The following is a 57671-nucleotide window of genomic DNA, read 5'->3' on the forward strand; positions in this document are numbered from 1 at the left end:
CATCCCCACCCTGTGGACAACTTTCACCACGTCGACCCCGGCACCCATCACCGCGCTCACCACATGTCCCTTCTGCATACTTTCCGTACGCCCGCGCCTTCGTTCCGCACTTCCGCACCTCGCGTGCCTGGCGTGCCTCCCGCGCCTTCCGTGCCTTGCGCGTCGCCCGCCCCTTCCGCGTCGTCCGTTCCTCGCGCGCCTCGCACGCCCTTCATGCCGCCCGTGCCTTCCGCTTCCGCGACGATCCGGGTCGTCCACACCACCCCGCCCCACTCCAGGAGCCCACCGAGCACCAGGCAGCCCCAGCCGGCCGGGGAGTGCAGCAGCACTCGCAGGGGGTCGGCGCCCAGTGCGGTGCCCATCAGGAGGCCGCCCACCGGGAGCAGCGCCAGCATCAGTGCGGTCGCCCGGGGCCCGGCCAACTGGGCCCGCAGGTCCTCGCGCAGTTCCCGGCGGACGCGGAGTCCGGCCGCGATCCGCTCCAGACCGGCGGCCAGGCCCGCACCGCCCTCGACCGCCACCTGCCAGCACGCCGCCACCGCGGTGAGCCCCTCGGCCCCGGGCTGCCGCGCCGCGGCCCGTAGCGCGCGGGGCACGTCCCCGCCGTAGCGCGCGGCCGCGGCCGCCGCCCGGCCCGCCGGGCCCAGCGCCGGTGGTCCCCCCGCGGCGTACAGCGCCTGGGCCGGCTGCCGGCCGGCCCGCAGCTCCCCCGCCACCGCCGCGCACAGCCCGATCACCTCGGCGGTGCGCCGCTCGCGCGCCCGTTCCGCCCGACGGCCGGCGAGCCACCGCCGAACGAGGTACCCCGCCACCGGTGCCGCGAGCACCGGCAGCACGGACCCGCCCAGTACGCCCAGCGCCAGCCCGGCCGGCAGGCACCACAGCTCCCGGCCGAGGTCGGCCCGGCGCCCGAGGCGCCAGCGCCGCTCCCCGTCGGTCACCCGTCCCGCGCACCACGCCCGTACCTCCTCCCCCAGCCGCGGGGCCCGCCCCCGGGCCGCCCGGTCGTCCGCATCGCCTCCGAGGACCGCCCGGGCCCGCCGCCGTACGTCCTCCCGTCTCCCGGCCGCCAGCCGGGCCGCGGCCCCCGCACACACCACCGCGCCCACCAGCGCCACCGCGGCGCCGTTCATGACCACTCGCCCCCGCCGCGCTCGCACAGGCGGCTCAACCGTCCCCACCCCTGGGCCGGTTGGAAGCCGTCCGGGCTCCAGACAGCCGCCGGGACGGTCACCACACAGCCGTCGGGATTGCGCTCAAGGACGTGCACCTCCGCGATCCGGCGGCGGCCGGTCCGGTCGCGTACGAGGTGGAGGACGACGGACAGCGCGGCCGCCAACTGGCTGTGCAGGGCGGCCCGGTCCAGGCCCGCGGTCGAGCCGAGGGCCTCCAGGCGCGCGGGGACGTCGCAGGCGGCGTTGGCATGGACCGTGCCGCAGCCGCCCTCATGGCCCGTATTGAGGGCGGCCAGCAGGTCCGTGACCTCCGGGCCCCGCACCTCGCCCACCACCAGCCGGTCCGGCCGCATCCGGAGCGCCTGGCGTACGAGGTCCCGCAGTGTCACCCGCCCGCCATTAGGAACAGTTCGCCTGTCTCAGCCGCCCAGCCGTCTCAGTGGGGCGGAGAACCAGCGTTCCGTCTGTTCGCCCTGTGAGCCGCGGATGTGTCTCAGAGACCTGGACGCACTGTTATGTGTTCGTGACCATTCGTCCACGCTCGCCGGCTGCTGACGACCGCCGCACGGCCGAAGGGCTGGCCGGAAGCCCGATCCGCAGATAACGGGCAGGGCAACTATGCAGCGTCGTCCTAAATGATTACGAGAGCACCAAGATGCTCAAACGAGGGCACGCAACTAAGCTCGAACTGCCGAGAGACGAGCCGACCGGGGAGGTCACGGTGACCACCCAACATTTAACAGTCGCGCCACTACACGGCGCAGGCCCATCCACTATAGAGCGGATTCTTCTGGATGAGGCGGTTACCTCTGCAATAGAAAGTAGCGACCTCCAGCCCGAGGCGAGTTCTTCGTCGGCGGACGAACTCCGAACGCAATACAGTACCTTGCTGGCCGCAACACAAATGCAGCGCACAGAATTTAATAATGCATTAATAGAGAAGAGTGAAAGCCGACGGTCCACCATCAGGACCTTGGGCGTCTACACATCTTCATTGTTCGCGATTACCGCCCTACTAGTCGCAGTTGCACTGTTCTTCCTCGGGGCCTCCTCGTACCTACCGTTCAAGTATGATCGCCTGACCGTGGCAATTACATGCCTACTTCTCGCAATTTTGCTCGCATCCCTAGCTTCTCTGCTGGAGATTCCCTCGAGAAGGAGAAGGGAGCAGGCAAACACACGTTTTCAAGTGGCATCTGACCTCTTCGCACAGAGCCTCAACACAGAAGCCAAAGGAGTGTTGTCATCAATAATAAATGAACGACATGAACGCGACAGAAGACGCGTACCAGTATTGGAGAATCCGCGGGCTCCGAGATTGGTTGAGCTGGAATCGCCGGACACTCTGGTGTCAGAATCTGTCGCCCGAATTACAAATTTCGTGCGAGACCACGATGCATCAGCCATCGGGCTTAGCGGACCACGAGGCGTCGGCAAGACTACAGTGATGCAGCATGTTTGCAACAACCCTCCAGAGAGATGTTTGGGAGTATACATTCCCACGCCGGTGGAATACACGGCGGCTGATTTCATTCGGTTGCTGCATGGCCAGGTGGCGCAAGCTATCCTCGACGACCGCAAAGCAGGACGCGGCCCCGAAATGAGCCGCTACTGGCAAAAGGCCCTCCTCCGCGCAATACTCGGCATGGCGATCGCCTTTCTTGGCGTCTTGATAGTTTTTCTGAACCACATACCTTCCACCAATCTCAATCAGAGGGTCACAACGTCGGACGTACTTGGCGTACTCATGGCGCTTTTTGGCCTAGTCCTCTACCTAGGTAGCGCTTTTGCAAGCATGAATAGTTTCGCGAGTCGCCTGCTAGCTTCCCTCGCCGGCCGTCCACCGCAGCGTGAAGGGAAAGAGGTGATGTTGGCACGTAGGGCGCTGAGGTCCCTTACCTACAGCACGAAGGAGCAGCATGGTTTGAAGAATACTCTGAAGTTCAGCGGCTTCTTCACAATGGAGGACCAAGACCAACTAGAACTGACCGAGAGGGAGCAAACACACCCAGAAAGGGTGCGAGATTTCAAGGCTTTTACGCTGAGCTATCATAAAGTGAGTGACCGGAGCATCATCGTCGCACTGGACGAACTGGATAAATTGGAGTCCACGGAAAGCGCCTTGGCTTTCATTAACGGAATAAAAGACTTGCTACACGGGCCGAACACCCACTTTATCGTTTCCGTGTCCGAAGATGCTCTTCACAGCTTCGCCTTGAGAGGCATCCCCCTCAGAGACGCATTTGATTCTTCCTTCGACCTCATAGTTCCGGTGCGCCGATTTAATGTAAGCGAATCCAGAGAACTGTTGAATCGCAGGATCATACATTTCCCCGACGAACTGATTCTCTACTGCCACGCTGTAAGCGGTGGCCTGCCGAGAGATCTTATTCGATCGGCGCGTCAATGCGTTGACGTAAGACGTTCAGAAGGAGTGGAAATCACCGTGCCGGAAGTCGTCTTCCGGGTTACCCAGCAGCAGAGTCTGTCCGTTGCCGAGGCATTGGTGGCCAAAGCAGATGAGACATGCATTGGGCTCGTCAGGCCGGGCCTGGCGGCAGTGTCAGCACTCAATTCGGCTAGTGACATGAGAAGCCTACTCGTAGCGCTAGAAGACGGGGCGCAACGATTCTCTTCATTTACCGATGAAACGCACACCCTGGGACAGAACGTTGCCCCATATTTCAATTGCTTGGCCACAGCGGGCTCATATTTTTCACAACAATGGACCGGAGAGAGATGGCAACGAGAAAAGGTGTACGGCAACTGTGAAGCGATCACGGAAGGGATTGCAAGCGCCATATCAGCCCTGAACGTCGAGCCCCGCGAATCGCTGATGCGACTTTCTGCAGCACGCAAACTTATCGGGTCCAAGACACTGCGGAGATCCCACAAAAGGACGTCGTCCCGGGTGGGCGGAGTGGGCCTTTTCCGCCTCCGCCATTGATTGCAGCGCCTTATCGCGCCGAGATATTTGGCCTGGACGTTGCTGACGCGAGTGGCCCATCAACGACAGAGAGTGGGCGCAACCGCGAAATCCTGACACGGAGCACGATCGAGCGAGACCAGACAGTGCTTAGATAAGCACTGTTGTTAGGGGCTCACCCAGGCCCGGCGACCCTGGCTGGCACAACTCTTGCGGATACACCGAATTGCCCGAAGTGCTCTCAGTGCTTCACAGCCACCTCACTCGCTCGACGCGCGCGTCAGCTGCAGGGTCCCATGATCAGGACGCCCTCGCGTGCCAAAAGAGGAGGATGCGGTCCTCTTGCGCTGATGGGTGCCCCGGCCTGCACTACATTCAGCCGAAGCTGTTCACCGCCTGCGCGATCACCGTCATCCCCCCTTCTCTCCCCTGTCCTCTAGGACCTGGACATCAGGGCGGAAGAGCAGTGCGGTCAACGCTCTCATGGCCCTCGGCCCCATCGCCCTGGCCGCGGAACTCGGGTCCTAGACGGACTGGCGGTCCTGGTCGCGTCGGCCGGCGGCCTGGTTCATCGCCTCGTCGACCAGGCTGGGCGTCGGCATGCTCATTGAGGGACGTGCACGAGACGTCCGCGGGGCGCGACCGCGGCCATCGTGATTGGCGCCCGGGTTTTGATCATCTGGTCCAGGATGCCCTCTCTGCCAAACTCGGGCTCACCAGCGACGAGATGAACCGGCTCCTGTTCGGTCTCACCCTCATGGCCTTCGAGGGCGAGGGTCGACACGTCGCCTCTGCTGCGACGCGCAGCCTGTCCATCGTTCCCTGAGGAAGCCCCCATGGCCGTGGGAGGGCCGTGCCACGGGATCGGCGCCCTCAGGGGCAAAGCCCCGTGGGGTTGTCGGGGTGCTGATCGATCCAGTCCAGTCCCGCAGGGTCAAGGTGGTGGCGGGCTCGGGTGACGGCCACGTAGGCCAGGCGGGCTTCCGATTCGTTGATGGGGCTGGATACGGGACGGCCGGTGGCGTCAACTTCGTCGGTGTCGGGGGGCGGCGTGAAGTCGGGCGCGATGCGGACATGGGCCCATTCCCGGCCTTTGGCTTTGTGGGCGGTGGATACGGTGACCTGCGCCTTGTCTTCCGGGACGAGGCGGTCGACGGCGTGGAGGATGGCGTCGGGGCCGTGTTCGTCTACGAGGTTGGCGAAGGGCTGCAGGTCTGCGCCGGCAGGGTCGAGTTCGGCGTAGTCGCGCAGTTCGTTCCAGGTGGTGAATAGCAGGAGTTCAGGATGGTGGGTGCGTCGTCCACCGATGAGGTCGCGGGCAGCCTGAGCCAGGGCACGTAGTGCTTCCCCTCCGCCGACCAGTGCCGTTGCAGTGCCGACGTTAAGGAGCGCGAGGATCTCAGTGACGGCTCCGATGTTGGTACGGCACAGGACCGCGTCTGGGCGCTCCGTGCGCGGACCGACGGTGGTGGGGATGTCGGGAGTTCCGGTGAGTTGGATAGGGGCCCCGCTGAGGGTGAGCCAGCGGTTGGCTTCGGCGGCGAGTTTGGGACCAAAGCGGAAGGAGCGGGTGAGGGTGAGGTGGTGGCCGGTGAAGCCGGTCATGACGTCGCGGGCTCCTCGCCAGCCGTAGATGGCCTGCGCGGAGTCGCCGACCATGACGATCTGGGTGTGGTCCCTTTGGGCCAGGACGATCTGTTCCAGGACGGGGTTGGTGTCCTGGGCCTCGTCCAACAGCAGGAAGTCGCCGTGCAGTACGGGTTCGGTCAGGGCCCACATCTTCAGGTAGTGGTCGTGCTCGAAGCGCACCGTGCCCGCGTTGGGGCCCTGCAGGTCGTCCCATGCCTTTGCGGCATACGGCAGCAGAAGATCGGCAAGCTCCGCCTGTGCATCTTCAGTGTCGATGCCGCGCAGGGGCGGGACGTGGTGCGGGGCGAGTTCGGTGTCGGCGGACTGGCAGTAGCGGGTGACCGTCCGCAGCACCGTATTGGACAGGGTGGCAGGCATGAGATCACGCCCGTTGATCCGGGCGGGGGTGTTCAGGCCCAGGTCCTGTCCGACCCTCCAGCCCGGTCTGCGGGGGCTATTGAGGCGATCGCGATACCGGTGGCCGAGGGCGGCGTACGCCAAGGAGTGAGCGGTCTTGCACTGCACCGATGCGGGGAAACGGGTGGCTGCGTCCAGAGCGATGGCGCGGTTGAAAGCGAGGTAGCGGCCGCGGCGGGCGGGCATCTGCTCGGCGAGAAAGGCAAGGGTGGACGTCTTGCCGGTGCCGGCACCGGCCTGAATGACGAGATGCTCGCTCTTACCGAACGCCTCAAGGGCGGCAACCTGTTCATCGGTGGGGGCGAAGGACATGTGAAGAGCTCTCCGGAAGCCTGACGGCCCACACCACGCTCTGGACGGGCGAAAGGGGGCCTGTTTCTTGGGGCAGATGCCGGAGTAGAAAGTGCCAGCAGACACGCCCACGGCTTATGTGCACGCCGTGGGGTCCCTTCGATCGGGTACCAAGAAGCACACAGATGTGCACCTTTCGGGCAAGAGTTCGCCAACGGCATCCCCTTCGAGGGATCAGGGGAAGGCTGGCTTAGCGTTCCGGGCGTGGGGGTTCGTGGCCGGCGCACAGCGGGTCGAGGAGCTCGCCCAGGGGGACGCTGAAGGCGTGAGCGAGGGCGTGCCAGGTGCCCAGCGTGCCGATGGTGCGACCCTGCTCGATCTCGATGAGGGTGCGGCGGGACAAGCCGCTATTGGCGGCGAGCTGGTCATAGCTCCAGCCACGCTCCGCGCGCAGGCGAGCGAGGGACTGCCGCAGCGCCGTCGGGTCGGGTTCCGGCGGCGGGAAGATCGTCACCCGACTATCCGACGGTGCACACCCCTGCCCTGGCAGTGCAGACTTCTGCCCTATTTACATGCCCGCTGAGACATCTCCACCAGGGCACAGGTCTGCACTACGGTGTCCGCGCCCGAAACCGGTCCATGAGGTGGACCGAGGTCTGCCCGATCGCACCCTGGAGGGACCGAATGCCCACTGCCCTGCCCTCACGTGCGTGGAGCGCCACGATCAGCAGTCAGGTGGGGCGACCCGTACTGACGTGCAGCGCTTGCCCCTCACCCACACACGTGACGGGCACCGCCGGGGGGTCCGAGATCCGTCGGCACCTTGCACGCCACTTGGCCGAGTGCCAACTGCCGGCACACCTTCGGGTGTGCCATTGTCGCGAGCAGTCCTGCGTATGGCACCGGCGGCAAGGGCCGTGCTCTGGCACCCTTCGGCTGCTACTTATCCGAGCGGACCACGGCCGGACCTGGCACCTCGCCGACACTTGCAACGCCTGCGCCGCCACAATCCCCCACGCCGCGACCGTTCCAGAACCCCCAACCCCCACCAGCACCACTGCCCCTGAGGGGCAGGCTCCCAGCGGCAGAGTCACAGCGAATGCCCCAAGCGAACACGGCGAGTGGGTCGAAGTGCCTTGAAGGGCCGCCAACGGGGCCGACCCGATACTCATCGGCATGCTGGAGAATTCCCTCGGCCAGCACTACTGGACGAAGTTCACCTGGAGCACCGACGGCACCCACCCGCCGATGATCCATGTGATGCCCGTCAAGCCCGGCCGCAGGGCTCAGGGGTGATGAGCAGGCGGTCCTCGTTCCACTTTGCGGCGGAGGCCGTGATGCCGCGCAGGCGATGCTCAAGGTCGCCAATGCTGAAGAGCTTGTTAGTGGGCTTCATCCCATGAGTGTGAGGTCGCCCACTGACAATGTCTCCGGAACGGGCAGAATGCGGGCGTCGAAGCCGCCCACCCGATCCAAACCGGATCGAAACACGCGTCCAGGGGCTGGTGAGCGAACTCCTGCCCAAATAGAACTGACCATCCCAGAAATCCGCTTTTGCGCGTCGGCCGGGCACTTGCCCGGCCGACGCGCTGTTGGGGGGCGTCAGCGAATCGCCTGGATGATCCGCTGGCGAAGGCGTTCGTCACCGATGTAGTCGATCTCGCGCCAAGCGGCGTCGGAGACCTCTTCGGTCTGCAGTTCGCCGATGTCGGCGGTGGTGCGGAAGAGGAAACGGAAGTCGAAGTGCTGGTGGGCGGGCTCTTTCTTGGCGGGGTTGGCGTCGATGGGGTGAACGTCAACGTGGAGCGGGGTCTCGCCATGCGGGGTGACTACGTGAGGCGGGATGCCGGTTTCCTCGGCGAGCTCGCGGCCGGCGGCCTGCAGAAGTGTGCTGTCGGAGGGCTCCAAGTGGCCTCCGGGCAGCAGCCATTTGCCGGTGGCGAGGTGGTGGATGTGCAGGACACGACCGTCGGCTCCGATGAGGATCGCGCCGGCGGTGACGTGTCCGGGCAGGGTCTTGCGGCTGGTGAGGTCGTCACCGTCGTCGAGGAGGCCGAGGACGACGGCGAGTTCGCCCTTGTTCTCGGGGTGCTGGTCGAGGTAGGCGGTGGTGGTGGTTCGGATGTGGTCTGCCGTGATGGCCATGGTGATCACCTGTTGAAGTAGGACAGCCAGGTCGCCGCAATAGCGGCTCGGTCGGCCGCGGGGGCCTCGTGCAGGCCGGGGGCCAGGTCCCCGCGGGTGAGCATCCTGATCGCGGCGAGGATCTCGGCCTGGACCAGGAAGATGAACGGCCCAACGCTGGCGCCATGCAGGAAGTTCACGGCATTGCCGCCGTTCGCCAGATAGAAGTAGTGGCCGGTGGTCTGGTAGCGGGTGACGTGGTCCCCGACGGTGGTGCGGGTGTAGACGTCCGGCAGGCTGTCCAGTTCCAGTTCGTCCTCGCTTGAGGTGACGGTGGCGACGTAGGCGCCGTTGCGCAGGTGGGGGAAGTCCTCGCCGTGCAGGGAGACCGCGCCGGTCGCGCAGAGCACCAGGCCGGCCCCCTTGAGTGCGTCCTCGCGGTCGCGGGCGACGGTGAAGCCCTGGGACAGGGCCTGTGTGCGGCGGACGGGGTCGATGTCGTGGACGGTGACCTGGACTCCTTTGGCGTGCAGAAGGCGGGCGATGGAGCTGCCGAGTTTGCCGAAGCCGATCACCAGCGCGGGGCGGCCGTGGAGGATGTCGCCGCGTCCGCGCATGACGGCCTCCGTGGAGAAGACCACGGACTGCCCGACCAGGAAGTCCTCGGGGTCCTTGAGCGGTGAGCGGGCGACCGAGATGACCGGGCAGGGCAGCTTGTCGAGGTCCTCGTAGCGGCGGTGGCCGTTCTCGGTGTCCTCGATCACTCCGAGGATCTGCCCTGAGAAGCGGCTGTGCAGCTCGGCGAGGGCGGGGGCGAAGTAGCCGCCGACGTCCAGCAGCATGACGGGCTCGCCGCCAGCGCGGGACTCGAAGTAGTCCATCGCGGCGTCGGGGTCGGCGAACAACTCACGGGAGAGCGTATCGACCGGGATGGTTTGCTCGACCTCGCGCTGGGCGGCGGGGGTGATGGACTTCGGCTTGGGCAGCACCGCCCGCAGGCGGCTCAGCGCGGCGACCGCGCGGACGAAGCCGGGCCGCTCGGGCAGTAGGTGGGTCACGAGGAACGAGGTGACCTGGTCGATGGGGGCGAACTGGGCGGCGATCTTGGCGAAGTAGGCGTCCAATCGGGCGCGTTCGAAGGTTTCCATGGCCGTTCCCTCTCGTCGATGAGTCAGGGCAGTGCATGGGTGGCTGGGGATGTTCAGGCAGGGCGGGCGAGGCCGAGCAGGAGGCGGCCGGAGGCGAGGCCGGCATCGAGGTAGGCGTCGACGCGGGCGAGGTCGGCGCTTCGCGGCAGAGGGTCCAGGCCGACCACGATGACGGCCTGCCCGTGGTCGCGGACGTGCTGGGTCCAGCCGGGGCGGACCGGCAGCCGGGTGCTGAAGCGGCTGCCGTGAAACCGCAGCAGCACCGTGGTGGTGCCCACGATCAGCAGACGTTCCCCGAGGTCAGGAACAAGGTCCTGCGGTTCGGCCAAGCCACCCAGGGATGCGGAGAGACGTCGCATGCGGGCCTCTATGGCATCGGCGGTGTCGTGTTTGGTGTGACCAGGTGGGTGGGTGAGGAGGACGTGCGCGATGTCGGTGTCGTCCGGGTCGACGCCGAGCCAGGTCCATGCGCCCAGGGTGGCCAGCAGGCCGGGGCCGGGGCCCGCGGCGGTCAGCGGGGTGCAGGCGGTCAGCATGGTGCCCCCTGGGTGGCCGGGGCGGTCTTGAAGCGTGACCAGACGACCTTGCCCGTCACTCCGCGGTCCTCGATGCCCCAGTCATCGGAGAGCATGGCGACGATGTGCAGCCCGCGGCCGGAGACGTCGTCGTTGGTGGGGCGACGGCGCCGGGGGCGGCGGGGGCTGGAGTCGTGGACCTCGACGCGGACGACGTCGTCCTCAGCGTTCATCGTGACGTGGAAGCCGTGGCCGCATCGTGTGCCATGTGCGAGGGCGTTGGTGGCCAGCTCGGAGACACAGATGCGGACGTCGTCGGCCCGTCCCTCCAGGTCCCAAGCGGCCAGGGTGCGCAGGACGAAGTCACGGGCCTGACCCACGGATTCGGGGACAGGGTCAAAGAATCTCTTGATGGCATCGGGCATGGCGAGCCTCATGTCTCGGCGTCCAGGGCAGGGGCAGAGCTGGGATTGCGGCGACGAGAGCGTTCGGGCGGCCGGCGAGTCGTCTTGCTGCCGCGGACGAGCATCAGCCGCCCTCCGGAACCGGTGATCTGCCGTCGCCGCTCGGCGGCTATCGACTTGGGTCCCAGGTGGGAGTCGGAGGGCAGGACCACTCCGTAGACATCCGGCATGTCGAGCACGTCCAGCAGCCCGGTGAACGCCGCACTGTGGGCGCACGTGGCGCTTCCTCGCTCGATGAAGACCGCACCCAGCACCAGCTCGTGGCTGCGGCAGTATTCCGCCAAGACCCCGGCCAGGGCCGTCTGCCGAGCGGCGGAGCTCTTGGCGAGCCGGAGAAAGCCATAGACGACCGGGCCGTTCACCGGGCGATGCTCCGTGAGGGGTTCCATATGCAGGTCCGTCCAAAGGATCAAAAGGGGCGGAAGACGTGGCCCGACAGGATCCGGGCCGACGCTTCGAGAGTGGCCCTGCTCCAACCCCCGGGAAATGACCCACTGTTGTACTTCCGTTGCACTTGCGTGCCCCCTCCCGCCTGCAGCGTGCTTCGATGCTGTGCGGAAGGGAGCGACGCGTGGCGACCGTGCACCACTGGACCGGCCTGGAGGCCCATGCCCTGCGGCTCGCGCTGCGGATGAGCGTCAGGGGCTTCGCCCAGCACCTCGGAGTCGCTCAGCGCACTGTTGCCAAGTGGGACCAGCTCCGTGAGTCCACCGAGCCGAGACCCGACACCCAGGCGATCTTGGACACCGCACTGGCCCGTGCGGACGCCGCGGTGCATCTGCGGTTCGAGACACTGCTGTCCGAGACCGGCCGCCCGGCGGCCGGGCCGGGACGGCGGGTGACGGCATCCGGCCCGAGGTCCTGGGAGTACGAGTCCTGGACCGATGACCTGGACCGGGTCGTGGTCGCGCTGTCCCGCCAGAGCTTCGCGTTCGCCGACAACCTGCTGGGCCGCTGGCTGGCCCGTTTCAAGCCAGCCGAGCTGGACGACAAGGGCCTGTATCTGTTCGCCCGCTCAACAGCCCTGCTCGGCGATCTCCAGCGCGACCAGGGCGCCGTGCTGGGACCGCTGTCAGCCCAGCACGCGTATGTCGGCGCCCGCTCAGCGTTCACCCAGCTCGACATCCCCCGCCGCATCGCCCAGCTCGACCTGTCACTAGCCGTGGTCGCCGAGATGTCCGGCAAGCTGGAAATCGCCGCCCGCCACTACGAAACCCTCGCCGTGGACGACCGGCTCTCCCGCCGAGACCGGGCCAGGGCCCGCCTGTGGGTGGGAACCGCGCTGAGCAAGGACGGCAACCACGACTATGCCGCCCGCGTCATGCTCGCCGCGACCCGCGACTTCGAGGACCTGTCCGAGCCCGAAGACTGGTCCGTCGCCCACCAGAAACTCGCCCTCGCCCACCGCGGCGCCGGCGACCTCACCAAAGCCCTCCACTTCATCGACATCGCCCGAACCACCGGCACGACCGACTCACCGATGCAACGCGTTCGCCTGGACACCGCCCACGGACACATCCTGCTCTCCGACCCGGCCACCCGGGATGATGGACTGCACGTCCTCGACCACGCCGCGAAGACGGCCGCGCAATACGGCATGAGCCACCAACTCCGCAGCATCGAGGGCATCCGGACCACGATCCAGGGGACACCGCGTCCCCGGCGACGGTGACCAGGGAGAGAAGCGAGTGACGGACAACCAACGGGCCATCACCGACGACCAGCGCCAGCGGGCCAAGCTGATCTGGGGCTACCACCAGATGAGCCACGAGGTGCGGCCGGTCGACGCCGCGATCGGCCTGGGCAGCCACGACCTCGGCGTCCCCGCCTTCTGCTCCGAGCTGTATCGAGCCGGGCTGTTCCCAACGCTGGTCTTCACCGGCGGTCCCAACCCCACCGCCCCGGAACGATTCCCCCGCGGAGAGGCCGTGCACTTCCGCGAGCACGCCATCGACCTCGGCGTCCCCGCCGAAGCAATCCTGCTGGAGCCCACGGCTCGCAACACAGGCCAGAACCTCACCTTCTCCCGCGACGTCCTGGCCGCCGCCGGGATCATCCCCCAGACCGTGCTGCTGGCCTCCATGCCCTATATGGAGCGACGCGCATTCGCCACCGCCCGCAAAGTGTGGCCCGAGGTCGAGGTCATCTGCGCCTCGGCGCCACTGGAGTTCGACGACTACCTCAAGACGATCGGCGACGACAAGCACGTCGTTGACCAGCTCGTCGGCGACCTCCAGAGGGTGATCGAGTATCCGAAGCTCGGATTCGCCATCGAGCAGGAGGTCCCGGAGGACGTGCATGGCGCGTACGAATCCCTCATCCGCGACGGCTTCACCAGCCGGCTCCTCGACTCCTGACCTGCCGGCCCCGGGCGGGCTGTGTGCCATCCACCAGCCCAACTTCCTGCCTCGGCTGACCACGCTGGCGAAGCTGTTCGCGGCGGACTACTGGATCGTCCTGGACGACGTGCAGTTCACCCGCCGCGACTACCAGCACCGGGCCCTCCTCCCGGCCCCTGGCGAGGCGGAGGGGCGCCGGTGGCTGACCATCCCCACCCATCTTCCCCACGGCCGCCAGACGGCCATCTGTGAAGCTCTGATCGTCGATGCCGACCTGGCCCGGCGAAAGACCGCGGGGATACTGCGGCAGACCTATCGCTCCAGCCCCCACTGGCCCGCGTTCGAGGAGGCCCTTCAGCAGGTGCTGGCCGCGTTCGACACCGGCCGGACCGCGGCCGTCGCCGAGACCTCCACCCGCGTCCTGCTGGACCTGCTCGGCTGGCAGGGGAAGATCCTCTCCAGCAGCCGACTGCCCGCCCGGCCCGGACGCTCGCAGCGGCTCGCCGACCTGGCCGCCGCGACCGGCGCCCGCGCGTATCTGTGCGGGACCGGCGGCATGAGATACCTCCAGCCGCAGCTGTTCACCACCCTCTCGATCACCGTCACCCCCTTCACCACGCCGCCACTGGGGATCTGGGCCGCGGGCCGCAGGGACAGCGCCATCACCCCCCTCATGGCGCTCGGCCCCGCTGCCCTGGCCGACGAGGTGAAGGCCGTCGCCTCCCGCGACGACCTCCACCCCGTCGCATAGACGCCGCGGCTGCTTTCCCCCCTCGAGGAAGTACAGACGGAACGTGCTCAACCGCGTACGACTTCGTGCCTGATGCCAGGCGGCATCATTCCTGTGCCGGGACCGAGGCCAGCCGTCGGCTGTTGCCGAGCTTCTTCTTCAGCGCGAGGTTCTCGTGGTAGAGGTTCGCGGTCACCGAAGCGAGGGCGTCGAGCTTGCCCTGGACCTCGGTGACCTGGGCCTTGGCCTCCCGCAACTGCTTGCGGAGCTCGGCTATGGTCTCGTCCCGCTGGACTTCGCCGGGGGTGCGGAGGACCGGGCGGGCGACCTTTGCGTCCCACTCGGCAAGTATGTCCTCGGCCCGGTGGACGGTCGCGTGGCTGACCTTGGCCTCGCGGGCGAGGTTTTCCTTGGTCAGGGACCCGTCGGTGTGCAGGGGCTCTCCGGCCAGCAGCCGGGCCATGGCCTCCCGCAGCTTGGTCTCGGTCGCAGCGGACACCGGCATCAGGCGGCTCCTCCTTCTTCTTGTTCTCTCAGTGCTCGGGTGATGCGCTGGACGTCGGCGAGCCGGATCAGCACGGCTTCGCGGCGCGGTGGTGCCAGGCTGCGGTCCTTGACCATGGCTGTCAGGTCTTCCTCCTCGGCAGTCCAGATGGGCGCATGCTTGCGGGTGACCACAGAGTTGCGGCAGCGTGCGGGCTGGCAGGCGCCGATCAGCGGGGCCTGGCCGCGCTGTGCTTCTGGGAGCTGGTTCTGGCACTCGGCCTGCGGGGCATCGAACATGCAATGGTTCAGGGTGCCCAGGTGCAGGTCGGGGAATTCCGCGGTCAGCAGCGAGGCTTGGAGGCGTTCGTCGGCGATCTGGGCCCGCAGTGACGGGTCGCTGTCCATCATGTCGATCACCTTGTCCAGGCCGGCATGGAGGCGAGCCGCCCCCGGCCCGACCGCCACTGCTTCGCCGTTTCGCCGGTCCTTGAGCAGTCCCACCAGCCGCCGTGCGGCGGCGGATTCCAGCTCCTGGTTGAATTCCTTGGCCCAGTTCGCGTCCATCTTTGCGTAGGCCGGGGTGAGCGAGTTTGCCAGCGCTCGCCGTGCGGCGTGCTTGAGCTGCATGCCAAGGGCGATCTCCGAGTCTGGCTGCTGCCCCGTGATGATCGACATGGTCTTGCGAAACATGTGAGGTCTCACGTGTGCCATCGGGATTTCCTGTAGACCGGTCCGGTCCCGATCGGCGTTGCTCTTCTCGATGAAGAAGTCGATGTCGCTGGCAGGGATGATGCCCCGCCGTCCGTAGGCGCGTTTTCCCTCCGCAGACTTCGGCGGGTCAAGGGAGGCGAACAGGTGCGTCGGGTGCCAGGACAGCCGCTCAAGCACCGTCAGCGCCTCGGCGACGGGTTCGATGATCCACCAGTGGCGAGACGGCTGTGCTGGATCCTTCTTGATCTTCCGTGAAACCACTGCGGGCGAGCCATAATGGCTGCCCAAAGCGCCCCGTTCGATCTCCTGAATCTCACTGTCACGCATCAGGCTTAGCCCAGCCGAGAATATGTAGCAGGCGGCTCTGACCATCCGCAGCTCATCGTCGAGGCTGTTCAGGGTGATCTCCGAACGCCATGGCCTGTGGTGCCCGTCCGGCCTTCTCACCACTGCAAATTCCGGGCAAGCTATCGGCACGTCGCGATACGTGGCCTCCCCGCCCAGTTCCACCGCCTGGCCAGAGGCCACTGCCTGCTCAATCCGTTGTCGACGACGTCGGCGATGGGCAGAGGTGCCCAGGAACACATTGCCCGACGCCGCATTCTCGAAGATCAGACGGTGCAGAACCTTGAAGCTCGGGGTTCCCACGCCGCCGCCGCGACCGCTCTTCGCCCGCACCGGCACTCGATGACTGGGGTCCGCCAACCACGCCTCGATGGCAGCATCTATGTCGGCCTGTTTGCGAATCGTCCGCCTCGGGGCGTAAGCCGTGGCGCCAACAGCAGCAGCACCCCGCGTGCTGTTGACCAGCTGGGTTCTTCCCTCAGCAACTGCGCGGAGCGCGCTCGCCCGCCGAGCCCGGTGGCGCTCACCCCGGTTCGCACCCTTCTCGGTGAACAGGTTCTTGCTCCTGCCGCCGGTTATCTGCAGGCTCAGTGTCGTCCAGACCGGAGTGCCGGCCTTCGCGCCGCCGAAGTCACGGTCGTGGACCGGAACCAGATGCGCCGAGTCTGCGAGCCATTCGTGCACCAGTCGGTCCGCATCCTCACTACTCATCGGCCCGGGCAAATCCGGCAGTGCCTCACCCTCACCCCGCTCGTCGGACAGCTTGTCTCGGAGATCGAGAATGTCGGGTGCAAAGGTGTGGATGTAGGTCCAGGCAGCCCGCAGGAGAGGCCACCAGGTCGAAGGCGGGATCGACGGTGTGGCAATACCGTCGTCGGAGGCCGTAACGGAACCTCCCAGCACGCTGTCGCTGACTTCCTTACCGGTTTGCCCCGGCCACGGGTCGTCAAAGAAGGCTGTGCCGGTAAGGATGCGGGATACGGACTGCATGCGGCGGACGGCGTGAACGTGTTTACCAAGGCCCGTTGCGCCCTCCTCGCCGGCCTGTTCGTGCAAGAAGCCCAACCATGCGTCGGATGGCCAGCTGCTGAGGTCGTCGGGCATATGGTGTTTGCGAGCCCATCTGCCCAGCTCACCGAGCAGATAAGCATCTGTCGCGGCCGTTCCCAGCGCCGTCGGACGGGGGCGGAAGATGTTGGCCTCGCGCAGGACACGGTGGGCCGGGTTGAGTACGGCGAAGGAAACCTCCCTCACCCGCAGATTCCACAAAGCATCTTCCTCGCAGAACCGGACCGACCAGCTGGCCCGAGACCGGTTGCTGGGGCGGCGAATGCACTCCCCTGACCAGGCTCGGGTCTGCCCAAAGACCGGGATATCCACCTCGGGAAGGAGGGCATGTGCCGTTCCGAAGACCGGTTCGTCGTCGCGGAAGACCTGCGAGGGCAGCGACACGGGAGCGGCACTTGCCATCATCGGTCGTACTCCGTCCGAAGTCCGAGTGGCAGATCAAGGTGAAGCCCACGGTCCGTGATCTCCTGCCGCGCGGCGGGCAACTGATCTGCGCACTCGGCGAACAGCCCCTTCAGCGCGGCTGCCTGCTTACCCCACACCGCTTGCCAGCGGGACGGGTCCAGGACCGCACGCATCCGCTCAATGTGGTCGGCGAACAACAGCAGTCGGGGCAGCTGCGAGGTGAAGATCACCGCATTGCGGCAAAGCATGCACATCGCCGGGGCGACATGACACAGCTGAGCCCCTGGAGTGTGAGGGGAATCGTAGGGATCGCGGCAGTGCGTCAGGCCCATGTCCAGCTGCCCCATGCGCATGTTGTGGGCCTGGTCAGGGTCCATGCCAACTGCCTCAGCCACCTCGGGCTCTTCGAGCCGTTGTTCGGCCTCTTCCTCGATGAACAGCGGCCTCTGGGAAACACGCTCGAATACCCATTGCTGTGCCCGGTTGACGGCCCGGCCTGCCATGACGTGGGCAGTAGTGCCGTGGGCGTAATGGTTCCGGTAGATCTCGACATGGTGGTCATCACCCGCAAGGTCGGTCACCGTGCCGCCCAGGGCGACGGCCCGCGTGGTCTTCGCGGTTTTGCGGAGGCGTCGGACGTTGTGGGGCAAGGAGATGGCCAACGGATTGCCGTTGGTGTCGCACTGTGCGTCGATCCAGTTGGAGAATCGTCGCCCGCGTTGCCTGAATCCTGCGCAAGCGGCCGTGAGCTCGCCCGTCTTCTTGGGGAGTTCAACGGCCAGGAACAACCAGGGCGTCGCCATGAACGCTTCTCGGGTCAGCGCAACGGCCGCGAACAGGCGTCGCATCAGACCGGGGACGTCCCATTCGCCGCGTCCGGGAAAGGCCAACGTCTCTGCAGCCGTCGCGTTCTCCTCCGGATCGGGACCGGGATGAAGGTCGGCGCGGATGCGGCCGGCTCGTTGCTTGCGCTGGACCAGTCGGACGCCGGCATCGGTGAGTTCGATGTCGGACATTTGCAGGTCGTGCAGTTCCTCCGGAGTGGTGTCGCTCATCTCCAGCAGCAGCAAGATCCTGAAGGGCATCAGGTCCCTCTCCGAGGGGAACAGCAGGCGTCCCACGGCGATCACCAATCCGCGGCAGTCCTTGCCCTTGCCCTCGTCGTCCAGCAGGTCCCTCAGCTCCTGCGGCCACCAGCGGCACCGGACCGGCAGGTGCTCCAGCACTGCGGCCGTCGTCAGCAAGCCGTGGCGGGCGGCCCAAACCAGGTTGGCCAGCTCGCGCCAGCCGCCATCCCGGGGATCGACGCCATGCTCCAAAAGTTCCTTCCCCCGAGCCAGGCGCTCCTCAAGTTCGCGCACTGCCCGGCGAGCGGCGTCACGCAATGTGATGCGTTCCGCGTTGGAGAACTCATCGAGTGGCTCTCCCTCGGTCTTGGGCGCCGTGGGCGGCGCCTGTGCTCGCAGCTGCAGCCTTTCGGGCACTGATTTATCCCAGGAGGCCCGCTGTTCTATCAGCAGCAGCAAGGTGCTCGCCATCTTGTAAGGCATGGGTGAATGGGAGCTGTACTCCTTCCGCAGGGCTTCCTCCCAGGCGAAGAGCACGTCCGCCAGATCGATCTGCGCGCCGTCAAGCCGCGCATCCTGGGGGGCCAGGCCCCTCCGGGGAAGTTCTTCGTCGATGAAACGTGCGAAGTGCCGCACCGGGCTCGTATAGGTCGAGCCGGCGTCCTGCAGGCCCATCCGTCGGATGTAGTCCACCGCTTCATCCGCCAATTGCGCGGCGAGGAGGGAGCACTGGTAGTCCGCCGGGTCGATCACATGCCGGGAAACCTTGCCCCGGCGCTCGCTGGTGACAACTCGCCGTCCCACGTGCTCAATTCGCCGTGCGTCTTCGCGCTTGGGCGCCGTCCGCTGCCGGGGCTTGCGCTCACCTCGGCGAGCCATCAGCCGCACCCCCGCCCACCACGTGCGCTGCATAATCGGCGTAGGTCTTGTCCCTGTCGTTCCACTCGGCGATTGCCTGGCTGACCAGCGCATTCGTGTTGCGAATGTAAACGAGATACCGCATCGTGGAAGTAATATTTCGGTGGCCTAGTAGCCGCTGCAGGATCATCAGCGGGTTGCGTGACAGGTGGTCAGCAAGGAAAGCGCCGTGCCCGCCAGCTGCCACCCGCTGAGCCTCTTCTCTCAGGACCAGCTGCGTCAGCATCTGCAGCATGTAGATCGCGAAGGTGTGGCGCGTGTCGTGGATCCGCAGCTGGGACGGCATGACGAGGTCGAGCTCATACTCCTCGATCAGAAACAGAGTCCGCCCAAGTGCTTCGGCGAAGATCTGCTCCCAGCGCTGCTTGGACGGCATCCGCCCACCCCGGCCGACGAACAGCGCCATCGGCTCCAGGCCCCGGTCCCCTTCGATGGCGGCGAGACGACGAACCTCCGCCGGCATCGCCTTGATGCGGAACGTCCGGCGCCGCCCGTGAAGCATCCCGCTCAACTTCATCTGCCGCATGTTGACGTCGTCGACGATGAACAGTTCGTCGCGACGCCGGTAGAGCGCCTTCGCCGAGGCCCGCACCGTCGCCGCCCGCTCGGTGCGGCGATACATGTCCAGCTCCCGCAGCGTTGCGTCCTGGATCGCAACCGTCCTGGGCAGCCCGTACTTGGCTATTGCCTGCAATGGCACCTCAGCCGCTGAACCGTCCCGGCGGGGCGGCCCCACCTCGATGTCGAGCAGGCAGCTGAACTCCCGCAGCCGCATCCCTGTTGTGATCGCCAACTCCGCGCCCGCACTGTTGCGCAGCGGCGACCGCCCGCGGAAGGCGGGATCTATTCGGTCGCCTGGCAGGTAGCCGCGCAGGCCCACCTGCTTGAAGAACCGCCACTGCCGATACGTCAGGTGCCGCACATCCAGCTCGGTGGTCGCCCCCCAGGCCAGAACATCCCGGCCACTGCGGCGCCGGTGATAGGGCCGCATGTCCAGCAACTTCTCCTGTACCGCCCAGTCGTAGAAGTTGTTGATCGTTGCCCGGCGCCGCTTCCAGGTTGCCGGGGCATCGGGCGCCTCCCTCAGCTCGGTGCAGTCCTCGCGGTAGGCCACCAAGTCGTCCTCAGTGGCCGACAGAAGATCGGTCGGCGGCTCCAAGTCCGCCAGGAAGTCCACCAGGTCCAGCGCGTCATACGTGTAGTCCTCCAGGGACTTCGCCTTCAGCGCCTTCGACATCTCAAAGAAGAACGAGCACAACGGCTCTACTGGCCGCATGTCCGGCCCAAGGAAGAACGGCGTACCTTCCTTCAGCGCCCCCGGCCTCTGTACGTACGCAGCGGCGTCGAGATCGACTCCCGCAGGCGCTTCGTAGAACCGGCGGACCTTGCCATGCGAAACGAAGAAGTGGTCCAACTCAACCCCCATTGAGACAACACGAGTTCATCGAACCTAACAACTTTCCCGCTCACATCAACCACTGAGGAAGGACCCTTGAGACATCTAGAGTTTCTTGCCCTAACCCGCGCCCTCCTGATTGGCGGGCCGGGTCTCCAGCCGCACCACATGGGGGTGGTCGGGGCGCAGCTCTGCCGAGTCCTCGGCCAGGACGATCCGCTCGGCCGGGCCGACCAGGCCGAGCAGCGTACTGAGGAGCGTGGTCTTGCCGGAGCCCGTACCGCCGCTGATCAGGAAGGACAGCCGGGCCGCCAGCACCGCCCGGAGCAACCGGTCGCCGCCGGGAGGGACCGTCCCGGCCGCCACCAGCTCGGCGAGCGCGAAGGCCCGGGGCCGCAGCACCCGTAAGGACAGACACGTCCCGCCGACCGCCACCGGGGGCAGGACGGCGTGCAGCCGGGTGCCGTCCGGAAGCCGGGCGTCCACCCATGGCCGGGCATCGTCCAGCCGCCGGCCGGCCACCGCCGCCAGCCGCTGGGCGAGCCGGCGGACCTCCGCGCCGTCCCGGAAGCGGACGTCCGTGCGCTCCAGGCCGGCGCCGCGGTCCACCCACACCTCGTCCGGCGCGGTGACCAGGATGTCCGTCACGTCGGGCGCGGTCAGCAGCGGCTCCAGCGGTCCGCTGCCCACCATCTCGGAGCGCAACGCCCCCACCACGCCCAGCACTTCGGTGTCCCCCAGCAGCCGCCCTTCCTCGCGCAGCGCCACCGCCACCCGGGCCGGGGTCGGCTCCGCCCCGGCTTCGGCGAGTCGTCGCCGCACCGCCTCCAGCAGGCCCTCGCCCTGTTTCACGGCCGTCCTCCGTCCGCTCCGTCCGGGCGCGCGGCCGTCGGGTCTGCGCCGCCGGGCGCCCCCTTCCGGTCCGCTCCCCGCTCCGCGGCGCCGTCCCGGCCCCCCGTCGCCCGGGACCAGAACTCCCCGCAGAAGCGCGCCAGCGGACCGCGCGCCTGGGATCCCGGTGGCAGACCGCGGGCCAGGTCCGCGAACAGGCCCAGCTCCCAGGGGAGTTCGCCGGCCAGTGGGAGATCCATGAGGCGGGCGATCTCGGCCGGGGGCAGGCCGTGTCCATGGCGGTCGGGGGTTCCGCGCGCCACCAGCCGCAGATCGCCGAGCAGGGGCTGCACCCCGGCTGCCACCCGTTGGGCCGCCGCCACCGCCCGCAGCTCCGTGGGCACCAGCAGCAGCCCGACGTCCACCTGGGACAGTGCCTCCGCCGTCGCCTCGTCGGCGCGGCGCGGCAGGTCCACCACGACGACCCCGCCGCGGCGGCGTGCCGCGGAGACGACCGCGCGCATGGCCGGCGGCGGAATGGCGATCTCGGTGCCCCGGTCCCAGCTGAGAACCCGTAGGGAGTGCAGCCGGGGCAGGGACTCCTCAAGGGCGCCGCAGGCCACCCGGCCGCGCGACTCGGCGAAGGCCGGCCAGCGCAGTCCCTTCTCCTTCTCCCCGCCCAGCAGGACGTCCAGCCCGCCGCCCAGCGGGTCGCCGTCGACGAGCATCGTGCGCCGCCCCGTCCGCGCGGCGGTGACGGCCAGCGCGGCGGCCAGGGTGCTCGCCCCGGCGCCACCGCGGCCGCCGATGACGCCCACCGTGAGGGCCGGCGGCCCGTCCCCCTCGACCGCGTCGGCGATCCGGTCGACCAGCCAGCGCTCCCCGTCGGGAAGGCCGAGGACCCGCTCGGCACCCAGGGCGACGGCCTGCCGCCAGGTCTCGGGGTCGTCGGTGCCGCGGGCCGTGAGGATCACGCCCGGGCGGCGTCCGGCACCGCGTAACCTGCCCGCGCAGTCGGCCCCGACGATCACCAGGGGCGCCGCCTCCCAGCCCCCTTTGCGGGCCGGCAGGCCGTGCGCCACTTCGGGCAGCGCGCCGGCCGCCGCACACAGCCGCAGCAGGTCGTCGAGGAGCCGTTCGTCCTCGGTGACGATCAGTGGGCCGCCCCACTCTTCGCCGGCCCGGGCCGGCCCTTCCGATGGCGTGGTTCCAGCCATGTCCCGTCCCCCCTATCGCTACGCGACTCGCACTCGCGAACTCGCGGACTTTTACGATGCAGGGATCGGGAAATCCGGGTGGATCTTGGTCCAAAACTGTGGACAACTCCGCGCCTGTGTATATCCCCGTCACCTATTCCAGCGACCGGCGGCCACTTCCGTGACGCAAGAGGGCCTCGCGAGGTACTCCAGGGACACGAGGGAGCGGCCCGTCAGAGCCTTCCTCAGAGCAGCGTGGTGACTACGGTGCGTAAGGGGAGGGAGGCGTCCCGACGGCAGGCGCCGAGCGGGCACAAAGACGGGCGGATCGGTGCCTCACGGCGGAAAAGGCCCCCGGACATGCGACGACCCCCGCCGGGGGGGAGAGCGGGGGTCGTCCCCACGGCCGACTCGGGGGGGGGAGGAGCCGGACCGGGTTAGCACGGTCGCGAACGATCCGTGACTTCCATGGTGTACCCGAGAGCCTTCTCAGGCAAACCCACGCGCCACACCTTACGCCGAATGGTGGGCCGCCTATGCTCGCCCCGTGGAAAACCACTCCGTGCCTCACTCGACGCCCCGTACTGCTGCGTTCTTCGACTTGGACAAGACCGTGATTGCTAAGTCGAGCACGCTGACCTTCAGCAAGTCGTTCTACCAAGGCGGCCTGATCAATCGGCGGGCCGTACTGCGCACTGCGTATGCCCAGTTCGTGTTCCTCGCGGGCGGTGCCGATCACGATCAGATGGAGCGGATGCGGGAATATCTCTCCTCCTTGTGCCGCGGCTGGGATGTGTCCCAGGTGCGGGAGATCGTCGCCGAGACGCTGCACGATCTGATCGACCCGATCATTTACGACGAGGCGGCCTCACTCATCGAGGAACATCACGCCGCCGGACGTGATGTCGTCATTGTCTCCACCTCGGGTGCCGAGGTCGTCGAACCGATCGGGGAACTTCTCGGTGCCGACCGGGTCGTGGCCACCCGTATGGTCGTCGGCGAGGACGGCCGATTCACCGGAGAGGTGGAGTATTACGCCTACGGTCCCACCAAGGCGGAGGCCGTCCGGGAGCTCGCCGAGTCCGAGGGCTATGACCTGGAACGCTGTTATGCGTACAGCGATTCGGCAACCGATGTCCCGATGCTGTCGGCGGTGGGTCATCCGTACGCGGTCAATCCGGACCGCGCGCTGCGCCGGGAGGCCGTCGCGCGGGGCTGGCCGGTCCTCTCCTTCAACCGCCCGGTTCCGCTCAAGCAACGGCTGCCGGCGCTGTCCATGCCGTCCCGGCCGGCGCTCGCCGCCATGGCCGCGGTGAGCGCGGCGGCCGCCACGGCCACCCTGGTCTGGTACGCGAGCCGGCGGAAAACCGCAAAGCCGCGCCTCGCCCGTATTGGCCGGCTCGGCCGCGCCGCCCGTATTGACCGCGTTTGAAGCCAAACGTAAAGATCTGTGGCCCGGGGTTCCACTTGCCCGGTACGAGTAGTACAAAGGACTTAACGGCCCGCGAGACCAAGGACATCCGAGAGGAACACCTTTAACGCAGCAAGTGGCCCACGGACCGATGCATGAATGCCGGGCACCCACGCGACGCCGACCCGTCGATTACGGGCCAGCCGCACCAGGTAACCGGACGAAGATTCCGACCTGATGGGCAAATATTCGAGCACGCCTGGTAACCCGGCAGACATGCCAGCGGCGGTACCACCGATTGGTACCGCCGCAACCCTGTGTTCGGGCCAAATCAAGCAATGCGTTCCGGAATTCCGGCTACCGGGTCGGATACCGCCGCCCTCAACGGCCGGATACCGCGCCCCCGCCGCTTATGCCGCGCCGCGCTGGAGGGCCTCACAGACCGCCGTGCTCTCCCGTACGCCGATTTCGACCGCGCGTCCGCAGTGGGCGATCCATCCGGCGACGCCCTCCGGGGTGCCCGAGACGTAGCCCTCCAGGGCCGCCACGTAGGCCGCCCGGCCCAGTTCCGCGTGTCCCACCTCGGCGGGGCAGATCGCCTTGGGGTCCAGGCCGCTGCCGACCAGCACGACCCGTTCCGCGGCCCGGGCGACCAGCCCGTTGTGCGAGGCGAACGGCCGCAGCGCCAGCAGTTCGCCGTGCACCACGGCGGCGAGCACCAGGGCCGGCGCCTCCGTGCCGGCCAGCAGCAGCCGCGACAGGCCGTCCAGCCGCCCGGCCACCTCGTCGGCATCCGGCAGCGGCAGCTCGACGAGCGGCTCGTTCACCGGCTCCCCGGCGAGCCGGGGCCGCCCCACCGTGTCGTCCGCCGCCTCCTTGCCGGCCGCCACGAGGTGGAGGCGCGCCAGCACCCGCAGCGGCGACTGCCGCCACACGCTCAGCAACTGGCCGGCCTCGGCGGTCAGCCGCAGGGCCGCGCCGACCGTCCGCGGCTCGCCCTCGACGCCGAAGTCGGTCCGGCGCCGGACCTCTTCGAGCGCCCAGTCGGCGCCCGACAGGGCCGCGGAACCGCGCGCTCCGCGCAGCGCCGCCTCGGAACTGACCTCGTTGCTGCGACGCCGCATGACCCGGTGCCCGTAGACCCGGTCGACGCCCTTGCGCACGGAGTCCACGGAGTCGGCGACTCCCGGGAGCAAGGCCAGGGTCGCGAGCGGATCGTCGCTCGCCTTCGGGGGTGCGGGGGTGGTCCCCCGGGAGTTTCCAGCCATGGGTACGACCCTACGCACCGGCAGCCCGAACCCCTCGAAGGAGTGGTCTTCTTCACGCAGGGCTCTCACTCACCGGAACTGCCGGATTACCCTTGGTGAACATGAAGATCGCTTTCGTAGGCAAGGGCGGCAGCGGCAAGACCACCCTCTCCTCCCTGTTCGTCCGCCATCTCGCCGCGGCCCGGGTTCCCGTGATCGCCGTGGACGCCGACATCAACCAGCATCTGGGTGCCGCCCTCGGCCTCGACGAGGCGGAGGCCGCCGCGCTTCCCGCGATGGGCGCCCATCTCCCGCTCATCAAGGACTATTTGCGCGGCAGCAACCCCCGGATCCCGTCCGCCGAAGCCATGATCAAGACGACCCCGCCCGGTGAGGGGTCGCGCCTCCTGCGGGTCTGCGAGGACAACCCCGTCTACGACGCGTGCGCGCGGACGGTGGAACTGGACGGCACCCCGGTCCGGCTGATGGCCACCGGGCCGTTCACCGAGTCGGACCTCGGCGTGGCCTGCTACCACTCCAAGGTCGGCGCCGTCGAACTGTGCCTGAACCACCTTGTTGACGGCCGCGAGGAGTACGTCGTGGTCGACATGACGGCCGGGTCCGACTCCTTCGCCTCCGGGATGTTCACCCGCTTCGACATGACCTTCCTGGTCGCCGAGCCAACCCGTAAGGGCGTCGCGGTCTACCGCCAGTACAAGGAGTACGCCCGGGATTTCGGGGTCCCCCTCAAGGTGGTGGGCAACAAGGTCCAGGGGCCGGACGACCTCGCGTTCCTGCGCGACGCGGCGGGCGACGACCTGCTGGTGACGGTCGGGCAGTCGGAGTGGGTGCGCGCCATGGAGAAGGGCCGCCCGGCCCGTTTCGCCTATCTGGAGCAGGCCAACCGGCGCGCCCTGGAGACGCTGCACGACACGACCGATGCGACCTACGGGCGTCGCGACTGGGAGCGCTACACGCGCCAGATGGTGCACTTCCACCTGAAGAACGCGGAGAGCTGGGGCAACGCCAAGACGGGGGTCGATCTCGCGGCCCAGGTCGACCCGGCGTTCGTCCTCTCCGAGGGGACGGCCACCCCGCAGCCGGCCTGATCGCCGGCCGGCGCGAGTCGTCGCACGGCTCGCGCCGGGCCCACCGGACCCGCCGCCCCGTTTACCGCTCTCGGCAACGCCGGAGCCGGGAGCTTCACCCGATAGAGGGGTGAATTGGGGCGAATGCCAGCAAAGTCTTCTCCGGACCTTTACACGTCATTACGCTTCGTTTACCGCTGCTTGAGAGTCACCGGACCGTCACCCACCGCGACGCCCACCGGCCGCTCGCGACCCGCCGCAGTACACCGCAGCCCACGATCGCGCCCCGCGCGACCGCGTCGCCCCGGAGGAGACGGGAATGTCGCAGATCGAGAAGTCGCCGCCGCAGCCGCCCCGCTCCCCGCACCGGGCAGCCGTCCCTCCCGAGCCGCCCCTCCAGCCCGTCCAGCCCCCGACGAAGCGGGCCGGCCGGACCGCCTGGCTCCGGGACCTCTCCGCCTCGGCCGTCGTCTTCCTGCTCGCCGTCCCGCTGTCGCTCGGCGTCGCGCTGGCCACCGGAGCCCCGCTCCAGGCCGGACTGATCGCCGCGGTCGTCGGCGGCATCGTCGCCGGACTGCTCGGCGGCGCGCCCCTTCAGGTGAGCGGCGCCGCCACCGGCCTCCTGGTGGTCACCACCGACCTCGTCCAGCGCTACGGCTGGCGGGCCACCTGCGCCATCACGGTCCTGGCCGGCCTGACCCAACTCGCCCTGGGCGCCCTGCGGGTGGCCCGGGCGACGCTGGCCGTCAGCCCGGCGATCGTGCACGGCATGCTGGCCGGCATCGGGGCCACCATCGCCATCGGGCAGCTCCATGTGGTGCTCGGCGGCCGGCCCGACAGTTCGGCGCTCGACAACGTCGCCGCCCTCCCCGGACAGCTGGCGCATCCGCACCCCACCGCGCTGCTGATCGGCGCCGTCACCGTGGCCGTACTCGCCGGCTGGGGGCGGCTGCCGGGCCGCGCCGGGCGGTGGGCGCGGGCGCTGCCGGCGCCCCTGGTCGCGGTGGCCGCGGCGACGGCGGTCGGTGCGGGGTCGGCGGTGCCGCGCGTGGCGCTGCCGTCCTGGCAGGTGCCCACGCTCCCGGTGCTGCCGGAGGCGTCCGTTCCGGCCCTGGCCGCCGCAGTGCTGACCGTCACCTTCGTCGCCAGCATGGAGTCGCTGCTGTCCGCCGTGGCCGTGGACCGGCTCGCCGCCGAGCGGCCCGGGGCCCCCACCGGCCGCCTGGCCCTCAACCGCGAACTGGCCGCCCAGGGGGCGGCCAACGCCGTCTCCGGCCTGCTGGGCGGGCTGCCCGTCTCCGGGGGTGCGATCCGCGGCTCGGCCAACGTACGGGCCGGCGCCGCCACCCGCCGCGCCACCGTGCTGCACGGCGTGTGGGTGCTGCTGTGCGCCGGCCTGGCGGCGGCCGCCCTGGAGCTCATCCCGCTGGCCGCACTGGCCGCCCTGGTGATGGTGGTCGGCGTACGGATGGTGAGCTTCGCGCACATCCGGCACGTACAGCGGCACCGCGAATTCCCGGTCTACGCCGCCACGTTGGGCGGTGTGGTGCTGCTCGGTGTCCTCCAGGGCGTGCTGACCGGGATCGCCGTCGCGGCCTTCCTCGCGCTGCGCCGGCTGACCCACACGCGCGTCACCGTCACGAAGGAGGACGAGGGCTACCGGGTCCGCATCAGCGGCCAGTTGACGTTCCTGGCGGTGCCGCGGCTGACCCGGGCGCTGGCGCTGGTCCCGGCCCACACCGATGTCGTCATCGAACTCCGCGGCTCCTTCATGGACCACGCCGCCCACGAGGCGCTGCAGTCCTGGTCGGCGGCCCATCGGGCGCACGGCGGCTGGGTGACCCTCGGTGGCCGCTCGGCCCGGCCGCTCGCCGAGTCGGCGGGCGCGCACCCCTGCCGGCCGTGGACGCCGTGGCGCCACCACGAGTGCACCCGGACCGCCCCGGACCAGGGCCCGGCCCCGGAGGGCAGCAGCCAACTGCTGGGCGGGATCAGTGCGTTCCAGCGGCATACCGCCCCGCTGGTGCGCGAGGAGCTGGCGCGGCTGGCGCGCGAGGGCCAGCGGCCCACCCAGCTGTTCCTGACCTGCGCCGACTCCCGGGTGGTCACGAGCATGATCACCGCCAGCGGTCCGGGCGATCTGTTCACCGTGCGCAATGTCGGCAATCTGATGCCACCGCCCGGTTCGGAAGCCTCGTGCGACTCCGTGGGCGCGGCGATCGAGTACGCGGTCGAGGTCCTGCGGGTCGGCTCGATCACGGTGTGCGGGCATTCCGGTTGCGGCGCCATGGGGGCCCTGCTGAATTCCGCGGCCCCCGAGGACGGCGAGCCGACCCCGCTCTCCCGCTGGCTGCGGCACGGCCTGCCGAGCCTGGCCCGGATGCAGCGCATCGGGCGGCTGGGCCGGGGGGAAGTCGCGCTGTGCGGCCGCCCGGTGAGCGACGATCAGGAACGGCTGGCACTGGTCAACGTCCGGCAGCAGCTCGACCACCTCAGGGCGCACGCCTGCGTGGCGCGCCGGGTGGCGGAGGGAACGCTCACCCTGCACGGGATGTACTTCCATGTCGGTGAGGCCCAGGCGTACGTGCTCGACGAGGCCACCGGGCGGTTCCGTGCGGTCCGCGGCGAGGCGTCCCCGGCCCGGGTCTGACCTGCGCCGAAGGCCTCCGGCCAGCACGGAACCGACTGGCCGTCAACAGGTCTGGACCATTTTTTGTCCACAGCCCTTGTCAGGGCCCCGTGCGGGCTGATGAGCTATGGCCGGGACACATCGGACACCCCTGTGATTGGGAGAAGTCGTGAGCAACGAAAGCCTGGCCAACCTGCTCAAAGAGGAACGGCGGTTCGCGCCCCCCGCCGAGCTGGCCGCGCACGCCAACGTCACGGCTGCCGCGTACGAACAGGGCGCGGCGGACCGGCTGCGCTTCTGGGCCGAGCAGGCCCGACGCCTGTCCTGGGAGACCGAGCCCACCCAGACCCTCGACTGGTCCAACCCGCCCTTCGCGAAGTGGTTCGCCGACGGCAAGCTGAACGTCGCCTACAACTGCGTCGACCGCCATGTGGAGAACGGCCTGGGCGACCGGGTCGCCGTCCACTTCGAGGGCGAGCCGGGCGACAGCCGCTCCCTGACCTACGCCGAGCTGCAACGCGAGGTCTCCAAGGCCGCCCACGCCCTGACCGAGCTGGGCGTGCGGGCCGGCGACCGGGTCGCCATCTACATGCCGATGATCCCGGAGACGGTCGTCGCCATGCTGGCCTGCACCCGCCTGGGCGCGCCGCATTCGGTGGTCTTCGGCGGCTTCTCCGCGGACGCGCTGGCGACCCGGATCAACGACGCCGACGCCCGCGTGGTGATCACCGCCGACGGCGGCTACCGCCGCGGCAAGCCGTCCGCCCTCAAGCCGGCCGTCGACGAGGCCCTGACCAGGCCCGGCACGGAGAACGTCCGCAGTGTGCTCGTGGTGCGCCGTACGGGCCAGGAGGACATCGCCTGGCACGAGGGCCGCGACGTGTGGTGGCACGAGATCGTCGACCGGCAGAGCGAGACGCACACCCCCGAGGCGTTCGACGCCGAGCACCCGCTGTTCATCCTCTACACCTCCGGGACGACGGGTAAGCCCAAGGGCATCCTGCACACCACCGGCGGCTACCTCACCCAGGTGTCGTACACCCACCACGCCGTCTTCGACCTCAAGCCGGAGACCGACGTCTACTGGTGCACCGCCGACGTCGGCTGGGTGACGGGCCACTCGTACATCGTCTACGGCCCGCTCTCCAACGGCGCGACCGAAGTGCTCTACGAGGGCACTCCGGACACCCCGCACCAGGGCCGCTGGTGGGAGATCGTCCAGAAGTACGGCGTGACGATCCTCTACACCGCGCCAACCGCGATCCGGGCCTGCATGAAGTGGGGCGACGACATCCCGGCGAAGTTCGACCTGTCGTCGCTGCGCGTCCTGGGCTCGGTGGGCGAGCCGATCAACCCCGAGGCGTGGATGTGGTACCGCAAGCACATCGGCGCGGACTCGGCACCGATCGTGGACACCTGGTGGCAGACCGAGACCGGCGCGGTGATGCTCAGCCCGCTGCCGGGCGTCACGGCGACCAAGCCCGGCTCCGCGCAGGTGCCGCTGCCCGGCATCTCGGCGACCGTCGTGGACGACGACGCCAACGAGGTGCCCGACGGCGCCGGCGGCTACCTCGTCCTGACCGAGCCGTGGCCGTCGATGCTGCGCACGATCTGGGGCGACGACCAGCGCTACCTCGACACGTACTGGTCCCGCTTCGAGGGCAAGTACTTCGCCGGCGACGGCGCGAAGAAGGACGACGACGGCGACATCTGGCTGCTCGGCCGGGTCGACGACGTGATGCTGGTGTCCGGGCACAACATCTCCACCACCGAGGTCGAGTCCGCGCTGGTCTCGCACCCGAAGGTGGCCGAGGCCGCGGTCGTCGGCGCCACCGACCCGCAGACCACCCAGGCCATCTGCGCCTTCGTCATCCTGCGCGGCAGCGCGGCGGAGGACGAGGGACTGGTCGAGGAGCTGCGCGCCCATGTCGCCCAGCAGCTCGGCCCGATCGCCAAGCCCAAGCGGATCCTGCCGGTGGCGGAGCTGCCCAAGACCCGCTCCGGCAAGATCATGCGGCGGCTGCTGCGGGACGTCGCCGAGAACCGCGACCTCGGGGACGTCTCGACGCTCACCGACTCCTCGGTCATGGACCTGATCCAGGCGAAGCTGCCGAGCGCGGCCTCCGAGGACTGAGCCGGACCCCCGGCGGAGGGGTGCCGGGCCGGGAGCGGCCCGGCACCCCCTCGCCTGTACGGCACACCCCCACCCGCCCCGGTACATCGGCCCTACACCCCGGCAGCCACCCGCCCGAATTGCCCGTAAAGTGAGGCCACCGAGTACTCCGTCGCACCCGCCCGGTACAGTGGGAACCGCGTCAATGACGCGCTGAGGAACTCTGGGTGCGCCGGGAAGTCTGGTCGGCAACTGACACAGCCGTACACAGCTGCCGAAGGCCGGAGGTCACCGCGTGAGCGCGCCCACGAGCAACCGCCGATCCATATTCCTCGGGCGGATGTCCCTGCCCGAGCGGAATTTCGTCGCCGAAGCGCTGCGCGCCGAGACCGTCGGCGGGGTCCTCCTCCTCGCCGCCGCCGTGGCCGCCCTGATCTGGGCGAACACCCTCGGCGCAAGCTACGAGGCGGTCCGCGGCTTCCACCTCGGCCCGGCCGCCCTCGGGCTCGACCTCTCCGTCCAGCACTGGTCCGCCAACGGCCTGCTGGCCATCTTCTTCTTCGTCGCCGGCATCGAGCTCAAGCGCGAACTGGTCGCCGGCGAACTGCGCGACCCCAAGGCCGCCGCGCTCCCGGTCATCGCCGCCCTCTGCGGCATGGTGACGCCCGCGCTCGTCTACGTCACCGTCAACGGCCTCGACGCCGGGTCCCTGCGGGGCTGGGCCGTCCCCACCGCCACCGACATCGCCTTCGCGCTCGCCGTCCTCGCCGTGATCGGCACCGCGCTGCCCGCCGCGCTGCGCGCCTTCCTGCTCACCCTCGCCGTCGTCGACGACCTCTTCGCGATCCTGATCATCGCGGTCTTCTTCACCTCGACGATCAATTTCCTGGCGCTCGGCTTCGCCGCCGTCGGCCTGGCGGCCTTCTACCTGCTGCTGCGCAAGGGCGTCCGCGGCTGGTACGTCTACGTGCCCCTCGGCGTGGTCGTCTGGGCCCTGATGGAGAACAGCGGGGTGCACGCCACCATCGCGGGCGTCGCCATGGGCCTGATGCTGCGCTGCCACCGCCGCGACGGCGAGACCCGGTCCCCCGGCGAGCACATCGAGCACCTGGTCCGCCCGCTGTCGGCCGGTCTGGCGGTGCCGCTGTTCGCCCTGTTCTCCGCCGGGGTGTCGCTCTCCGGCGGCGCCCTCCACGAGGTCTTCACCCGCCCGGAGACGCTCGGTGTCGTCCTCGGCCTGATAGTGGGCAAGGCGCTGGGCATCTTCGGCGGCACGTGGGTCACCGCCCGCTTCACCAGGGCCGAGCTCAACCCCGACCTCAAGTGGCCGGACGTCTTCGCGCTCGCCTCCCTGGCCGGGATCGGTTTCACCGTCTCCCTGCTGATCGGCGAGCTCGCCTTCGCCGGCAATGCCGCGCTGACCGACGAGATCAAGGCATCGGTGCTGGTCGGCTCGCTGCTCGCGGCCGTCTTCGCCGGCATCCTGCTCAAGATCCGCAACGCCGAGTACAAGAGGCTGACGGAGGACGAGGAGCGGGACGAGGACCAGGACGGCATCCCCGACGTCTACGAACTCGACAAACCGGAATACCACCTTCGGATGGCCGCGATCCACGAGGCAAAGGCCGCCGAACACCGGCGGCTTGCCGAAGTGGCCTCCGGCACGCACGCCGGAGACGATGGTCCGGCATGATCTGAGAGGCTTTGCATCCGGTTGACGAGATGAGGGAGACGGCGATGAGCGCAGCCGACACAGGCGCGGACCGCAGCCTCGGACAGCTGGTGGCCACGGCCACCGCCGAGATGTCCGCACTGGTGCACGACGAGATCGCGCTGGCCAAGGCGGAGCTGCGGCAGGACGCCAAGCGGGCCGGCATCGGCAGCGCCGCGTTCGTCGTGGCGGGTTCGCTGGCGCTGTTCGCGCTGCCGGTGCTCAGCTTCGCGGCGGCGTACGGCATCCACAACCTCGGCCTGGGGCTCGCCTGGTCCTTCCTGATCGTGGGCGGCGCCTTCCTGGTCCTCGCCGGTCTGCTGGCCCTCATCGCCATGGCCAAGATCAAGAAGATCAAGAAGCCGGAGAAGTCGATCAACTCCGCCCGGCAGACCGCGGCCGTGCTGCAGAACGCCAAGCCGCACCCGCGCGTGGAGACCAAGGACCATCCGGTCCTGGAGTCTGTGACACGCTCATCGGTATGACAGCCCCTGACAGCACCGCCTCGGTCGTCCGCCTGGACGTCCCCGGCGACAGAGAGGTGTCGCACCGCGACGTCGCGGCGAACGGTGCGCGCTTCCACATCGCCGAGATGGGCGACGGCCCGCTGGTGCTCCTGCTGCACGGCTTCCCGCAGTTCTGGTGGACCTGGCGGCATCAGCTCCCGGCGCTCGCCGACGCGGGCTTCCGCGCGGTCGCGATGGACCTGCGCGGCGTCGGCGGCAGCGACCGCACCCCGCGCGGTTACGACCCGGCGAACCTCGCGCTGGACGTCACCGGCGTCATACGGTCCCTGGGCGAACCGGACGCCGCGCTCGTCGGGCACGACCTCGGCGGCTATCTCGCCTGGACCGCGGCGGTGATGCGGCCGAAGCTGGTGCGCCGGCTCGCGGTGGCCTCGATGCCGCACCCGCGGCGCTGGCGCGCGGCGATGCTCGCCGACGTCCGGCAGAGCGCCCGGAGTTCGCACATCTGGAGCTTCCAGCGGCCCTGGCTGCCGGAGCGGCGGCTGACCGCGGACGACGCGGCGCTGGTCGGCCGGATGATCCGGGACTGGTCCGGCCCCCAACTGCCGGACGACGAGGCGGTCGAGGTCTACCGGCGGGCGATGAGCATCCCGTCGACCGCGCACTGCTCGATCGAGCCGTACCGCTGGATGGTGCGGTCGCTGGCGCGCCCCGACGGCATCCAGTTCAACCGCCGGATGAAGCTGCCGGTCCGGGTCCCGACCCTGCATCTGCACGGCTCGCTGGACCCGGTGATGCGCACCCGCAGCGCGGCCGGTTCCGGGGAGTACGTCGAAGCCCCCTACCGCTGGCGGCTGTTCGACGGACTCGGGCACTTCCCGCACGAGGAGGACCCGGTGGCGTTCTCCACCGAGCTCATCAACTGGCTGAAGGACCCGGAACCGGACCGCTGACGGGGCGGGCGCGTACCGCTCGGCGGAGCGCGTGCACCCGGTGCTCGAACGTGCGTATGGCGAACGGCGACTTGCCCGGCGCATAGGCCAATTGGCCGTCCCCGAGGCGGTTACGGACCTTGGGCCACGGGCAGAGTCGAGGGTATGGGCTGGACGCACGACTACCGTGACGTGGCACGCAACCGCCGCAGCAGTGCCGCTGCAGTGGGCACTCAGGACAGGGGCACTCCGGACCTCAGGTCCGGCGCGTCCCCCGACCCGGCGCATCCGATGGGCATTCCGCGCATCCTGCGCCGCCGGGCGCGCTGGATGAGCGCGCGCCTGCGCCATCCCCGCACCTGACCGCTACCCGCCGCGCCGGCGGCGACCGGACGGTGCCAGGCGGCCCGTCGACGCGCCGGAGGCCCCCTGCGGTGCGTACGCCCCTGCCGGTGCCGTGACGCCCCGCCGAGGCCCCGTGAGGGCGCCCTGGCCGCCTCAGATCGCGCAGCCCTGGCTGTCGACCTGCTGCTGGGCCGTACGCCCCTTGAGGGCGTCCTGGTGGACCTCGTCGGCGGTCAGTGCGTAGCCGGTGCGCGAGTCGTCCAGCGACTTCGCGAAGACGACGCCGTAGACCTCGCCGTTCGGGGTGAGCAGCGGACCGCCTGAGTTGCCCTGCCGGACCGTGGCGTAGAGCGAGTAGACGTCGCGGCCGACCGTGCCGCGGTGGTAGATGTCCGGGCCGGTCGCCTGGATGCGGCTGCGGATGCGGGCCGCGCGGACGTCGTAGCCGCCGTTCTCCGGGAAGCCGGCCACGATGGCGCTCCGGCCGCTGCTCGCGTCCGTCTTGGCGAAGTGCAGCGCCGGGGCGTCCAGGGAGGGCACGTCCAGGACGGCGATGTCGCGCCGCCAGTCGTAGAGCACGACCTTGGCGTCGTACGTCCGGCCCACGCCGCCCACCTGGACGGTCGGCTCGCTCACCCCGCCGACCACGTGGGCGTTGGTCATCACCCGGTGCCGGCCGAACACGAAACCGCTGCCTTCGAGGACCTTGCCGCAGCTCGGGGCGGTGCCGACGACCTTGACGATGCTGCGCCTGGCCTGCGCGGCCACCGGGCTGGTGGCCAGCTGGGGGTCGGGCGCCGGCACGTTGTGGATCGGTTCGTTGGAGAACGGGGTGAAGACCTGCGGGAAGCCGTTCTGCGCGAGCACCGACGAGAAGTCCGCGAACCAGGTGCCGGCCTGCTGCGGCAGCACCCGGGACACCCCGAGCAGCACCTTGGAGTTGCGGACCTCCTTGCCGAGCGTGGGCAGGGACGTCCCGGCCAGCGCGGAGCCGATCAGCCAGGCCACCAGCAGCATCGCGACGACGTTGACCAGCGCGCCGCCGGTCGCGTCCAGCGCTCTCGCGGGTGACCACGTGATGTGGCGGCGGAGTTTGTTGCCCAGGTGGGTGGTGAGCGCCTGGCCCACGGACGCGCACACGATCACGATGGCGACCGCCGCGATGGCCGCGAAGGTACCGGGCGTGGCGTCGCCGGTGACCTCGTTCCAGATCAAGGGCAGCACGTAGACCGCGATCAGGCCGCCTCCGAGGAAGCCGATCACGGACAGGATGCCGACGACAAAACCTTGCCGGTAGCCGACGATCGCGAACCACACGGCCGCGACCAGCAGCAGAATGTCCAGGACGTTCACGCCGGACACCGTCTCACGAGCGCCAGTCGAGCGGGACCTGCTTGTCACGGTCCCACGGAATCTCCCACCCCGCGTAGTACAGGATCCGGTCGATCACCCCGGCCGTAAAGCCCCAGACCAGGGCGTTCTCGACGAGGAAGGCCGGACCGACGTGACCGCTGGGGTGGCGCGTGGTCACACGATGGGCCGGATCCGTGAGATCGGCCACGGGGACCGTGAACACCCGGGCGGTCTCCGCCTGGTCCACCGGGCCGACCGGGCTCGGCCGGCGCCACCAGCCCAGGACCGGGGTCACCACGAAGCCGCTGACGGGGATGTACAGCCGCGGCAGCACGCCGAAGACCTGCACGCCGGACGGATCCAGGCCGGTCTCCTCCTGGGCCTCGCGCAGCGCCGCCCGCACCGGACCGGCGCCCTCCGGATCGCCGTCCTCCGGGTCGAGGGCGCCACCGGGGAAGGAGGGCTGGCCCGCATGGGAGCGCAGGGTGCCGGCCCGCTCCATCAGGAGCAGCTCGGGGCCGCGCGGACCGTGGCCGAAGAGGATCAGCACCGCGGACTGCCGGCCGCCGTCCTCGGGCGGCAGGAAGCGGCTGAGCTGATGGGGCTCGACCGTGGCGGCCGCGCGGGCCACCGGCCCCAGCCACTCGGGCAGGCCGTCGGCCGAGACCGTGACCTCCGCGCCGGGTGCCGCCGTCGCGCCGACGCCCGCCTCCTCGCCGTACTGCTGCTCCCGTGCACTCCTCATACGCGCCCCCTCAGGCCTGGCGTGGATCATCGGTCCCCCGAGGGGGCGTCATGGCTGCCGTCATGAAGCGGCGGCCGGGGGCGCCAGCGGAGGCGCCGGCTGCCCCGGGTAGTCCGGCGGTGGCTTCAGGCGCTGGCCCGGCCGGCCGCCCAGCTCGTACTTCAGCAGCTTCCTGGCCTTCTCCGGGTCCGTCTCGCCCTCGCCGTACGAGGGGCACAGCGGGGCGATGGCGCAGGCGCCGCAGGCGGGCTTGCGGGAGTGGCACACCCGGCGGCCGTGGAAGACGACGCGGTGCGAGAGCATCGTCCACTCGCTCTCGGGGAAGATCGCCGCGACGTCCGCCTCGACCTTCTCCGCGTCCTGTTCGGCGGTCCAGCCGAAGCGGCGGGCAAGACGGCCGAAGTGGGTGTCGACGGTGATCCCGGGGACGCCGAAGGCGTTGCCGAGCACCACGTTGGCGGTCTTGCGGCCGACCCCGGGGAGCGTGACCAGGTCCTCCAGGCGGCCCGGCACCTCACCGCCGAAGCGGTCGCGGAGCGCGGCGGACAGGCCGAGCAGCGCCTTGCTCTTGGCCCGGAAGAAGCCGGTCGGACGGATCAGCTCCTCCAGCTCCTCCGGGGGCATGGCGGCCATGTCCTCGGGCGTCGGGCAGACCGCGAACAGCCGTGGCGTGGTCTGGTTGACCCTCAGATCGGTGGTCTGGGCCGACAGGACCGTGGCGACCAGCAGCTCGAAGGGGTTGCTGAAGTCCAGCTCGGGGTGCGCGTACGGATACAGCTCGGCGAGCCCGTCGTTGATCTGGTGGGCCCGGCGCACCATGGCCGCACGCGACTCGGCCTTGCGCGCGGGGGCCTTCTTGGCGGTCGCCTTCTTGGCGGCGGTCTTCTTGGTGGCCGTCTTCTTCGCCGTGGTCTTCTTGGCCGCGGCCTTCTTGGCGGTCGCCTTCTTCGTGGCGGCGGTCTTCGCGGGCGCGGTCTCGCCGGCCGCCTTCTTGGTGGCCGCCTGCTTGGTCGCTGCCTTCGTCGTGGCGGCCCTCTTGGCCGTCGCCTTCTTCGTGACGGCCTTCTTCGCGGCCACCGGCTTCTCGGGGGTTTCGTTCACGGCGGCCTTCTTCCCTGCCGAGGCGGTGCGTACCGAGGCCGGGCCCGCCTCGTTCGTGTCCTGCGTCGCGGACCGCGACGCGCCAGACTTCCGGACGGTCGGGTTCCGGGTGGGCCTCACCCCGGAGAGCGATTTGTTACGTTTGTCCGGATCGGAAGCTCCGCCGGACGCCTGTTCGCCCACAGCGGAATCATGTCCCGCGCTCACTCGTCCGGCCCCCAGTCCTCTGCTCTCACCGGCGTATTGGACACTCGGCCAGACTAAGGCCAGCCACTGACATCCGGCTCGATCACCGTGATCCCTGACTCCAATCGGCCCCCTGCCTTATGGCTCGGGGCACCGGTCCGGCAAACTTGTGATTGATCGCACTGTTTTGCATTCCGGCATGATGGGGACCACAGTCCCCCGGAGCATGTCGACAAGGAGAGATCTCGTGGACGACGTTCTGCGGCGCGCACCGCTCTTCGCGGCGCTCGATGACGAGCAGGCGGCCGAGCTGCGCGCCTCTATGGGAGAGGTCACGCTCGCCCGCGGCGACGCCCTGTTCCACGAAGGGGACCCCGGCGACCGCCTGTACGTGGTCACCGAGGGCAAGGTGAAGCTGCACCGCACCTCCCCCGACGGCCGGGAGAACATGCTCGCCGTCCTCGGTCCCGGAGAGCTGATCGGTGAGCTCTCGCTGTTCGACCCGGGCCCGCGCACGGCCACCGCGTCCGCCCTCACCGAGGTCAAGCTCCTCGGCCTGGGCCACGGCGACCTTCAGCCCTGGCTGAATGCCCGCCCCGAGGTGGCCACGGCCCTGCTGCGTGCGGTCGCCCGCCGACTGCGCAAGACCAACGACCAGATGTCCGACCTGGTCTTCTCGGACGTGCCGGGCCGCGTGGCGCGCGCCCTGCTCGACCTGTCGCGCCGCTTCGGCGTGCAGTCCGAGGAAGGCATCCATGTCGTGCACGACCTGACCCAGGAGGAGCTGGCCCAGCTGGTGGGCGCCTCCCGTGAGACGGTCAACAAGGCCCTGGCGGACTTCGCGGGCCGCGGCTGGCTGCGCCTGGAGGCGCGCGCCGTGATCCTGCTGGACGTCGAGCGGCTCGCCAAGCGCTCGCGCTGACAAACCGGCACCTACGGCGAAGGGCCCTGCTCCGGCGGGGCCCTTCGCCGTGTGGGGACGGGCCCTTCGCAGTAATGGCCCGGGCCCTCCGTCGTAGTGGCCAGCGCCCCATGCCCGGCGCCCCGCGCCCCGCGCCCCGCGCCCCGCGCCCCGCGCCCCGCGCCCCGCGAAATACGGTCGCTCCCGCCGCACGACCTCGCCATAGTGGCGCCATGACGCCCGACGGGACCCACGACAGGACGCACCACGGCCCGGGCAGCAGCGCAGGCACAGGCACCCGCAGAGGTCTGGACAGCGACGGCTGCTTCGTACGGGAGGGCTCGCTGGAGCGGGTGCCTTGGGAGTTCGCGCCCGTGGTGGCGAGCTTGCGCTCCCGTATTGCGGACCAGTTCGGCGACCGCCTGCACAGCAGCTACCTCTTCGGCAGCATCCCCCGTGGCACCGCCGTTCCCGGCGTCTCCGACCTGGACGCCCTGCTCGCCCTACGGGACGAGCCGACCGAGGACGACCACGCCGCCGCCCGTGCCGTCGGGGAGGCGCTGGACACCGCGTTCCCGGAGATCGACGGCGCGGGGCTGCTGCTGTTCGCCGCCGACCGACTGCTGAGCGACCTGGAGCGGTACGACCTGGGCTGGTTCGTGGCCTGTCTGTGCACACCGCTCGACGGCCCGGACCTCGCCGGCCGGCTGCCCCGTTACCGCCCCACCTCGCTTCTCGCCCGTGAGACCAACGGGGACCTTTTCCGCGACCTCCCCGGTTTGCGCGCGAAGGCCGCGGCGGCCCCTACTCAGACCGCGCGCACCCGGCTCACCCGGGGCGTCGCACGCCGGCTCGTACGCACCGGGTTCACGCTGGTCATGCCCCGCTGGGGCGGCTGGACCAGCGATCTCGCCGAGTCCGCGGAGGTCTTCGGCCGCTACTACCCGGCGCACGCCGGCGAGATGCGCGCCGCGGCCCGCGCCGCCCGTACCCCGGCCGCGTACCCCCACCTGCTGGACGAGCTGCTGTCCGGCCTGGCCCCCTGGCTGGCCGAGGAATACCTCGCCGTCCACGGGGCGAAGGCTCCCCGCCCGTAGGACCCCGGCGGAGCAAGCGCCTTCCCGGGACGCCCGGCCCCCGAAGGTGTCACTCCTCGATCAGCCCGTGCTCCCCCAGGTACTCCAGCTGGGCCCGCACCGACAGTTCGGCGGCCGGCCACAGGGAGCGGTCGACATCGGCGTACACACTGGCGACGACTTCGCCCGCGGTCCGGTGGCCGGCCTCGACCGCGGTCTCCACCTGGGCGAGCCGGTTCGCACGGTGCGCCAGATAGAACTCCACCGCGCCCTGGGCGTCGTTCAGCACCGGCCCGTGGCCCGGCAGGACCGTGGCCACCCCGTCGTCCACCGTGAGGGAGCGCAGGCGGCGCAGCGAGTCGAGATAGTCGCCCAGCCGCCCGTCGGGGTGCGCCACCATGGTGGTGCCGCGTCCCAGGATCGTGTCACCGGTCAGGACGGCGCGGTCGGCCGGGAGGTGGAAGGAGAGCGAATCGGCGGTGTGCCCCGGGGTGGGCACCACCCGCAGTTCGAGGCCGCCCGTGGTGATGACGTCCCCCGCGGCGAGCCCTTCGCCACCGAGGCGCAGCGCCGGATCCAGCGCCCTTACGGACGACCGGGTCAGCTCGGCGAACCGGGCGGCGCCGTCGGCGTGGTCCGGATGACCGTGGGTCAGCAGGGTCAGCGCGATGCGCCTGCCGGCCCGTGCGGCGGTGTCGACGACGGCCTGGAGGTGGCTCTCGTCGAGCGGCCCGGGATCGATGACGACGGCCAGGTCGGAGTCCGGCTCGGCGACTATCCAGGTGTTGGTGCCGTCCAGGGTCATCGCCGACGGGTTCGGCGCCAGCACGCAGTGCGCCCGTGCAGTGGCGGGCCCGGAGATCACTCCGCCCCGGGGCTGACCCGGGAGAGCGGCTGCTTCGGTCATGTGAGGGTCCCTCCCGGGGTGCCGGTGCCTCCGGGCGTGCCGGTGGCTCCTGGGACGCCGGTGGCCCGCTGGGCCCCTGAGGGGCCGTCGGAACCGCCCCCCGCCTCTGCGTCCCCGTGCGCCACGGAACCGTCCCCGGCGGATGCGCCCTCGGTGGCGCCGTCCCCGGCACCCCCCGGCGCGATGTGCTTGGTGAACTCGTCGTGGCCCGGCCAGCTCAGTACGATCTCGCCGCCCACCACGCGAGCCTGCGCCAATACGGGCGTCAGGTCCTGGGCCTGGGCGGCGGCCAGCGCGTCCGCGACGGTGGCGTACGGCTCCAGCGCGCGCAGCGTGGCGATCGTCGGCGGCATCATCAGCAGCTCGCCGCGGTCGTACCCGGCGGCCGCCTCCCCCGGCCGGATCCACCACGCGAGGTCCGCCTCACCGGCCGCGACGGCGTTCCCGCCGGGGCTCACCGGCTGCCCCTGGGGAAGCGTGCGCTGGCCTTCGGGCAGCGCGGCGACGAAGAACCACGTGTCGTAGCGCCGGGGCTCGAACTCCGGGGTGATCCAGCGCGCCCAGGCGGCCAGCAGGTCGGAGCGCAGGACCAGGCCACGGCGGCCCAGGAAGTCGGCGAAGGACAGCTCGTGGGCCACCAGCGCGGCCCGGTCGGCCTCCCAGTCCTCGCCCGTGGTGTCCTCGACCACCGTGTCCGCCGAGTCCCCGGCGAGCAGCACGCCCGCCTCCTCGAACGTCTCCCGTACGGCCGCGCAGACGATGGCCTGTGCGGTGGCCGGATCGACGCCCATACGGACCGCCCACTGGGCGCGCGACGGGCCGGCCCAGGCCACCGGGCGTTCGTCCCGGGGATCGACCGTGCCACCCGGATAGGCGTACGCGCCCCCGGCGAAGGCCATGGAGGTGCGTCTGCGCAGCATGTGGACGGCGGGGCCGCCGGTCCCGGTGTCGCGCAGCAGCAGGACGGTCGCGGCCCGGCGGGGCTCGGCGGGGGTGAGCTCGCCGTTCGCGAGCGCCCGGATGCGGCCCGGCCACTCCGGTGGGTACCACTGGCCATTCGTCGTGGACGACATGGCCGGATGCTATGCGCTCACGCGCGGATGTTCGAGGGGTCCTTTCCCGCCGGGCCGCGGCCGGCGACCGCTCCGGCCGGCCGGCGGGAGCGCGCTCCTACGAGGCGCGCGCATCCCGCGGCCGCCGGGAAGCCGCCGCCGAGCCGTACGGACCGCACGAGGCCCGTCCTGGCGGCCGGGACCGGCAACGCCTACGCCTCGTCGGCGACCTCGACCTGGATCTCGACCTCGACCGGCGCGTCGAGCGGCAGCACGGCCACACCCACCGCGGAACGGGCGTGCACGCCCTTGTCGCCGAGGATCTCGCCGAGCAGCTCGCTGGCTCCGTTGAGGACGCCCGGCTGGCCGGTGAAGTCCGGCGCGGAGGCCACGAAACCGACGACCTTCACCACGCGCCGGATCTTGTCCAGGTCGCCGATGACGGACTTCACGGCGGCCAGCGCGTTGAGCGCACAGGTCGCGGCGAGCTCCTGGGCGCGCTCCGGGCTGACCTCGGCGCCCACCTTGCCGGTCACCGGCAGCGCGCCGGCCACCATGGGCAGCTGGCCGGAGCTGAAGACGTACGAGCCGGAGCGCACCGCGGGCTGGTAGACCGCCAGCGGCGGCACGACGTCCGGCAGCTTCAGTCCGAGCGCCGCGATCTTGTCCTCCGCCGCGCTCACGCCGTGTACTCCGTCTTCTGCCGCTTCATATAGGCCACCAACTGCTCGGGGTTGTTCGGGCCCGGCACGACCTGGACCAGCTCCCAGCCGTCCTCGCCCCAGGTGTCCAGAATCTGCTTCGTCGCGTGCACCAGCAGCGGCACGGTCGAGTATTCCCACTTGGTCATGGGCCGAGCGTAATGCCTGTCCAGGGCGGCGGCGGACGCCGTCCCTCGCGGGCCGCCCGGCCCGCGCCGGCCGGTCCCCTAAGGGACAACCCTGACCCGTCTCCGGGCTCGGCCCGGACGGATCTCCGGGTCTTCCCAGGCGTATCCCGTGCGTAGCCGCGACGCGGACTGGTTAGGCTCCTTTGCGTGAGCAGGCTCCATGTCGTCAGCGGCAAGGGCGGCACCGGCAAGACCACGGTCGCCGCTGCCCTCGCCCTCGCCCTGGCCACCGAGGGACGCCGTACCCTCCTGGTCGAGGTCGAGGGCCGGCAGGGCATTGCCCAGCTGTTCGAGACCGAGGCGCTTCCCTACGAGGAGCGCAAGATCGCGGTGGGCCCCGCATCAGAGGGTGCGTCGCGCAGCGATTCCGCCCGGGGTGGTGGCGGGAGACGGGCGGGCGAGGTCCACGCCCTGGCCATCGATGCCGAACGCGCCCTTCTGGACTACCTCCAGATGTTCTACAAGCTCGGCAGCGCCGGCCGGGCGCTGAAGAAGCTCGGCGCGATCGACTTCGCCACGACCATCGCCCCCGGCCTGCGGGACGTCCTGCTGACCGGCAAGGCGTGCGAGGCGGTCCGCCGCAAGGACAAGCAGGGCAGGTTCGTCTACGACGCGGTGGTGATGGACGCCCCGCCGACCGGCCGCATCACCCGCTTCCTGAACGTCAACGACGAGGTCGCCGGTCTCGCGAAGATCGGCCCGATCCACAATCAGGCGCAGGCCGTGATGCGGGTCCTGAAGTCACCGGAGACCGCGGTCCATCTGGTGACGCTCCTGGAGGAGATGCCCGTCCAGGAGACCGCGGACGGCGTCGCCGAGCTGCGCGCCGCCGGCCTCCCCGTGGGCGGCATCGTCATCAACATGACCCGTCCCGCGCTGCTGGACAACGGCGATCTCGACCTCCTCGCGGCCCGTGGGGCGCGGGCCGGCGTCGCCAAGGCGCTCTCGCAGGCCGGGCTGGGCGGGGCCCGCCGCGGCGGGCTGGCCGACCGGCTCATCGACCCCCTGCTGGAGCAGGCCCGCGAGCACGCCGAGCGGGTCGAGCTGGAGCGCGCCGAGTACGCCGAGCTGACCGCGATCGGCCTGCCTACCTACGAGTTGGGGCTGCTCCCCGAGGGAGTGGACCTCGCCGGGCTGTACCAACTGGCCAGAGACCTGCGGAAACAGGGGCCCATATGACCTCGGACGACACGACGCTGGACGACTCGGCCCCGCGGCTGGAGGTCGACGCCCTGCTCGACGACCCGCGCACCCGCATCGTCGTGTGCTGCGGTTCCGGCGGCGTCGGCAAGACCACCACGGCCGCCGCACTGGGCGTGCGCGCCGCCGAGCGCGGCCGCAAGGTCGTGGTACTGACCATCGACCCGGCCCGGCGGCTGGCGCAGTCGATGGGCATCTCCGAGCTCGACAACGTCCCCCGCCGGGTCAAGGGCGTGGACGAGGTCGCCGGCGGCGAACTGCACGCGATGATGCTGGACATGAAGCGCACCTTCGACGAGATCGTCGAGGGCCATGCGGACGCCGACCGGGCCCGCGCGATCCTGGAGAACCCCTTCTACCAGTCCCTGTCGGCCGGTTTCGCGGGCACGCAGGAGTACATGGCCATGGAGAAGCTGGGCCAGCTCCGGGCGAGCAACGAGTGGGACCTGATCGTCGTCGACACGCCCCCGAGCCGCTCCGCACTGGACTTCCTGGACGCGCCCAAACGCCTCGGCTCCTTCCTGGACGGCAAGTTCATCCGGGTCCTGATGGCGCCCGCGAAGGTCGGCGGCCGGGCCGGCATGAAGTTCCTGAATGTCGGCATGTCGATGATGACCGGCACGCTCAGCAAGCTCATGGGCGGTCAACTCCTGCGCGACGTCCAGACGTTCGTGGCGGCCATGGACACCATGTTCGGCGGTTTCCGCACCCGCGCCGATGCCACGTACCGGCTGCTGCAGGCCCCCGGTACGGCGTTCCTCGTGGTCGCCGCGCCGGAACGGGACGCGCTGCGCGAGGCGGCGTACTTCGTCGAGCGGCTGGCCGCCGAGCAGATGCCGCTGGCCGGCCTGGTCCTCAACCGCGTGCACGGCAGTGGCGCCGCCCAACTCAGCGCCGAGCGTGCCCTGGCCGCCGCGGAGACCCTGGGCGAGGACCTCGCGGAGGACGACGGCGCCGAGGGCGTCCACACCGAAAATAATCTTGAACCAACCGGCATTGTGGATCTCGACGGCGGGAAGGATGCCTCCGGTACCGCTGGCGGCCTCTCCCCCGCTGCCGCCGCGGACCCGGCAGCACCCACCTCGGCCTCGGCGGCTCAACTGGCCGCCGGGCTCCTCCGCCTGCACGCGGAACGTATGCAGGTCCTCGCGCGCGAACGGCGCACCCGGGACCGCTTCACCGCGCTCCACCCCGAGGTTCCGGTGACGGAGGTCGCCGCACTGCCCGGCGACGTCCACGACCTCGCGGGCCTGCGCGCCATCGGCGACCGCCTGGCGCTGAACGGCGCCACGACGGACCACGACACCGACGACTGAACCGACGTCCGAACCGGCGACTGCCATCGCCGACCGAACCGCCGAACGAACCGGACGCTGAACCGCCGCCCGAACGGCTGCCTGCACCGCCGTCGACGGGCCCGCCGGACACACCCGGACCACACCCCACCGGCTCTGTTCCGCCGGCCGGTGGATCCCGGCCGTCCGGCTATCCGACCGCGGCGTACTCGTCGAAGGTCTCGTCCTCGCAGTCCATCGGCAGAATGCCGGTGCTGCGCTCGTATTCCGTGCGCGCCGTCTCCAAGAGGCGACGCCATGACGTCACGGTCGGGCGGCGACGCAGCAGCGCCCTCCGCTCGCGCTCGGTCATTCCACCCCACACGCCGAATTCCACCCGATTGTCCAGGGCGTCGGCCAGGCATTCCGTACGCACCGGACATCCGGTGCACACTGCCTTGGCGCGATTCTGCGCCGCACCCTGAACGAACAGTTCGTCCGGATCGGTAGTGCGGCAGGCTGCCTGTGCATTCCAGTCGGTTACCCAGCTCATGCTGGCGCCGTCCTCTCCCGAATCGAGGCTCCCCCACGGCGGCAAACGGCATATTCACCGTTGCCAGTTGAGGACGTTACGGAAGGCGGACAGGGCGCAACACCCCCTTCGGGCCCAATCTTGAATGGCCCGAACGGACTATGCGTACGCGGCAGATCACCCAACGGAGTGACCGTGCGGCATACGTCACATTGCGCACAAGGCGGGACAGTTCGCCGCCCTGACACGGGGTTTCTGTCGGCACACGCGGACACGTGGGGGCTCGGTCCGCGAGAGGTGGGGGTTGACGAACTGAGGCGTAACCATTCGGCAGCGGCAACTGAGTACAGGCTAAGCGAACAGGTGCGCCCCTGTCCGGCGAATGGGAACCTCGGCCCCTCACGTGCGCCGCGACCGCGCCCGTACGGCCATCGACGGATCACATCCGGCCGAGCACGGAGATCAGATCCGGCCGGATACGAAGATCGCCTCGCGACTGCGCCGGAGGCCGGCCCGGCCGGGGGCGGAGAACACGTGCGGCTCGCCGCCGAGGTCACAGCCGCACCGCCGCGAAGTCACCGTCCGGTGTACGAACGGCCCCGGACCCCCCGCTCCGTCCGCACGTATGTGGCAACGGATTAGGCTGCCCCCCATGGCTAAGAAGCGCGATGGCGGGGGTCTGTCCACGACGCAGCGGACCGCCAGGTTCCTCGGTGTCAGCGTCCTGGCCGGAGCGGTGCTCGCCGGTATCGCGCTGCCGGCGGCCGGGGCGCTGGGCCTTGCCGCCAAGGGTTCGGTCGAGGGCTTCGACGAGATCCCGGCGAACCTCAAAACGCCACCGCTCAGCCAGCGGACCACCATCCAGGACTCGGACGGCAACGAGATCGCCAAGGTCTACTCCCGTGACCGCACGGTCGTGAGCCTCAAGAACATGTCGCCGTACATCCAGCAGGCGATCGTCGCCATCGAGGACGCGCGGTTCTACCAGCACGGTGCCATCGACGTGAAGGGCATCCTGCGGGCGCTCAACAAGAACGCCCAGTCCGGCGGCGTCTCCCAGGGCGCGTCGACGCTGACCCAGCAGTACGTGAAGAACGTCTTCGTCGAGGAGGCCGGCGACGACCCGGACAAGGTCGCGCAGGCCACCCAGCAGACGATCGGCCGCAAGGTCAAGGAGCTCAAGTACGCGATCCAGGTCGAGAAGGAGCTCGGCAAGCGCAAGATCCTGCAGAACTACCTCAACATCACCTTCTTCGGCGAGCAGGCGTACGGCGTCGAGGCGGCCGCCCAGCGGTACTTCAGCAAGCACGCGAAGGACCTGAACCTGCAGGAGTCGGCGCTGCTGGCCGGCATCGTCCAGTCGCCGAGCCGCTACGACCCGGTCAACGACATGCAGGAGGCCACCCGGCGGCGCAACACCGTGCTGCAGCGGATGGCCGACCTGAAGAACATCACCCAGGAGCAGGCCGACGCGGCCGCCAAGAAGCCGATCAAGCTCGCGATCAGCCGGCCCAAGAACGGCTGCATCACCGCGTCCGACGGCGCCGGCTTCTTTTGCGACTACATCCGCAAGGTCTTTCTCAGCGACAGAACTTTCGGCAAGAGCCGCAAGGCCCGTCTGAAGCGCTGGGACCAGGGCGGCCTGACCATCCGCACCACCCTCGATCGGCAGACCCAGAAGTCGATCCAGGCCTCCATCGGCAAGCACGTCTACGAGGACGACCCGGTCGCCACCGCCGCGACCATCGTGGAGCCGGGCACCGGCAAGATCCTCGGCATGGGCCAGTCGCGGCCGTACGGCTTCCGCGGGAACCAGACCATGCTCAACCTCTCGGTCGACCACAACATGGGCGGCGGCGCCGGCTACCAGCCCGGATCGACCTTCAAGCCGGTGATCGCGGCGGCCGCCCTGGAGCAGGGCACCAGCCCCGAGCAGGAGTACCCCTCGCCGTACCGGATGCCGTACCCGAGCCCGGTGCAGACCTGTGACGGCGAGTGGCACGGTTCCCCGGCCGACGTCACGCAGAACGAGAACCGCAAAGAGGCCGGCCCGTACGCCATGAAGGAGGCGACCGCGAAGTCGGTCAACACCTACTTCGTGCAGCTGATCAGCGACATGGGCATCTGCCCCGCGGTCAAGATGGCGCAGAAGATGGGCATCGAGCGGGCCGACGGCAAGCCCTTGCAGCAAGTTCCGTCGATGACGCTCGGGGTGCAGGAGATGTCTCCGCTGACCATGGCAGCCGGTTACGCCGCCTTCGCCAACGGCGGCGAGTACTGCTCGCCGGTCGCCATCGAGTCGATCACCGACGCCCGCGGCCGGACCCTGAAGGTCCCGCAGACCCGCTGCCGTACGGCGATGTCGAAGAAGACCGCGGACACGATCAACACCCTCCTCAAGGGCGTCGTCGAGGACGGCACCGGCAAGGAGGCCGGCCTCCAGGGCCGCGACAGCGCCGGCAAGACCGGCACCACCGACAGCCGCTACGCCGCCTGGTTCGTCGGCTACACCCCGAACGCGGCCGGCGCCGTCTGGGTGGGCGACCCCCAGCACCAGCGCAAGATGTACAACATCACCATCGGCGGCGTACCCCACGACAAGGTCTACGGCGCCGATACCCCCGGCCCCATCTGGCGCGACGCGATGACCGGCGCCCTGGCCGGCCGGCCCGCGCCGGCCCTGCCCACCGTCCCGATCGACGACCCCGACAAGGGCAAGGCGTCGGGCGACGACAAGGGCAGCGGCAAGCACAAGCCCGGCCGCGGCCACGGCGGCGACAACAAGCCCGGCGGCGGCTGGCACCTCCCCGGCTGGCCCGACATCCTGGGTGGCGGCAACGGCGGGTGGTAACGGCCCGGTTGGCGCCCGCCTCATGAGGCCGAGAGACAAGCGAGGGGCCGCCCCAGCCGGTGCTGGGGCGGCCCCTCGTCTGTCACCTCGTCTGTCACGCGGGCGCCCGGGGCTTCGGTCCGTACCCGCGGGGGAGGACCTCCGCCCGTTCGCCTGCGGGTGAAGGCCCCCGGCCGACCGCTCAGCCGGCCAGCAGCTTCTTCACCATTCCGGCCACCCGGCCGCCCTCGGCGCGCCCGGCCACCTTCGGGTTGACGATCTTCATGACCGCGCCCATCGCCTTCGGCCCCTCGGCGCCGCTGCCCTTGGCCTCCGCCACCGCCGCCGCGACCAGCGACTCCAGCTCCTCGTCGGTCAGCTGCTTGGGGAGGTAGTCGGCGAGCAGCTCGCCCTCGGCGCGCTCCCGCGCGGCCGACTCGTCCCGGCCGCCCTGCTCGAACGCCTCCGCGGCCTCCCGGCGCTTCTTCGCCTCCCGAGCGATGATCTTCTCGACCTCGCCGTCGGACAGCTCGCGCGCCTCCGTGCCCGCGACCTCCTCCTTCTGGATCGCGGTCAGCGTGAGACGGAGGGTGGAGGAACGCAGCTCATCGCGCGTCTTGATCGCTTCGGTGAGGTCCTGCTGCAGCTTGGACTTGAGCGTGGTCATGCCGTCGAGTATGCCCCCACCCACCGACAACAGCCGCGCCTTTTCCCGCCCCCCGCCGCGAGCCCACGGCCCGCCGGGCCCCGCCGAGCGGCCGGGCCGCCGGGCCGGCCCCCACTCGTATGCGCCCCACCCGTATGCGCCTCCAGCCGGCGTCCCCACCCGTACGCGACGGCACCCGCACGCGTCGACCCCGTACGCACCGGCACCCCGTCCGCGACGGCACCCGTACGGGCCCGGCCCGCCCCTCCCTGTGTACCGACGCCTCGCCACTCTGCGACGATGGGATCCATGCGCGCGCGATACGGAGTACCCCTGACCCTGACCGCAGTCGGCGCGGCCGGCCTCGCCTACGCCGCCGGCTACGAAGTCCGCTCCTTCCGCCTGAGGCGGGTCACGGTCCCCGTACTGCCGCGCGGTATGCGCCCGTTGCGCGTCCTGCAGGTGTCGGACATCCACATGGTCAGCGGCCAGCGCAAGAAGCAGCGCTGGCTGCAGTCGCTGGCCGGGCTGCGCCCCGACTTCGTCATCAACACGGGTGACAACCTCTCCGACCCCGAGGGCGTCCCGGAGACCCTGGACGCACTCGGGCCGCTGATGGAGTTCCCCGGTGCCTACGTCTTCGGCTCGAACGACTACTACGGCCCCAAGCTCCGCAACCCGGCCCGCTATCTGATCGAGCGGGTCCAGGGCCGCCACGGCCTCAACGGCAACGCTCCCGTGGTGGGCGCCGTCCACAACCCGTGGGAAGAACTGCGCGACGCCTTCGACGCGGCCGGCTGGGTGGGCCTGTCCAACACCCGCGGCCGCCTCAAGCTGGAGGGCTTCGAGATCGCCCTCACCGGACTGGACGACCCGCACATCAAGCGCGACCGGTACGCCGAGGTGGCCGGCGGCCCGGAAGCCGGCGCCGACCTCTCCCTCGCCGTCGTCCACGCCCCGTACCTGCGCTCCCTGGACGCCTTCGCCGCCGACGGCTACCCGCTGATCCTGGCCGGCCACACCCACGGCGGCCAGCTCTGCATCCCCTTCTACGGGGCGCTCGTCACCAACTGTGACATCGACACCGACCGGGTCAAGGGCCTGTCCACCCACACCGCCGCCGGCCGCACCTCCTACCTCCACGTCTCCGCCGGCTGCGGCACCAACCGCTACACCCCGGTCCGCTTCGCCTGCCCCCCGGAAGCGACCCTCCTCACCCTCACCGCCCGCGACTGACCCGCACGCCTGATCCGGGGCGGCTTCCCCGCGCCCACTCCGGGTGGGGGCACCGCCTCGGAGGACCCTCCTGGCGGGCCTTGCCTGCGGGCTCTTCCGGCAGGCTCTTCTGGCGGGCCTTCCTCCCAGTTGAGGCGAACCGCCCGGAGGGGCCTCCCTCTTGGTGGGCGAACCGCCCAGGGGGCCTCCCTCCTCCCTGCGGCTCCCTCCCCCTAACGTGGAGGAATGTCCGACCCCAACCGGACCTCGCAGTCCACGCGCCACGCCACCGGGCCGGCCGGCGCCGCCGCCCGGACTCCCGCCGCGGCCGTCGCCCCCGCGACCCGCCACCGCCTGGCCGCCGTCTACCGCCTCCTGATCACCGCGACCGCCCTGACCGGTCTGGTCCTGGGGGCCGTCGCCACCCAGGACCCCGCCCGCGTGCTCGCCTCCTTCACCGCGCAGGCCGGCATCGCCGCCGCTCTGGTCTCCGCCGCCTCGGCCCACCGTGCCTGGACCGGCCGCCGCCCCCTGAGCCCCGGTCTCACCGGCGCCGCCCTCTTCTTCCTCACCCTCAGCGCTGTCCCCCACCACGCCCTCCCCGCCACCTCCCCCACCGCCTTCGCCCTCCCAAGCCCCACGCCCGGCGCATCCCCCCACTCCCTCTCCTCCCTCTCCTCCCTCTCCTCCCTGCTCCTCACCACGCTCACCCCGCTCGCCGCCCTCGCCGACTGGCTGCTGCTCACCACGCCCCGCGGCTTCCGCCCCCGCCACGCCTGGCAGTGGCCGGCGTACCCCCTCCTCTACCTCGCCGCCACCCTCGCCCTCCCCGCCACGACCGGCACCCGCCCAGGCAGCCTCACGACCACCCTCACCACCGCCCTGGCGAGCTGCCTCCTCCCCGTGATCACCATCGCGATCGACCAGGTCAGGCCCTCCCCACGTCTCTCCCGGAACCGGATTTCGCCTACGGGGATCGGTCCGCTAAAGTAGAGCTCGTTGCTTCGGGGTGTAGCGCAGCTTGGCAGCGCGCTTCGTTCGGGACGAAGAGGTCGTGGGTTCAAATCCCGCCACCCCGACTGAAGGAACACCAGGTCAGGGGCCTGATTCGCATCGCGGATCAGGCCCCTGATCCGTTTCTGGGATCGCCCGGGAGGCATGCCGGAGAAGATCTTCGTGTGGGGGCCCAGCACGCGGTCGCCAGCAAGGTGTGGCGAGCGTCTCACGCGGCGGCCCGTGGCTGCCTGTTCGCGCGTCCGACTCCCAATTCCCCTCTGAGGACTGCCGAGGATCTTCGCCGGCACGAGGGGGATGAACGGCGGAGCGGGCGGAACGGACGGAGCCGCGGCCCCACGGGCCGTACGGGCCCCACGCGAGGCGCTCCAGCGCTTCCAGGGTGGCGAGTTCACGAGGGGCGCTGTGTTTCCTTGCGCGGCAGGCGAATTGATTACCCGGCCACCCTCACACCGGTCCCGGGCAGGAGCACCCGCCCGCCGGTGACGGCGGGTCAAGATGCCCTCCAGCGAACGACCAGGGTGGTGATCTCGCTCACACCGGTCGGATGTCCCCGGCGGCCTTATCGCCGGTGTGGCCCCAGTCCTGGTTGCCGCCGGTGTGGGCTGAAGTGGTGGATGAAAACAACGCCGCGCCATTCGGCGCCGGTCCCTCCCCTCGTGGGGACCGGTGCCGAACAGCGCGGGCGGCGGCGATCCGCGCCCCCCGTACCGGCGCGGATCCGGGTGGGCCGGACCGTGGTCGACGCGGCGGCAGTCCGGGCCGGGCCGGCTCCTCGGGTCCTCGTGCTGAGGCGTCCCGACCGTTACCCCCGGCCGTCACCACCGGCTGGTGATTCCGGCGGGCGGTGGCCGGGAACAGGCGTCAGGAGTTGTTGCTCCGGAGGGCCGGGCTTCGCCCGGCCGGGCAAGGCCCGGGTGCTGCGCCGCTGGCTCGTGATACTGCCAGTCGTGCGTCCCTGCGAGGAGATTCCGGAGTCGGGCCGGGGGCTTAACCACAGGTCAGCCCGCTAAGGTGAGTTTTCCGGTCCGGATGTCCAGCCGCGGGGGAAGTAAGGAGTGGAGACCTTGAGTTCCGACTCAGGGGCACGCTCAGCCTTCGCCGAGCGTCTCGCGCTGCTGTACAAGGAGGCCGGCAACCCTCCCCTCAAGAAGGTGGCCGAGGCGGTCGTCCGGCTGCAGCGGGTCGACGAGCGGGGACGGCCGGTGCGGGTGTCCGTACAGCGGATCAGCGACTGGCGGCGGGCCAAGAACGTGCCCGCGCAGTTCGCCGCCCTCGCAGCGGTGCTGCAGGTGCTGATCCCTCAGGCCCGGCGCTTGCGGCCGGTGCCGGTGTCCACGGGCCTGTACGACCTGGCCCAGTGGCAGCGGCTGTGGGAGCGGGCGGTCGGCGACCGTGCCGCGGCGTCCGCGCAGGAGGAGGAACGCCCCCCGGACGAGGCCGCGCCCGTACCCGGTGTGTGCCCGTACCGCGGACTGGCGTCGTACCGTCCGCAGGACGCCCGGTGGTTCTTCGGCCGGGAGCGGAGCACGGAGGCTCTCCTCGCCCAGCTCCGCGCGGCGGAGCGGACGGGGGGCCTGGTCATGCTCGTGGGCGCCTCGGGGGCCGGAAAGTCGTCGTTGCTCAACGCCGGGCTGGTGCCCGCGTTGCGGAGCGGCGTGGGGGGCGACGACGCGGGCGGTGGGGCGCGGGAGGTGCTGCAGCTCGTGCCGGGGAGTGATCCGCTCGGAGAGCTGATCCGCCGGATTCCCGAGCTCGCCGACGTCGTGCCCGGCGCAATGGAGCCCGCGGCCGCCGAGTCCGCGGTCACGGAGTCCGCGGTCACGGAGCCCGCGGCCGCGGAGTCCGCGGCGCAAGAGCCCGCGGCGCCTGAGTCCGCGGCGCCGGAGCCCAACACCCGAACGAATCCCAGCCCCCCGCCGACCCCCGGCACTCCCCACTTCGCGCGCGCCGTGCGGGAAGCCGTCTCGGGGTGGGCGGGGCGTGGGGCGGCGGTTGCTGCTCGGCCGGTGGTGATCGTGGACCAGTTCGAGGAGGCGTTCACCCTCTGTTCCGACGAGGCGGCGAGGCGGACGTTCATCCAGCTCCTCCACGCCGCGTGCACGCCGCCGCCCTCCCCCACGTCCTCGACCTCGCTCGAACAGGGGGGACCCTCACGCTCCGGCGGCCCGGCCCCCGCGCTCGTCATCATCGGCATACGCGCCGACTTCTACGAGAAATGTCTCGGATATCCCGAACTGGCCGATGCGTTGCAGCACCGGCACATGGTGCTCGGCCCGCTGACCAGCGCGGAGCTGCGAGAGGCGGTGACCGGTCCCGCCAAGGCCGTGGGGCTGGAACTCGAACCGGGGCTGGCGGAACTGATCGTCCGGGAGGTGAGCGCCGACGGCACCGACGGTGCGCACGACGCGGGTGTCCTGCCGCTGCTCTCGCACGCCCTGCTCGCCACCTGGCAGCGGCGGAAGGCGGGACGGCTGACGCTGGCCGGCTACCGCGCGGCGGGCGGGATCCAGGGAGCGGTGGCGGCGACCGCCGAGCGGGCCTGGTCCGGTCTCGACCCGACGGCACGCACGGCCGCACGGCTGCTCCTCCTCAGGCTGGTCCGGCTGGGCGAGGACACCCAGGCCACCCGTAGGCGGGGAACGCGGCGCCAACTGGCGGACGAGTCGACCGATCCCCACAAGACGGAGGAATCGCTCGAAGCGCTGGTGCACGCCCGGTTGGTGACGCTCGACGCGGAGGCCGTGGAGATCACCCATGAGGCGCTGCTCCACGCCTGGCCCCGGCTGCGCGACTGGATCGACGAGGACCGGAACGGCAATCTGCTGCGCCAGCGCCTGGAGGAGGACGGCAGGGCCTGGGAGGGCTCGAACCGCGACACGTCGCTCCTCTACCGGGGTTCCCGGCTGGAGCAGGCCCGCAGCTGGGCGGAATCCGCCGGTGACACGTTTCTGACCCGCAGCGCGGTGGAGTTCCTGGCCGCCGCGGTGCGGCTGCGCCGGCGCACGGTGTGGCTCAGCCGCGGTGCGGTGGCGGCCGTGGTCGTCATGGCGATGCTGGCCCTCGGTTCGGCGGTGGTGGCGTGGCAGCAGCGGGACGACTCGGTGTTCCAGCAGGTGCTCACCGAAGCCGATCGCGCGCAGTACACGGACCCGTCCCTCTCGGCCCAACTCGACCTGGTGGCGCACCAGCTGCGCCCCCACGACGAGGGCGCGAAGAACCGGCTGCTCTCCATCGTGAACGCCCCGCTGGCCACCCCGCTCCGGGGCCACACCGGCGCCGTCTACCTCACCTCGTTCAGCCCCGACGGGCGGACCCTGGCCACCGCCGGCTACGACCGGACCGTCCGGCTGTGGGACGTGCGCGACCGGGGCCGCCCCGAGCCGCTCGGCAAGCCCCTGACCGGCCACACGAGTTGGGTGAGCAGCGCGGTCTTCGGCCCGGACGGGCACACCCTCGCCAGCGCCGGCGACGACGGCACGATCCGGCTGTGGGACGTGACCGACCCCCGTCACCCGTCCCGGCTCGGCCCGCCGCTGGCCGGCCACCAGGGCACGATCTACCTGGTCGCCTTCAGCCCGGACGGCCACACCCTGGCCTCCGTCGGCGACGACCACACCGTCCGCCTGTGGGACGTGGCCGACCCGCGCCGTCCGAAGGCGCTCGCCACACTGACCGGCCACACCGCCGCCGTACGCTCCGTCGCGTTCAGCCCCGACGGACGGACGCTCGCGGCGGGCAGCGACGACGAGACCATCCGGCTGTGGGGCGTGTCCGATCCGCGTCACCCCGAACCGATCCACCGGGTGCTCACCGGCCACACGGACCTGGTCCACTCGGTGGCCTTCAGCCCCGACGGCCGGACCCTCGCCAGCGGCAGCGCGGACGACACCATCCGGCTGTGGGACGTCTCCGACCCGGAGCACGCCGAGCCGATCGGCTCGCCGCTCACCGGCCACACCGGTCCGATCTGGTCCGTCGCCTTCAGCCCCGGCGGCGGGATGCTCGCCGCGGCCAGCGCGGACAGCACGGCGAGCCTGTGGAACGTCAGTGATCCGGCGTACCCGTCGCAGGTCGGGGAGCCCCTCGCAGGCGGCAGCGGCGAGATGTACGCCCTCGGCTTCAGCCCCGACGGCCGGACCCTCGCCACCGGCAACGGTGACAGCAAGGCCCGCCTGTGGTCGATACCGGCCTCGGACATGATCGGCCGGAATGGGACGTTCCGAGCGGACGGGCGGGTGCTCGCCACGGCCGCGCGGGACGGCAGGGTCCGGCTGTGGAACGTGCACACCCACGGCCGGCCGGTGCCCCTGAGCAGACCGTTCATGCAGGCGGACGGCTACCACCGTTCGATGGCGTTCTCCCCCGACGGCCGCACCCTCGTCGTACGGACGGGGCACCGGACGGTGTACCTGTGGAACGTCGCCGACCCGGCCCGCCCGGTCCCGGCCGGGCCGCCCCTCACCCTGCACACCCGCTTCGCGGGCCCCGACTCCCTGGCCTACAGCCCCGACGGCCGCACCATGGTCACCGCGTACGACGACCGCACCGTCCAGTTGTGGAACGTCAGCGACCCCTCCCACGTGGTTCCGTTCGGCCCCCCGCTCACCGGCCACAAGGGCTTCATCAACTCCCTCGCCTTCAGTCCGGACGGCCGTACGCTCGCCAGCGGCAGCGCGGACGGCACCATCCGGCTGTGGGACGTGACCGACCCGCGTCGCCCCGCCCGGTCCGGCGCCCCGCTCCGGGGGCACCTCGGTCCCGTCAACGTGCTCGCCTACAGTCCGGACGGCCACACGCTGGCCAGCGGCGGTGACGACGACACCGTCCGGCTGTGGAACGTCACGGACCCCCGCCGGGCGACGCCGCTGGGCCCGGCGCTCACCGGCCACACCGAAGCGGTCGTGTCGCTGACGTTCACCCCGGACGGCCGGACCCTGGCGAGCGGCGGCGACGACAACTCGGTGCAGTTCTGGAACGTCTCGTTCCCGTCCCGGGCCCTGCCCATCGGCCAGGCGACCAGCCCCAACGCCAAGACCGGCAATTTCCTGGCGTTCAGCCCCAAGAGCCACCTGCTCGGGGTGTCGAGCGGCGCCGGCACCGTCCGCCTGTGGAGCCTGGACCCCGACCCGGCGATCCGCCGCATCTGCTCCACCACGCGGGGCGTCCTGACACCGGAGAAATGGCGCGAGTACCTGCCCCACCTCTCGTACGAGCCGCCGTGCAGCGCATGACGACGACCTGGGCCTACGTGACTCCGATCACAACTCCGGGTCCGGGTTGAGCAGTTGACTCCCGTCGTGCTGACAGCCTTGCTACTCTTGGCCGCAGCCCGATCGCTGGTGCATCCCCCGTCGCCAGCGATCGGGCGCTTTCATTCCGCCGTTTCCGGTTCCTGCGCATCGCTCCCGAACGATGCCGGTTGATCCCGGTTCACGCCTGCTACCCCTGGCTCGCCCCACGCTCCCCAACTCGTCAACACCTCTTGATGAGTCGTAGCCTGGTGTGGACCGGCCGGCCGCAGTCAGCCCCGCCGGACGGGGCAGAGCACCGAACGACGGACGGTGAGACCGATGGCAGTGGCGTACGAGCAGATCGCCGATCAGCTTCGGCGGTCCATCCGCGCAGGTCGGCTGAAGCCCGGGGACCGCCTGCCCGCCGAGTCCAAGCTCGCCGAGGAGTTCGGACGCAGCGTGCCGACCGTCCGGGACGCGCTCCGGGTGCTGCGCGACGAGGGCCTGATCGAGAAGCAGCACGGGCGCGGAAATTTCGTCCGGCGCGCCCGCACCACGACCGTACGCACCAACCTTCGCCACCAGTGGGAGAAGAACCGCGCCCGCCGGCCCCTGGAGGAGCGGGCCCGGACCGGCGCGACCGAGCACGAGACCGGCCTGCAGGTCGACGACCTGATCTTCCACGCCGCGTACCGCGAGACCACGGCGGACCAGGACCTCGCGGCGGCGTTCGGCCTCCCCGAGGGCACCCCTCTCCTCGCGCGCTCCTACCGGACGCGTTGCGCGGCCGAGAACGCCCCCTTCAGCCTGGTGACGTCCTATCTCGTCCGCGACCTGATCGCGGCGAACCCGGACCTGCTCGACCCGGCCAACGAGCCGTGGCCGGGCGGCTCGCAGGCCCAGCTCTCCACCGTCGGCATCGAGGTCGACCGCATCGAGGAACGGGTCACCGCCCGCCCGCCGACGCCCGAGGAAGCGGCGGAGCTGGAGCTCCCGCCGGGGACGTCGGTACTCGTACTCCGCAAGACGTCGATCGACACCCGGGACCGGATCGTTGACGTCTCGCACGTCGTCCTGCCCGGCGACCGCACGGAAATGCTGTTCACCACTCCCCTGGAAAGGTGGTGAGTGCCGTGCGCCGGCGCATCATCATCGTCACGGCCGTCCACGCCCCCTCGGCCCCTTTCCTCCCGGAGGCGTACAAGTCCCTCCGCGAACAGGAACTCCCCGAAGGATGGGAGTGGCACTGGGTCGTCCAGGAGGACGGCCGCACCGACGAGGTCGCCCCGTACGTGCCCGACGACGCGCGGGTGACCTTCCGCCAGGGACGGTCCGGCGGCCCCGGTGTCGCCCGGACGCTCGCCCTGGCCCATGCCGAGGGCGAGTACCTCA

The 57671-nt window shown here is 70.2% G+C and carries 47 protein-coding genes, 1 tRNA gene and 2 pseudogenes (2 of these 50 cut by a window edge); 24 read left to right on the forward strand and 26 right to left on the reverse strand.

The genetic code is table 11. From position 1 onward, the window contains the following. From ACZ7MX_RS28805 to ACZ7MX_RS28815, 3 genes and pseudogenes are all read right to left on the reverse strand, one after another. A protein-coding gene (locus tag ACZ7MX_RS28805; RefSeq protein ID WP_472136163.1) for a type II secretion system F family protein crosses the window boundary here: on the reverse strand, positions 1-3 show its 5' end (the start). Its footprint begins 867 nt before the window's first position; the window shows 3 of its 870 coding nt (coding positions 1-3); its start codon is at positions 1-3; its stop codon lies off the left edge, out of view. Between the two features lie 53 nt (positions 4-56). Further along, positions 57-1133 carry a type II secretion system F family protein gene (locus ACZ7MX_RS28810; RefSeq protein ID WP_472136165.1) on the reverse strand — a complete coding sequence of 359 codons (1077 nt, stop codon included), beginning with the start codon at positions 1131-1133 and terminating at the stop codon, positions 57-59. Then, a pseudogene (locus ACZ7MX_RS28815) lies at positions 1130-1570 on the reverse strand (ATPase, T2SS/T4P/T4SS family); the annotation flags it as partial. The gene ACZ7MX_RS28810 and the pseudogene ACZ7MX_RS28815, both read right to left, overlap by 4 nt. A gap of 326 nt (positions 1571-1896) precedes the next feature. On the opposite strand from ACZ7MX_RS28815, the gene ACZ7MX_RS28820 reads away from it, so the two are divergent. Further along, positions 1897-4122, forward strand: coding sequence for a P-loop NTPase fold protein (locus tag ACZ7MX_RS28820; protein WP_472136166.1), 2226 nt, complete (start codon positions 1897-1899; stop codon positions 4120-4122). Positions 4123-4717: 595 nt separating this feature from the next. Beyond that, positions 4718-4927 carry a hypothetical protein gene (locus ACZ7MX_RS28825; RefSeq protein ID WP_472136168.1) on the forward strand — a complete coding sequence of 70 codons (210 nt, stop codon included), beginning with the start codon at positions 4718-4720 and terminating at the stop codon, positions 4925-4927. Positions 4928-4974: 47 nt separating this feature from the next. On the opposite strand, the gene ACZ7MX_RS28830 is transcribed toward ACZ7MX_RS28825, so the two are convergent. The 7 genes from ACZ7MX_RS28830 to ACZ7MX_RS28860 all read right to left on the reverse strand — a co-directional run bounded on the left by ACZ7MX_RS28830 (position 4975) and on the right by ACZ7MX_RS28860 (position 11078). Beyond that, the gene (locus ACZ7MX_RS28830) at positions 4975-6459 is read right to left on the reverse strand and encodes a UvrD-helicase domain-containing protein (protein WP_472136170.1); all 1485 of its coding nucleotides are present in this window, start codon (positions 6457-6459) and stop codon (positions 4975-4977) included. A gap of 229 nt (positions 6460-6688) precedes the next feature. Next, positions 6689-6952, reverse strand: coding sequence for a helix-turn-helix transcriptional regulator (locus ACZ7MX_RS28835; RefSeq protein ID WP_329144837.1), 264 nt, complete (start codon positions 6950-6952; stop codon positions 6689-6691). A gap of 1088 nt (positions 6953-8040) precedes the next feature. Then, the gene (locus tag ACZ7MX_RS28840; RefSeq protein ID WP_472136172.1) at positions 8041-8583 is read right to left on the reverse strand and encodes an NUDIX hydrolase; all 543 of its coding nucleotides are present in this window, start codon (positions 8581-8583) and stop codon (positions 8041-8043) included. 5 nt (positions 8584-8588) lie between these two features. Further along, the gene (locus ACZ7MX_RS28845) at positions 8589-9710 is read right to left on the reverse strand and encodes an adenosylhomocysteinase (protein WP_472136174.1); all 1122 of its coding nucleotides are present in this window, start codon (positions 9708-9710) and stop codon (positions 8589-8591) included. A 53-nt stretch (positions 9711-9763) separates the two neighbouring features. Beyond that, the gene (locus tag ACZ7MX_RS28850; protein ID WP_472136175.1) at positions 9764-10246 is read right to left on the reverse strand and encodes a hypothetical protein; all 483 of its coding nucleotides are present in this window, start codon (positions 10244-10246) and stop codon (positions 9764-9766) included. Further along, on the reverse strand, positions 10240-10605 hold the full coding sequence (locus ACZ7MX_RS28855; protein ID WP_329330947.1) for an ATP-binding protein: 366 nt from the start codon (positions 10603-10605) through the stop codon (positions 10240-10242). Before ACZ7MX_RS28855 ends, ACZ7MX_RS28850 begins: the two co-directional genes overlap by 7 nt. Positions 10606-10658: 53 nt before the next feature. Continuing rightward, a complete protein-coding gene (locus ACZ7MX_RS28860) occupies positions 10659-11078 on the reverse strand; it encodes a hypothetical protein (protein WP_472136177.1) in 420 nt (139 codons plus the stop codon). Between the two features lie 182 nt (positions 11079-11260). On the opposite strand from ACZ7MX_RS28860, the gene ACZ7MX_RS28865 reads away from it, so the two are divergent. From ACZ7MX_RS28865 to ACZ7MX_RS28875, 3 genes are read left to right on the forward strand one after another with little or no spacing between them, the layout of a single operon-like run. Further along, entirely contained in the window at positions 11261-12361 is a 1101-nt protein-coding gene (locus ACZ7MX_RS28865; RefSeq protein WP_472136178.1) for a helix-turn-helix domain-containing protein, read from the forward strand. Positions 12362-12377: 16 nt separating this feature from the next. Continuing rightward, positions 12378-13046 (forward strand): YdcF family protein, encoded by a 669-nt coding sequence (locus ACZ7MX_RS28870; protein ID WP_472136180.1) that lies wholly within the window; start codon positions 12378-12380, stop codon positions 13044-13046. Further along, positions 12988-13779, forward strand: coding sequence for a WbqC family protein (locus tag ACZ7MX_RS28875; RefSeq protein WP_472136182.1), 792 nt, complete (start codon positions 12988-12990; stop codon positions 13777-13779). The genes ACZ7MX_RS28870 and ACZ7MX_RS28875 overlap by 59 nt, the downstream gene beginning before the upstream one ends. Before the next feature lie 85 nt (positions 13780-13864). Here the strand turns inward: ACZ7MX_RS28875 and ACZ7MX_RS28880 are convergent, their stop codons facing one another. The 6 genes and pseudogenes from ACZ7MX_RS28880 to ssd all read right to left on the reverse strand — a co-directional run bounded on the left by ACZ7MX_RS28880 (position 13865) and on the right by ssd (position 22202). Next, complete coding sequence (locus ACZ7MX_RS28880) at positions 13865-14263, reverse strand: hypothetical protein (RefSeq protein ID WP_472136184.1); 399 nt, start codon at positions 14261-14263, stop codon at positions 13865-13867. Further along, positions 14263-16773, reverse strand: a complete 2511-nt coding sequence (locus tag ACZ7MX_RS28885) for a hypothetical protein (RefSeq protein WP_472136186.1) — start codon at positions 16771-16773, stop codon at positions 14263-14265. Before ACZ7MX_RS28885 ends, ACZ7MX_RS28880 begins: the two co-directional genes overlap by 1 nt. Then, positions 16770-18593: a hypothetical protein gene (locus tag ACZ7MX_RS28890; RefSeq protein WP_472136187.1), complete on the reverse strand. Its 1824-nt coding sequence runs from the start codon at positions 18591-18593 to the stop codon at positions 16770-16772. Before ACZ7MX_RS28890 ends, ACZ7MX_RS28885 begins: the two co-directional genes overlap by 4 nt. A gap of 109 nt (positions 18594-18702) precedes the next feature. Next, positions 18703-20172: a site-specific integrase gene (locus ACZ7MX_RS28895; RefSeq protein ID WP_472136189.1), complete on the reverse strand. Its 1470-nt coding sequence runs from the start codon at positions 20170-20172 to the stop codon at positions 18703-18705. A gap of 105 nt (positions 20173-20277) precedes the next feature. After that, positions 20278-21006: pseudogene (locus ACZ7MX_RS28900) on the reverse strand (CpaF family protein); the annotation flags it as partial. Then, positions 21003-22202: a septum site-determining protein Ssd gene (gene ssd, locus ACZ7MX_RS28905; RefSeq protein ID WP_472136190.1), complete on the reverse strand. Its 1200-nt coding sequence runs from the start codon at positions 22200-22202 to the stop codon at positions 21003-21005. The gene ssd and the pseudogene ACZ7MX_RS28900, both read right to left, overlap by 4 nt. Positions 22203-22728: 526 nt before the next feature. Between ssd and ACZ7MX_RS28910 the strand changes: the two genes are divergently transcribed. Further along, a complete protein-coding gene (locus tag ACZ7MX_RS28910) occupies positions 22729-23613 on the forward strand; it encodes an HAD family hydrolase (protein WP_472136191.1) in 885 nt (294 codons plus the stop codon). A 389-nt stretch (positions 23614-24002) separates the two neighbouring features. Here ACZ7MX_RS28910 and ACZ7MX_RS28915 read toward each other — a convergent pair whose 3' ends face one another. Next, positions 24003-24860, reverse strand: coding sequence for a Fic family protein (locus ACZ7MX_RS28915; RefSeq protein WP_472136193.1), 858 nt, complete (start codon positions 24858-24860; stop codon positions 24003-24005). A 101-nt stretch (positions 24861-24961) separates the two neighbouring features. On the opposite strand from ACZ7MX_RS28915, the gene ACZ7MX_RS28920 reads away from it, so the two are divergent. The 7 genes from ACZ7MX_RS28920 to ACZ7MX_RS28950 all read left to right on the forward strand — a co-directional run bounded on the left by ACZ7MX_RS28920 (position 24962) and on the right by ACZ7MX_RS28950 (position 34142). Further along, positions 24962-25948, forward strand: coding sequence for an ATP-binding protein (locus ACZ7MX_RS28920; RefSeq protein ID WP_472136195.1), 987 nt, complete (start codon positions 24962-24964; stop codon positions 25946-25948). Between the two features lie 298 nt (positions 25949-26246). After that, positions 26247-28577 carry a SulP family inorganic anion transporter gene (locus ACZ7MX_RS28925; RefSeq protein WP_472136197.1) on the forward strand — a complete coding sequence of 777 codons (2331 nt, stop codon included), beginning with the start codon at positions 26247-26249 and terminating at the stop codon, positions 28575-28577. A gap of 148 nt (positions 28578-28725) precedes the next feature. After that, positions 28726-30690 carry an acetate--CoA ligase gene (acs, locus tag ACZ7MX_RS28930; RefSeq protein ID WP_472136199.1) on the forward strand — a complete coding sequence of 655 codons (1965 nt, stop codon included), beginning with the start codon at positions 28726-28728 and terminating at the stop codon, positions 30688-30690. Positions 30691-31009: 319 nt separating this feature from the next. Then, the gene (gene nhaA, locus ACZ7MX_RS28935) at positions 31010-32362 is read left to right on the forward strand and encodes a Na+/H+ antiporter NhaA (protein ID WP_472136297.1); all 1353 of its coding nucleotides are present in this window, start codon (positions 31010-31012) and stop codon (positions 32360-32362) included. Between the two features lie 44 nt (positions 32363-32406). Continuing rightward, positions 32407-32865: a phage holin family protein gene (locus ACZ7MX_RS28940; RefSeq protein ID WP_472136201.1), complete on the forward strand. Its 459-nt coding sequence runs from the start codon at positions 32407-32409 to the stop codon at positions 32863-32865. Next, positions 32862-33800, forward strand: coding sequence for an alpha/beta fold hydrolase (locus tag ACZ7MX_RS28945; protein WP_030412594.1), 939 nt, complete (start codon positions 32862-32864; stop codon positions 33798-33800). The genes ACZ7MX_RS28940 and ACZ7MX_RS28945 overlap by 4 nt, the downstream gene beginning before the upstream one ends. Before the next feature lie 144 nt (positions 33801-33944). Next, entirely contained in the window at positions 33945-34142 is a 198-nt protein-coding gene (locus tag ACZ7MX_RS28950; protein WP_078866024.1) for a hypothetical protein, read from the forward strand. A 135-nt stretch (positions 34143-34277) separates the two neighbouring features. Here ACZ7MX_RS28950 and ACZ7MX_RS28955 read toward each other — a convergent pair whose 3' ends face one another. The 3 genes from ACZ7MX_RS28955 to nth are packed head-to-tail and all read right to left on the reverse strand — an operon-like array spanning position 34278 to position 37443. Next, the gene (locus tag ACZ7MX_RS28955; protein ID WP_472136203.1) at positions 34278-35477 is read right to left on the reverse strand and encodes a MarP family serine protease; all 1200 of its coding nucleotides are present in this window, start codon (positions 35475-35477) and stop codon (positions 34278-34280) included. Positions 35478-35490: 13 nt separating this feature from the next. After that, on the reverse strand, positions 35491-36222 hold the full coding sequence (locus tag ACZ7MX_RS28960; RefSeq protein WP_472136205.1) for an NUDIX hydrolase: 732 nt from the start codon (positions 36220-36222) through the stop codon (positions 35491-35493). 60 nt (positions 36223-36282) lie between these two features. Beyond that, positions 36283-37443 carry an endonuclease III gene (gene nth, locus ACZ7MX_RS28965; protein WP_472136207.1) on the reverse strand — a complete coding sequence of 387 codons (1161 nt, stop codon included), beginning with the start codon at positions 37441-37443 and terminating at the stop codon, positions 36283-36285. Between the two features lie 313 nt (positions 37444-37756). Between nth and ACZ7MX_RS28970 the strand changes: the two genes are divergently transcribed. Continuing rightward, a complete protein-coding gene (locus tag ACZ7MX_RS28970; RefSeq protein ID WP_006604164.1) occupies positions 37757-38431 on the forward strand; it encodes a Crp/Fnr family transcriptional regulator in 675 nt (224 codons plus the stop codon). A gap of 212 nt (positions 38432-38643) precedes the next feature. Next, on the forward strand, positions 38644-39507 hold the full coding sequence (locus tag ACZ7MX_RS28975) for a nucleotidyltransferase (RefSeq protein WP_472136209.1): 864 nt from the start codon (positions 38644-38646) through the stop codon (positions 39505-39507). Positions 39508-39556: 49 nt separating this feature from the next. Here ACZ7MX_RS28975 and ACZ7MX_RS28980 read toward each other — a convergent pair whose 3' ends face one another. The 4 genes from ACZ7MX_RS28980 to ACZ7MX_RS28995 form a co-directional block, all read right to left on the reverse strand. Beyond that, positions 39557-40393, reverse strand: a complete 837-nt coding sequence (locus ACZ7MX_RS28980) for an MBL fold metallo-hydrolase (RefSeq protein ID WP_472136211.1) — start codon at positions 40391-40393, stop codon at positions 39557-39559. Beyond that, positions 40390-41466 carry an NUDIX hydrolase gene (locus ACZ7MX_RS28985; RefSeq protein ID WP_472136213.1) on the reverse strand — a complete coding sequence of 359 codons (1077 nt, stop codon included), beginning with the start codon at positions 41464-41466 and terminating at the stop codon, positions 40390-40392. The genes ACZ7MX_RS28980 and ACZ7MX_RS28985 overlap by 4 nt, the downstream gene beginning before the upstream one ends. A 191-nt stretch (positions 41467-41657) precedes the next feature. Continuing rightward, positions 41658-42128: a RidA family protein gene (locus ACZ7MX_RS28990; RefSeq protein ID WP_472136215.1), complete on the reverse strand. Its 471-nt coding sequence runs from the start codon at positions 42126-42128 to the stop codon at positions 41658-41660. Beyond that, positions 42125-42295: a DUF4177 domain-containing protein gene (locus ACZ7MX_RS28995; protein WP_362137246.1), complete on the reverse strand. Its 171-nt coding sequence runs from the start codon at positions 42293-42295 to the stop codon at positions 42125-42127. Before ACZ7MX_RS28995 ends, ACZ7MX_RS28990 begins: the two co-directional genes overlap by 4 nt. Positions 42296-42481: 186 nt before the next feature. Between ACZ7MX_RS28995 and bagA the strand changes: the two genes are divergently transcribed. Both bagA and bagB read left to right on the forward strand, forming a co-directional pair. Then, the gene (gene bagA, locus ACZ7MX_RS29000) at positions 42482-43513 is read left to right on the forward strand and encodes an ATPase BagA (protein WP_472136217.1); all 1032 of its coding nucleotides are present in this window, start codon (positions 42482-42484) and stop codon (positions 43511-43513) included. Further along, a complete protein-coding gene (gene bagB / locus ACZ7MX_RS29005) occupies positions 43510-44850 on the forward strand; it encodes an ATPase BagB (RefSeq protein WP_472136219.1) in 1341 nt (446 codons plus the stop codon). The genes bagA and bagB overlap by 4 nt, the downstream gene beginning before the upstream one ends. A gap of 169 nt (positions 44851-45019) precedes the next feature. Here bagB and ACZ7MX_RS29010 read toward each other — a convergent pair whose 3' ends face one another. Beyond that, complete coding sequence (locus tag ACZ7MX_RS29010) at positions 45020-45361, reverse strand: WhiB family transcriptional regulator (RefSeq protein WP_030801417.1); 342 nt, start codon at positions 45359-45361, stop codon at positions 45020-45022. Between the two features lie 631 nt (positions 45362-45992). Between ACZ7MX_RS29010 and ACZ7MX_RS29015 the strand changes: the two genes are divergently transcribed. Continuing rightward, positions 45993-48191 (forward strand): transglycosylase domain-containing protein, encoded by a 2199-nt coding sequence (locus tag ACZ7MX_RS29015; RefSeq protein ID WP_472136221.1) that lies wholly within the window; start codon positions 45993-45995, stop codon positions 48189-48191. A 181-nt stretch (positions 48192-48372) separates the two neighbouring features. Here ACZ7MX_RS29015 and ACZ7MX_RS29020 read toward each other — a convergent pair whose 3' ends face one another. Next, positions 48373-48837, reverse strand: coding sequence for a GatB/YqeY domain-containing protein (locus ACZ7MX_RS29020; RefSeq protein WP_472136223.1), 465 nt, complete (start codon positions 48835-48837; stop codon positions 48373-48375). Between the two features lie 288 nt (positions 48838-49125). Here ACZ7MX_RS29020 and ACZ7MX_RS29025 point away from each other — a divergent pair, with 288 nt between their 5' ends. The 6 genes from ACZ7MX_RS29025 to ACZ7MX_RS29050 all read left to right on the forward strand — a co-directional run. Beyond that, entirely contained in the window at positions 49126-50052 is a 927-nt protein-coding gene (locus tag ACZ7MX_RS29025) for a metallophosphoesterase (protein WP_472136225.1), read from the forward strand. A gap of 225 nt (positions 50053-50277) precedes the next feature. Next, the gene (locus ACZ7MX_RS29030) at positions 50278-51024 is read left to right on the forward strand and encodes a Pr6Pr family membrane protein (RefSeq protein WP_472136227.1); all 747 of its coding nucleotides are present in this window, start codon (positions 50278-50280) and stop codon (positions 51022-51024) included. A 12-nt stretch (positions 51025-51036) separates the two neighbouring features. Then, positions 51037-51110: transfer RNA gene (locus ACZ7MX_RS29035), tRNA-Pro, on the forward strand. Between the two features lie 993 nt (positions 51111-52103). Further along, positions 52104-56279 (forward strand): nSTAND1 domain-containing NTPase, encoded by a 4176-nt coding sequence (locus tag ACZ7MX_RS29040; protein ID WP_472136229.1) that lies wholly within the window; start codon positions 52104-52106, stop codon positions 56277-56279. Between the two features lie 339 nt (positions 56280-56618). After that, a complete protein-coding gene (locus ACZ7MX_RS29045; RefSeq protein WP_472136231.1) occupies positions 56619-57407 on the forward strand; it encodes a GntR family transcriptional regulator in 789 nt (262 codons plus the stop codon). 5 nt (positions 57408-57412) lie between these two features. Next, positions 57413-57671 carry the start of a glycosyltransferase family 2 protein gene (locus ACZ7MX_RS29050; protein ID WP_472136233.1) on the forward strand. It continues 545 nt past the right edge of the window, so 259 of the gene's 804 nt are visible here — the first part of the coding sequence; the start codon lies at positions 57413-57415; the stop codon falls past the right edge of the window.

The organism is Streptomyces sp. NPDC107765, from assembly GCF_055657085.1.

Coding starts and splice junctions, on each gene's coding strand:
- ACZ7MX_RS28810 (WP_472136165.1), bottom strand. CDS start 1,133: ATGAACGGCGCCGCGGTGGCGCTGGTGGGCGCGGTGGTGTGTGCGGGG.
- ACZ7MX_RS28830 (WP_472136170.1), bottom strand. CDS start 6,459: ATGTCCTTCGCCCCCACCGATGAACAGGTTGCCGCCCTTGAGGCGTTC.
- ACZ7MX_RS28840 (WP_472136172.1), bottom strand. CDS start 8,583: ATGGCCATCACGGCAGACCACATCCGAACCACCACCACCGCCTACCTC.
- ACZ7MX_RS28845 (WP_472136174.1), bottom strand. CDS start 9,710: ATGGAAACCTTCGAACGCGCCCGATTGGACGCCTACTTCGCCAAGATC.
- ACZ7MX_RS28850 (WP_472136175.1), bottom strand. CDS start 10,246: ATGCTGACCGCCTGCACCCCGCTGACCGCCGCGGGCCCCGGCCCCGGC.
- ACZ7MX_RS28860 (WP_472136177.1), bottom strand. CDS start 11,078: ATGGAACCCCTCACGGAGCATCGCCCGGTGAACGGCCCGGTCGTCTAT.
- ACZ7MX_RS28875 (WP_472136182.1), top strand. CDS start 12,988: ATGGCGCGTACGAATCCCTCATCCGCGACGGCTTCACCAGCCGGCTCC.
- ACZ7MX_RS28880 (WP_472136184.1), bottom strand. CDS start 14,263: ATGCCGGTGTCCGCTGCGACCGAGACCAAGCTGCGGGAGGCCATGGCC.
- ACZ7MX_RS28885 (WP_472136186.1), bottom strand. CDS start 16,773: ATGATGGCAAGTGCCGCTCCCGTGTCGCTGCCCTCGCAGGTCTTCCGC.
- ssd (WP_472136190.1), bottom strand. CDS start 22,202: ATGGCTGGAACCACGCCATCGGAAGGGCCGGCCCGGGCCGGCGAAGAG.
- ACZ7MX_RS28915 (WP_472136193.1), bottom strand. CDS start 24,860: ATGGCTGGAAACTCCCGGGGGACCACCCCCGCACCCCCGAAGGCGAGC.
- ACZ7MX_RS28920 (WP_472136195.1), top strand. CDS start 24,962: ATGAAGATCGCTTTCGTAGGCAAGGGCGGCAGCGGCAAGACCACCCTC.
- ACZ7MX_RS28925 (WP_472136197.1), top strand. CDS start 26,247: ATGTCGCAGATCGAGAAGTCGCCGCCGCAGCCGCCCCGCTCCCCGCAC.
- nhaA (WP_472136297.1), top strand. CDS start 31,010: ATGTCCCTGCCCGAGCGGAATTTCGTCGCCGAAGCGCTGCGCGCCGAG.
- ACZ7MX_RS28940 (WP_472136201.1), top strand. CDS start 32,407: ATGAGCGCAGCCGACACAGGCGCGGACCGCAGCCTCGGACAGCTGGTG.
- ACZ7MX_RS28945 (WP_030412594.1), top strand. CDS start 32,862: ATGACAGCCCCTGACAGCACCGCCTCGGTCGTCCGCCTGGACGTCCCC.
- ACZ7MX_RS28950 (WP_078866024.1), top strand. CDS start 33,945: ATGGGCTGGACGCACGACTACCGTGACGTGGCACGCAACCGCCGCAGC.
- ACZ7MX_RS28960 (WP_472136205.1), bottom strand. CDS start 36,222: ATGAGGAGTGCACGGGAGCAGCAGTACGGCGAGGAGGCGGGCGTCGGC.
- ACZ7MX_RS28975 (WP_472136209.1), top strand. CDS start 38,644: ATGACGCCCGACGGGACCCACGACAGGACGCACCACGGCCCGGGCAGC.
- ACZ7MX_RS28980 (WP_472136211.1), bottom strand. CDS start 40,393: ATGACCGAAGCAGCCGCTCTCCCGGGTCAGCCCCGGGGCGGAGTGATC.
- ACZ7MX_RS28985 (WP_472136213.1), bottom strand. CDS start 41,466: ATGTCGTCCACGACGAATGGCCAGTGGTACCCACCGGAGTGGCCGGGC.
- ACZ7MX_RS28995 (WP_362137246.1), bottom strand. CDS start 42,295: ATGACCAAGTGGGAATACTCGACCGTGCCGCTGCTGGTGCACGCGACG.
- bagB (WP_472136219.1), top strand. CDS start 43,510: ATGACCTCGGACGACACGACGCTGGACGACTCGGCCCCGCGGCTGGAG.
- ACZ7MX_RS29010 (WP_030801417.1), bottom strand. CDS start 45,361: ATGAGCTGGGTAACCGACTGGAATGCACAGGCAGCCTGCCGCACTACC.
- ACZ7MX_RS29015 (WP_472136221.1), top strand. CDS start 45,993: ATGGCTAAGAAGCGCGATGGCGGGGGTCTGTCCACGACGCAGCGGACC.
- ACZ7MX_RS29020 (WP_472136223.1), bottom strand. CDS start 48,837: ATGACCACGCTCAAGTCCAAGCTGCAGCAGGACCTCACCGAAGCGATC.
- ACZ7MX_RS29025 (WP_472136225.1), top strand. CDS start 49,126: ATGCGCGCGCGATACGGAGTACCCCTGACCCTGACCGCAGTCGGCGCG.
- ACZ7MX_RS29030 (WP_472136227.1), top strand. CDS start 50,278: ATGTCCGACCCCAACCGGACCTCGCAGTCCACGCGCCACGCCACCGGG.
- ACZ7MX_RS29045 (WP_472136231.1), top strand. CDS start 56,619: ATGGCAGTGGCGTACGAGCAGATCGCCGATCAGCTTCGGCGGTCCATC.